This is a genomic window from Bacillus sp. FSL W8-1141, assembly GCF_038593205.1.
Lineage (GTDB): Bacteria > Bacillota > Bacilli > Bacillales > Bacillaceae > Bacillus > Bacillus altitudinis.
In genome coordinates, this window is the sequence record NZ_CP151973.1 from 3,263,669 (window position 1) to 3,321,339 (window position 57,671).

A 57,671-nucleotide genomic window follows, 5' to 3' on the forward strand; every position below is an offset into this window, starting at 1 on the left:
CTTTTTTTGATTTGATCATGTAAGTATTGTGAAGAGCATGTAATGCTGTGCGCATATTTAATAATGCGGTTTTCTGCTTTTACAATGACTCGCTGTCTCATATAAGAGAGAATGTTGTTTTTTCCGCTGATGGGCTCTCCCCACAGGTCACTGCAATCATACACAATATGTTTCCATTCAAATAAAGAAGATAAGAGCGGAAATCCCGGAAACGTATACCATAAACAGACGGCTATGCCCTGCTTTTCTTCTTGACGCAAATGCTCAAGAAGAGGAGATAATTTATGAAAATAAAACATATCTTGATAACGGCCAAAGCGAAAAAACTTGCTCTTGAGCACATCAGGAATGGTCATTTGCTTCATTCGATCCGTTATAGGCTGAAAGGGAGCTGAATGACGATTGGCAGATGGGCATACCCAGATGACCTCTTTCGTTTCTGGATCAGATGCAAGAAATTCCGCCAGTCGATGCCGTCTGTACCTTAGGCCATCGTGTCCCCATTCTCCCGTTGCGACAATCACATGTATGATCGACTCTGCTTTCACCTTTATCACCTTTTTTCCCTTCTGTTTATAAGCGCTTTTTGACAGCATTTGTGGCATAGTGCATAAAACACCAAGATGCTTTCACAAAATGAAGCTGCTCAATTTCTCTATAGACAAACCATGTTTTTTTCGCTGCTTTCCACTTGTTACTAGAAATCGAGTTTCCCACGATGCGATATTCACTGAGCGGCTCACTCATTCCATAGGCAGTAAATCCTTTTTTTAAAATAGAGAGCCATGTGGCTAAGTCCTGCCTTGTTCGAATGTTTGGCATTTCCACGTGTCCTACTTGTTGAAGATCGAGCATCACCGTCAAACAGCCGATAATCGTATTTTTTAAAGCTTCATTGTAGTTCAACTGAGCCGGCGCTGTGACGGTTTTTTGTAACGGCTCTCCATTTTCTGAAATGATGTCATATGCCGTGAAAGTAAAGGCATGATCATTTTCTAACATAAACTTGACCTGCTTTTCGAGCTTTGTCTGTTTCCACATATCATCGCTATCTAAAAAAGCGATAAAGCGGCCTTTCGCCTGTTTGATGGCGGTGTTTCTAGCAATAGCGGCTCCCCCGTTTTCCTCTAAATAAATGACGTTGATTCTGTCGTCCGTCTGACTTAATTCCCCTAACAACTTCCTTGTGCCATCTATTGAGCAATCATCTGCAATGATCATCTCCCAGTTGGAATAGGTTTGGGCAAGGACGGAATGAACTGTATCCGTTAAATAACGTTCCGCATTATACGCCGGTGTAATAATTGATACTAACGGTTGATTGTTCACCTAAGACTCATCTCCAGTTCATCATTAAGATTCTTTGAACACTTCAGGTAACACCACAAACATAAGCGAGATGCTAAGGCCAATGACAAGTCCAAGCAGTGCTCGTTTTTTCGCTGACATGCCTTTGCCTGCTTCATCAAGCACTTGGGCAGGATCGACAATCTTTGCCTGCTTCATCCCGAGCTTTGTCGATTCCAATTCATATAAAAATCGTTCTTTATCGACCTTGGAGTCATTGCTGACAGATTCATCTTCAAGAGCGGATAGTCTCCTTTCAATGACTTGCTGTCTTTTCGTAAATAAGGCTTTGTCCTGCTTTAAAAATGTATCTGACACTTGTTTCACTACCGCCAAAGCTCGAGCTTGATCAGCATCTGTAAACGACAACTGCAATTGTGTATCGGACTGGTTAGTGAGAATCAAACGATTTTTCACATCCTGCCTTTCTTCTTCCTTTACATCACGGAGTGCTTGATTCAGAAATGCATCACTTTTTAATAGAGATGTCACTTCTGCCATATTGTTATACACACCGTCGTCATATTTCCCAAGCGTCAAGGTCACAGCAGCTGTGTAACTAGACTGTTCTACTGTCCCCTTGGCAAAAAAGAAACCAAAAGCAGCCAATACAACGGGCAGCAGCACAAGCCAGACGATATATTTTTTCATTCGCTTCCCTATTCTTAACATAAAACCAGACATGCTCATTCTCCCAACATTGACGTATTTGCTTTTTCACTAGTGTAGCCATACAAACTCTGCATCACACGTTTGCCCACGGCTTGAAGCGCTGTTTATTTTTCATGATATTGACCGCTGCGATCACCAGCCCTAGAAACACCCAGTGGAAATATAAATTCGATACGGAACTAGGACTGATACTTGAGACGAGAAAGCTCAGCATGGCAGCAAATAGACCTTCAATGATCATCTTGGCTGATCTCGTGTCAGCCAATTGGTATTGTTTGTACAGTGAGAACATGAGATAGGCATACACTGAGATATAACCTAGCATGACGGCAAACCCAAAATTCGTCATCACCTCTAGCAGCCAATTGTGAACTTCCACGACCTGATCTGTATCAAAGATAGAAAAGTGAGCTAAGTAATAAGACACATTGCCCGCTCCGACTCCGAAACCGTATGAATTCGTAAAGAAATACCAAGCGTTTTTGATTAAATTCGCCCGGGCAATGTTGGACGGAAGTGGTTCGCTAAAAGAATGAGCGACCTGAGAAGCGAGAAACAAGTCATAAAAGACAGAATAGATTTTGGCTGAAAAAATGGCGATACAGATGATAACAAGCCCGCCTGCTGCCATGATGGACCACTTTTTTAAAAAGCGAGGCATCAGCAGCCATACATAGATTGCAGCTCCGGCTAATATGCCAAGCAAGCTGGCGCGCGATTCTGTTAACAAAATGAGATACAGCGCTAAGATGGCTCCTAGTAATCCGAACGCTTTGATATAACCATTTTTCATTTGGCGCATGCACGCCACATATAAGAAAAAGCTAATAGATAAAAACGTCGCAAAATCATTTTGGTTAAAGAAGACAGCTGTAGGATAGTGCTGTTTGTACGCTGGTCCAAGATACAATGAGGTATTCGGTAAATGGTTCAAGGTCAAGTGATTATAGAACCCGATTCCCATCACAAATACGGTCATGACTAGCCAAATACTATAAAAAGTCACGATCTGATCCATTCGCTGTATGTACATGACCACAAGAAAGACAAAACCCATTCCCATCGCAAGAAGAGACATATATTTCAGGCCGTCTGTGACCGAATGAGCCCAAAGCAGTGAGATGAGTCCGTAAAGAAACCATACAGCGAAAAAACCAAGAATGCCTTTAACGCGAATTTGCTGCCACTGGGATATGTACGTTCCTTTGTCCCTCATCCGCCATATGAATAAAGCAAAGACAGCCAAGAGCATGATGCGGTAGAGAAAGAGACTAAAGAATCCGGCACTGATAGAGAAAAAAGCGTTATTGAGAAATGTTAATGCAATCAAAAGGTAAATGGCTGACATGAATATGTGCTCACCATTCATATAGAGCTTCATACATATAGCAGCCGCTATGAGCACCACAATCAAAACCGGAATGACCACCATCTTCTTTAACCCGATAGGCTGTGTGGATGCCATTTGTACAAGCCCGATACCTGCTGCTAATAAAATACATCCGATTATGATTTGCCATGCTGTTTGTTTCACACTCATACCCTTGTTCCTCCTAAGCAACCCATCCGATTTGAGGGATTAAGCCTTTACTTCCTGTTCATAGTAGGAAATGGTACGAGCCAAACCTTCTTGTAAACTCACAACAGGCTCCCATGCTAAGACTTGTTTCGTTTCCTCATTTTCCAATGTACTATGCACAATATCTCCTGCACGCTGAGGCTTATAAATCGGTTCAAGATCTGATCTCGTGACTCGCTTCATCGTTTGAAACAGCTCATTCACCGTGATGGAATGACCACATGAGATATTTAAACAAACGTTTGATTGAGCTGTTAAAGCTGCAACATTCGCTGCGGCTAGATCGCCTACATAGATGAAATCTCTTGTTTGTTCCCCGTTTCCAAAGATGAAAGGTGCCTCATTTTTCGCAAACTTATCAGAAAAAATTGAGACAACACCGCCTTCACCAAGTGCGTCTTGGCGCGGACCATATACATTGCTGTACCGCATAATACAATAGTCCACATCATAGAGTGATTTTGCCATCTGTAAGTATCGTTCAACTGTCAGTTTCGACAAGCCATAAGGTGAACCAGGCTGCAGTGGATGAGCTGTGTCGACCGGCAGATAGACTGGGTCTCCATAGACTGCTGCCGATGAGGCAAACACCACTTTCTCCACCCCGGCTTCAGCCGCTGCTTTGATCACATGCAGCGAACCTTTAATATTGACCTCTTCGTCGTAGACGAAATGTTGAACCGAAACGGCTACACTCACTTGCGCTGCAAGATGAATGATATAATCTGGCGCAATGTGTTTGATCAAATCGACCGTTTCTGTTTTTGTGACATCTGCTTCAATGCATTGTACGGAAAGATGAGCGATATTTTCCTTCGATCCAGTTGAAAAGTTATCAAGAACGATGGGCTCATAACCTTTCTCTAATAAAGCCTCTACCGTATGAGATCCTATAAATCCACTTCCCCCAGTTACCAATACTTTCTTCATCCAAGTTCCCCCTATTATTGTGCCTTCGATACCAATTCTGTTTCCCATACGCCTGGGCGGCCGATGGACTGGTAAATAAATCCTCTCTCTTTCATTTCTGCTGGATCAAACAAATTCCTTCCATCAATTAAAATGGGAGAACGAAGCAGCTGCTTGATCTGATCCTTATCCATCTTCTGTACGTCATCCCATTCCGTTAAGATGAGACAAGCATCTGTATCTTTCACTGTTTCATAGAGATCATTGCTGAAGACCGCCTGCGGGCCAAGCTCTCTTTCTGCTTCTACATAAGCAATTGGATCATAGGCTTTGACAAAAGCTCCGAGCTCTCTCAGCATTGGGATAATATCTAGTGCTGGCGCTGAACGCATATCGTTTGTATTTGGTTTAAATGCGAGCCCTAAAACGGAAATCGTTTTTCCTTTAATATCACCGAACACACTCATCAGTTTGCTGACAAGATGGGCTCTTTGGTGGTTGTTTGTTTCAATGACAGATTCGATCAGCTTGAACCGGTAGCCAGCTGTTTCGGCAATTTTGAGAAGAGCCATCGTATCTTTTGGGAAACAAGAACCACCAAATCCAATGCCTGCTTTTAAAAATTTATGCCCGATACGGCTGTCTAATCCAACGCCTTCGCTGACTTTTTCCACATCAGCACCAACTCTCTCGCAAATGTTCGCAATGTCATTGATGAATGAGATTTTTGTGGCGAGCATGGCATTTGCCGCATACTTAATCATTTCTGCACTTTCTAGATTGGTCTCAACCACTTCTGTTTGAAACGGATCATGCAATTTTTTAATGATCGTGGATGCATGTGCGCTTGTTGAGCCAATGACCGCTCTCTCCATATTCATCGTATCTTGAATAGCTGAACCTTCCCGCAGAAACTCTGGATTGGAGACGACATCAAATGGATATTTACTGCGTGAAGCCTTTTGAACAATGGCTTGAACAAGACGTCCTGTTCCAACCGGCACTGTGCTCTTATTCACGATGATTTTGTAGCCATTCAGGTGTTCCCCAACCGTTTGAGCCACAGCTTTCACGAATGTTAAATCCGCTTCCCCCTGAGGTGTCATTGGTGTTCCTACCGCAATATAAATAATCTCTGATTCTCGAATTGCAGCGGGAATATTGGTTGTAAAACACAATCTTCCCTCTTCTGTATTCTTCTCAATCAATTCCTTTAAGCCCGGTTCATAAATTGGAACGAGACCGCTTTTTAAGCTGTTGATTTTTGATTCGTCGATGTCACAACAAATGACGCGATTTCCGATATCAGCAAAACAAGTACCCGATACTAACCCGACATATCCTGTTCCAATCACAGCAATTTTCTTCAACATGTTTCATCCTCTCAGTAAAAGCATATTGGTCGTTCCAAACTGTTTATCTATCAGTCTTTGCACATTTCATCCTGTTTAAACGGTGGATGTTGATTGATTCAGCACCTTTTCATATTGCTGAATCAGGAGCTTAGCATTATGTGATGATGAATAATCTGTATGGACGATGTGGTGAAGATCGTTCTTCACTTGCTCGTTCCATCTGTTTTCATAAAGATAAGCGTGAATCGCTTCTTTTAACTGACTCGTTGAACGCGGTTCAATGAGCAGATGTTGATAGGTAGAAAATAGTGATGGGAGACCACCAACCCGTGTTGCGATGACAGGCATTTTTAAAGCGAGCGCCTCAAGAACGACAGTCGGCATTCCTTCACTGTAGGAAGGAAGGGCAAACAGGTCAGCTGCCATTAAATAATGTTTGACTTGTTCATTCGGCACCTGCCCCGGGAGTATAATGGATTCTCCCGCCCGTTCGGTCAGCTCCTTTGCGAGGGGGCCTTTTCCGACAAAGACGACTTTTACACCCTCCATCCCGCTGACAGCTTCCGCTAATTCAAGCAAACCTTTCTCTTTGACTAAACGGCCGACATAAACGACGAGCTTGTCGTGAAGCGGTAAACCAATCTGCTTTCTGATGGCTGTTTGATCCCCCAGTGTTCTAGCAAATGACTTGAGCGGAATTCCAAGCGGGAGGCATTGTGCATCCACCTCTGTCATGTCATGTGTTTTCTTTGCCAGCTCTTCACTCACTGTGAGAACAGCAGACGCCTGTTTTACTGCTGCTTTAAAGGCTGCAAGCGCCCCTTGACTATAGGTTGGATAGACGTTCACATCACTGCCGTGTAAGGTCAGAAGATAAGGGATGTTTGCTTCCTTTTTGATCACAGCTGCTGCGCCGCCAGACGGCATGGCAAAGTGCGCATGGATGAAATCCGGTGACAGTTCATAACGCTCCATTGTGCGCAGGACAGAAGCTGCGATTCGTTTACTCGGCTGAGCCCATTTTAGCTGTCCAGGCAGCGCTGTATAGGGCGGTCTGTAAACCGGCACGCCGCACCTCACTTCCTGCTGGGGAAGATCTTTTCTCTGACGATAGGAAGTTTTAAGCATCCGTAAGATGGGCGGATTGACAGGAGTAGGACAAATCACGCTCACTTCTACGCCCTGTTTGACCAGCTCCTGCACTTGCGTTTCATGGAAGACGCCTTCACTTGGATGTTTTTCACTAGGATATACACTTGTCAGCCATAGCACCTTCATGACGAACGACCTCTTCTCCATAATTTTCCTGCCATTTGCGGATACATTTTGACAAGTAGCAAGCTATATAAAACCGCACTTAAACCAATCGTCAGTAGTAATTGAAGCAGTATATCCGCTGATGTCAGCTTCATCCCTTGATGAATAGTCACTGCGCAGGCGGCCATTAACAACGTCATGACAGCAGGCTTTACGAGAGATTTTACATATACCTTCATATCTAGCTGAATGACATAAGCCATCAGCCACCTGCCGACAATGAAGTTCAGCAGGCTGACCCCTGAGTAAACCCAAGCTACAGTCAATAGACTGCCGGTATGGACTCCTGCATATAAGGCGCATCCATATACGATGAGCATGCCTGTATCCCAATAAAAAGCTAAGTCAGCTCTTCCTTTTGCAAGAAGGATGGAACCATTTGGATTCATCAGCACACGGAGTAGACCGACAATGCACAGAATATTCAAAACCGGGACCGCCACTAGCCATTTCTCTCCAAACACTACTTCTATAAAGCTATCTGATACGGCAGCAAGACCGATGAGTAGTGGAAAACTAATGAGCGCAAGCATATTCGTCATGCTGAGGAAGCCCTCACGCAGCCTAGAGTGATCACGCTGACTTTTTGCGAAAACTGGGAAAGCCACTCTCGTCACAATCGGGTTAATTTTTAGCACCGGAATTGTGACGATTTGATAAGCCAGGCTGTAAACCCCTAAAGCCTCTGCTCCAAGAAATCGTCCTATTAAAATCATGTCGATGTTTGAGCCTGCCCGATTGACGAGTCTTGACGCAAGCTGGAAAGCCCCGAAGGAGAAAAACTCTTTCACTTCCCCTAATGCGAAAACGGGTGCTGGGCGCCACTTCTTCCAATAAGCCGCTGCATACATGAGACCTTTTCCTGATTGAAGCAGCACTTGAGAGATCACATAGGCCACAATTGGATTGATAAAAAAGGCTAGGATAAGTAGAACAATCAGCGAAATGATCGTCGCTATCGTCTCAATCGTACTTAAGGTTTTAAAGGCTAAATCTTTCTGCATCATGTATTGGTATTGCTGACCAATTGGTGCAATGAGAAACATGATTGATAATAACTTGAGCAAGCCTTCCAGCTCAGGTCTGGCATAAAAGGCAGCAATCAAGGGACTTGCGAGGATCAATACACAAAACAAGAGAATTCCCGTCAGCAAGTTGATCCAATATAATGTAGATAATTGACGTTCCGTCGTTTGTTCCTTTTGAATGATCGCAGCACCGATGCCTAGATCAAGTAAAATCTGTGTAAATATTGTGACCGTTGTGATCATGCCAACGAGTCCAAATTCTTTCAGTGACATTACGTTTCCTAAAAAGGCGAACTGTGCAATTTGGATGATGGTAATGATCAATGCGGACAAGCTTGTCCATTTTGCTCCGCCCAGCAGGCGATTTTTCATACTTGCCATTTCTCTTCCCTACTTTACTTATCTGGCTCCGTCACCAGTCACGATGACTTTTAACGTTTTTACCATAATCTTCGTGTCGAGAGAAAATGTCAAGTTTTGAATATACTGTAAGTCATGTGATAATTTTTCACTTGGACTCATTTCATATCCTCCATTTACTTGAGCAAGACCTGTCAGCCCCGGCTTCACTGTCAGTCTTTTTGTAAAGCCTGGAATCGTCCGATTAAATTCGGCAGTAAACATTGGTCTTTCAGGACGTGGACCTACAATACTCATTTCTCCTTTTAACACGTTGATAAATTGCGGCAGTTCATCAATTCTTGTTTTTCTGATGAATGCCCCCACTTTGGTGATACGAGGGTCATTTTTTTGCGCCCATTTCGCTCCTCCGCTTTCTGCGTTGGTTCTCATCGATCTGAGCTTCCATAATTTAAAGTAGACACCGTCTTTTCCGACCCTTTCCTGCATATAAAAGGCTGGCCCTGGTGTTTCTAGCTTAATTAAAAGGGCAAACAGTAAAATGATTGGCGTACTCAACATCAATCCGATGAACGAGAACACGACATCTATGAAACGTTTTGCAAATAAATATCGAACCATATGTTCTGTTAAAGCAAAAGAGTGGTTTCGTCTCACTTCATATTCTCTGTAAAGGTTCATCGCTTTCTCTGCGCTCACTGACCTGCACCTCACCATTCAAAGTAGTTGTTGTGTAAAGAGATGTTCTATGAAAGTCAGTTTAGCAGAGCAACATTAAGCAAATGTAAATGGGCTGTTAAGTCTTGTAAAAGTGTGTTAAGAATGTGCCCTTATATCAAGTTATGCCCTTTTAAACGTAAAAAAGACCCGCATTTCTGCGGGTCTACGTGTCTTTTTTTTATTTTGCCTTTACGGATTCGATCGTCTTCAGTCTAAGCGTTCCGTTTGCATCTTTTGTATAAGTTACTTTCACTTTTGACTCTTCTTTTAGGCTGTTCACTTGTTTAGAAAATGTATTTCCGAATTGAATGGCTACTTCTTTTCCATCAATGTTGACAGCAATTGTATGTCCATCAGCCAAACCGACATATGTGCCTTCTTTGGTGACTTCATTTTTCTTCGTTGTAGATTCTTTTTTTGTTTTAGATTCAGCTTTTGACTGATCGTTTGTCGTTTCTTCTTTTGTGATTTCCTTACTTGAGCTTTCTTTTGCATCTTCATCAGATTGACCTGCTTGGTCTTCTGTTTGAGCAGCTGTTTCTTTGCTTTCATCATCTGCTTTTTCACTTGCAGACTTGTCTTCCGTCTTTTCATCTGTTGCATTTTCTTTCTTTTGATCTGCTGCTTCAGTTGTTTCTTTTTTGCTGTTATCCGTATTGTTATCGTTTGACTGATTTGATGTGCCGCATGCTGTGAGCATTACACCTAGAAGTAAGACTAAAAACGGCATTGTGATTAATTTTTTCAAGATCGTCACCTCTTCATGATTTGTCGATTTGCTGTCATTGGAAGGCAAATACGTGAAAAATCCACCCTCTATGTTTCGATTATAACAAAAATAACCTGAAATGAAATGTATTTTTAACTTGACATATCATTCATCCGATCTATTTTATTCAAAATATTGAGATACACCTGCTGCGATTCCTGAAGCCAGCCGCTCCTTGGCAGTCGTTGATTTTAATATACTGGCATCAATCGGACTGGTTACGAACCCCGTTTCAAGCAAGATGCTGGGCATTTTTGAATACTTGATCACGTAGAATCCTGCTGTCTTCACACCGCGATCTCTTGTGCCAAGGGCTTTCACCATCTGGGGCTGTACCTTTTGTGCCAGCTTTAAACTATTGGCCGAAGCATACGTCGCATCATAATACGTTTCTGTTCCATTTGCACCGCTATTATCATTTGCATTGGCATGGATGCTGATGAACACATCCGCACCAGCCTGTAATCCTTTGCTTACACGTGTTTGTAAGGAATCAAATGTATCAGATGTTCTAGACATGACCGTCAGCGCACCCGCTTGTTTGAGCCTTGCTTGCAGTTTTAATGCGACATCCAGATTAACATTTTTTTCAAACAGCCCATTTCCTACCGCTCCAGCATCCTGCGCACCATGACCTGGATCAATAAAGATGGTTTCACCTAACACATGATTTTTCAGCTGTGTGATCACACTGGTTCGTATGGTTGATGTTCCGCCCACCACTGTAAATGTTGAAATCTTTTTAGTCCCAATGACACGACGAATCGCATCTGGCACTGATTGAGCGTCTGTAAGAAGAAGGGTTTGCCCTTGCTTGGCTGCCGTACTTGCCGCAGCTGCCGCATCGGCATATGCATAGCCGTTACTCATATACGTTTGGGTTGTCTTCATCGGGTATGTTTTCGCAATTCGGGCTGCCACTTCATACCGATTGGCTCCGCTGATTCTCACGGGTGATGGCAGCTTTTGATAGGCTGCTTGATTGACACTTGTTTCCCCGCCAATCACAATCGTCCGTTTCACCGCTTTGCTTTTTAATAGATTGGCTGTTTCCTGCCGCAGCCCTTTTGCATCGGTTAATAAAATAGGAAAGCCCTGTTTTGCAGCATATGGAGCAATCGCCACAGCATCTGCATAAGCAGAACCATTCACAATCACAGCTGTATCAACACTCTTCATTTGCTTAGCAACGTTTGCCGCCAATTCATATCGATTCTTTCCTTGTATTCGCGATACGGATAGATTCATTGCTTTTAGCTGCGCTACGACTTTTTGAGAAATGCTTGCGGTTCCACCAAGAATGATAACACGCTTCGTTTTCAACTGCTGAAGACCTGACTTAGTTGCACCTGAAAGACTGCTAGTATTCGTTAACAGCACTGGGGCTCCTTGCTGAAAGGCATACGGCACAGCACTTAGCGCATCAGCATAAGCTTCACCGCCTACTAAAACAACTGTAGGTGCTGTCGACCAGCCACGTTTTGCAGCGTTAACTGCCACCTCATATCGATTACTTCCCTCAATCTTTGATACATTGTGCTGCGCAAATGCTGATGGTGCATATAAACATAGTGAAACCACAATTAAAACAAAACATTTGATATAAGAACGCATGAAGTCAACCTCCTTGGTTTTGAACCCTTCATCATGGAACCCAGGAAACACTTCATGTACTTTTGAAAAAAGGCTGCCGAGAGTCGTTTCTCGAGCAGCCTAAGAGGTGTATCTTCGGCACCCCTCATCTGTATGTTTTCTTATCTAAAATAGCCTGAAACACCGCTTGAAATACCTGACGCCAATCGATCTTTATAAGTAGCGGATTTCAAAATATTTGAATCAACTGGACTGGAAACAAAACCAGTTTCTAAGAGAACGCTTGGCATCTTAGAATATTTAATGACGTAGAAGGCAGCTGTCTTCACGCCACGGTCTCTTGTGCCTAATGCACTGACCATTTTAGGCTGAATATTTTGCGCGAGCTTCAAGCTGTTTGTTGCTGCATATGTTTTGTCATAATACGTTTCAGTTCCATTTGCACTGCTGTTATCATTTGAGTTCGCATGGACACTGATGAAGATATCTGCATTTGCTGACGCACCTTTGCTCACCCGTGTTTGAAGACTATCGAATGTGTCTGATGTTCTTGACATGGTAGTGAGTGCACCAGCATTTTTCAGTTTAGTGTTCACTCTCTTCGCTACGTCTAAGTTTAAATTTTTCTCATAAAGACCATATCCTACAGCACCAGAATCTTGAGCACCGTGGCCAGGGTCAAGGAATACTTTTTTACCTACAACCGGGTTCTTTAATTGAGATGCTACAGTATTCGTCACTGTCGTTGAATTTCCGACTACTGTGAATTTCGTTATGTTTTTACTGCCGATAATTGACCGAGTATGGACAGGCAAAGTTTTCTCATTTGTTAATAAAAGAGCTTTCTTTTCTTTCGCTGCAATGCCAGCAGCTGCTGGTGCAGAGGCATAACCAAATCCTCTCGCAACATACGTATTGCTCGTACTTAGTTTATACTTAGTCACAATCTTTGCTGCAATATCATAGCGGTTAGCACCCTTTATTCTCGTTGGCGACTTTAGCTTGTTGTATGCTGCTTTGGTAACATACGATTCGCCGCCAATCACAATTGTTTGCTTAATATTACTAGCTTTTGCGAAAGTTGAAATTTCAGAACGAAGTCCCTTTTTATCTGTATATAAAATTGGGAAACCTTTTTGTGCAGCATATGGCGCAATCGCAATCCCATGCGCATACGAATGACCTTCTACAACCACTACACCAGCTGGTTTTTTCATTTGCTTTGCAATATTCGTAGAGATTTCATATCTGTTCTTTCCCGTAATTCGTTTTGTTGAAATCCCTAGTTTTTTTACTTGATTGATGACATTATTTGAAACACTTGCCGTTGTTCCAATCGCAATCACATTTTTCGCTTTTAATGACGTTAATCCTTTCTTCGTTTCTGATGAAAGGTTTTTACTATTTGTAAAAAGAACTGGCGCATTATGTTGATACGCTAAAGGGACAGCTGCTGTTGCATCAGCGTAAGCTTTTTTCCCTACTAGCACAACGGTATTCGCTGTTCCCCAACCTTTTTTCGCCACATTGACAGATAAAGAGTAACGATTTCCCCCATCTATTCGTGATACAGAATTGTCCGCTGAAGCTGTTGGAACAATAATGAAAATGGCGATGAGGCTGAGGATGGCTGTTTTGATCATTGAGCGCATCTTCTGTGTCCTCCCTTAACTTTAATAATTTGTTAGTTTTGTACCTGGATAGTAGAACGAAAGTATAGAAGAATACGAGTTTCCAGATTCAGCTCTAGCTTTGGCGCCGTATTGACTCATACCAATACCGTGACCATAGCCTTTTCCTGAAATCGTGAAATCATTTGTATTATTCTTTACTGACGCAAACGTACTTTTCACCTTTGTTGCGCCCATGACTGTTCTAAACTCTGTCATTTTCATACTTGCCGTTGTACTTTTGTTCACTGTATACGTACCTGTTTTGTTTTTCAGATGGTAATTCAGCTTGATTGAAACGGTCTTCGCACGCTGACCTTTTGTTTTTCCTGAGAATGTCAGGCTTGAAATAGATGCAATTCTCATGTCAGATGCAGCTGTTTCTTTATTTTTCAACAGCCATGATTTTAGACCAGCAAGGTCGGCAGCATTGGCTTCTTTTGCCTTAGACCACTCAGAAGCTGCTGTACTTGCAGTCAACGTAGTGCCTAATTGCTTTTTAGACAACTTCAGTGTCCACGCATTGACAGGATCTTTTGTGTCCTGCTTAGCGACTAAGTATGGCAGTGCATTTCCCCATACTTCTTCACTCGCCTCAGTGTATCCACCATTACTAGAATAATAGGTGGCTGAAATAAGTTGATTGTTGTATTTTAGAACCTTGCCTTTTGTGGCATCAACAGCTTTTGTTGAATTTGTGTACCAGTTATACCCTCCATATACTTGGAAGGCTGTTGTATCAGGTACGACTTTTCCAATACTTTTCACTGAATACGTTCTAGCGGCAACCGCTTGTGCTTTTAATGCCTCAACATGCCAGCTTGCAGGCATTTCGTTTGGCACAACACCTTTTAGATAGTCTTCAAATGGAATGTTTTCATTAGTCGGCCTAATATATCCTGATTCAATAGCAAAGTTGACGTTACCTAAGTATGGCTTCCCTGCGATTTGAAGGGCATTTTTGGTTGAATATTTCTCAGGAACAACTCTTAATGTGTTATACGTCTTAATGCCTTTCAATGAAATTTTTCCGTTAGAAATATTCAATTGGTAGTTTTGATTTTTTTTCAGATAGACTTGTTTGGCTAAAGCGTTTTTGAGCGTATCTGAAAGCACACTTGAACTGCCTGCTATATGATATGTATGTGTGCCGTTTTCTTTTAAAAGTTTCTTTAAAGAAGAAGAGAAAGAATCTTTTTTGACATAAATCATAGTACGATTGTTTTTCGCTGCTAAAAGTGACATAGGAATTGCATATTTTGAGCTAGAACCTTTAGCAAGATATACTTTATCTACATTTAACTTTAATTTCTTGATGATGTTAACAGAAAGTTCATAGCGATTTTCACCACTGATTCGTGTAACTTGTGATGTCTTTTTTAATTGTTTTTCTACTTTTTCGCTAATGCTTTTTGTACTTCCAACTACAATTACCTTACTAGGAATCTTATAAGTCGGAATTGAATTTTTCTTTGTTAATAAGATTGGATACCCATTTCTAGCTGCATAAGAGATCATGGATGTCCCATTCATAAAGGAAGCCCCGCCAGCAACAATTGCCTGCTTATAACTCCCCATCTCTTTGGCTACTTTTTGAGATATTTCAAATTTATCTTTTCCACTTATTCTTCTAATCTTCCCGTACTTTTTTAAGGTTTTCTCAGTTGTAGACGAAATACTTTTTGTATCCCCAATGATTAAGATGTTATCGGGTTTCATTTTTTTAATTTGGTTCTCAGTTGCTTTTGTTAGCTTCGCAGCACCAGAATAAAGAATTGGTGCATCTAATTTGTAAGCCAATGGAGAAACGGTCATTGCATGATCGAAAGCATCCTTATTTACGACAACGATAGTTGATGGATTCTTCCAGCCAGAATCAGCAATACTATTGGCTACTTCGTATCTATTATTCCCCTCATATCTTTTCGTCACAGCAACATTGGATCCTGACAGCTTGTATTCCCCAGTTGTTGAAATATCCATGCTTGTTTTGTTTCCTATATAATTAGACAATTTCACTGAAATTGTCGAGCTGGCCATGGCAGACTGAAAAGGTGCAATTAATAGTGTCATTGTCATGAGAACGATAAGTGTAATGCCTGTTTTCTTCAATTTTGTTCATCCCGCCCATCTTTTTTTACTTCTGTTTTTCAATCTTCTGAATTTCTTTTTGACCATTGTCATTGATAAAGTAAGAGATTTCTACTTTGTCACCTGGTTTAAATTCATTTAATACATCTTTAAAATTATCCGTAAATTCATAGCTTAAGGTCGTATTCACTTTTTTTACTTCGACTGTATGTGCATCAGCCATTCCAATAAATTCAGCTTTTTCTTCCAGCACCTGAGGAGTTGAACTGCTTGTCTTGTTTTCTCCTGAGGATTGCTCAGCCGTTCCACATGCTGTGAGCACGATACCTAGTAGTAGTATTAAGAACGGTAAAACGACGATTTTCTTCATTTTTTTCACCTCATGTCTTTGTATCGTCTTATAACTTAATATTTTAAGGTAAATTTAAGGTTTTTTGAAACCTTTTTTTTGTTACAACGTCTATATCTAGGTTCAGAGTAAAAAAATAACTTGTTTATCAAGATTCGTAAACCTATAATCATGGGAGAATGAGAGAAAAGGTGAGGGACAGAATGAGAGCAGAAAGAAAAAGAAATAAGAAAAAAGCACTTTGGATTATTTTATCTATTATTGGCTTGTTTGTATTAGTAACGGGCGGCTATGCCTATCATCTTTGGAATACAGCAGCATCCACCGTCGCAGGCATTCAGGAGAACTTAAAGAAGTCAGATAAGCGTGACAAAGATGTCGATTTAAGTAAAAAAGACCCGATCTCCATTTTAGTCATGGGTGTTGATGAAAGAAAGAATGACCGCGGCCGTGCAGATACATTAATATACATGACAGTGAATCCGAAAACGAAAACAACTGAGATGGTGAGTATCCCCCGCGATACATATACAAAGATTGTCGGAAAAGGCACAATGGATAAAATCAACCACTCCTACGCTTTCGGCGGTACACAAATGGCGGCAGATACAGTAGAAGAACTGCTTGATGTACCTGTGGATTACTTTGTGAAAGTGAATATGGAAAGTTTTAAAGACATTGTCGATACACTTGGCGGGATTACGGTGAACAGCACGTTTGCTTTCAGCTATGATGGCCATTCATTTGGTACAGGAGAGATTAACCTGAACGGTGATCAAGCCCTTGCCTATACAAGAATGAGAAAGCAAGATCCTAAAGGTGACTTTGGTCGTCAGGAAAGACAGCGCCAAGTCATCGAAGGTATTATTGCAAAAGGGGCTAACATTTCCTCTATTACGAAATTCGGCGATATGTTTAAAGTCGTTGAAAACAACATGAAAACGAATATGTCCTTTGACGACATGTGGACGATGATGAATGATTATCGTGATGCAAGGAAAAAAGTGAAACAACACGAGCTAAAGGGAACAGGCACACGAATCAATAATATTTATTACTATCAGCTTGATGACAGCAGTTTAGCGAAAGTGAAGAAGGAATTGAAGGATAGTTTGGAGCAGTAAAAAAGAAGACTACAGGAATGTAGTCTTCTCCAATTGTTGACAAAGGGCTAAAATGAACTTGATTTTAGCCCTTTGTCTTCTTTTCAGCGTGATAGAAAGCCCTTGAAGTCTAGGAAGGACGAGAACTGGAGCGGAGCGAATTTGATATTCGTGAGTACCAGCACGCAGGACTGACAAAGAATGCGAAGGTTTGTCTACACGCTGAGAAGACTACAGGAATGTAGTCTTCTTTTTTTATGATTGAAATGGGGCTGGTTTTTCATCACTTAAACCAAAACGATGAAGGAGTTCTTGGACAATTCGTTTCGACGCTTGTCCATCACCATAAGGGTTAGAAGCCTTTGACATGTTATCGTACTCTTGCTGGTCTTCTAACAGCTCTTTTGCCATCTGATAAATGGTTTCCTCATCCGTTCCTGCAAGCTTAAGCGTACCAGCTTTCACGCCTTCAGGACGTTCTGTTGTATCACGAAGCACTAATACTGGCTTTCCTAGAGAAGGAGCTTCCTCTTGCACACCGCCTGAATCCGTTAAAATAAAGTGCGACGCAGCAGCGAAGTTATGGAAATCAACCACTTCAAGCGGCTCAATTAAGTGCACACGATCAAGATCACTGAATTCCGTCTGTGCCGCATCACGAACAGCAGGATTTAAATGGACAGGGTATACGACTTGAACATCTTTAAATTCTTCTACAACACGGCGAATCGCTCTAAACATGTTCTTCATTGGCTGACCAAGATTTTCTCTGCGATGAGCCGTTAATAAGATCATTTTATCTGAACCGATCTTCTCTAGAATTGGATGTTGATAGTGTTCTGTGACTGTTGTTTGCAGGGCGTCAATGGCCGTATTCCCTGTCACACAGATGGTCTCTTCTTTTTTATTTTCTACTAAAAGATTCTGCTTCGCCTCAGCCGTAGGGGCAAAATGAATGTCAGCAATAGTGCCTGTCATTTGGCGGTTCAATTCCTCAGGGAACGGTGAGTATTTATTGTGAGTTCTTAAGCCAGCTTCGACGTGGCCGACAGAAATTTGGTGATAGAACGCAGCCAAACTTCCTGCAAAGGTTGTCGTTGTGTCGCCATGAACAAGCACAATATCAGGTTTTTCTTCTTGGAATAATTGATCTAGTTTCAACAATGCATTTGATGTAATTTCAGATAATGTTTGGCGTTGCTTCATGATGTTTAGATCATGGTCTGGCGTAATAGAAAATGCCTCAAGAACTTGATCTAGCATTTCTCTATGCTGAGCTGTTACAGTGACAATTGAATTTATTTGTGGATGTTTATTAAGTTCAAGGACAAGTGGAGCCATTTTGATTGCTTCAGGTCTAGTACCGAAAATAGTCATTACATTTAGTTTTTTCACTGGTCTATGCCTCTTTCCTAATATAATACTTTCAATTATACACAATTTGGAGGATAAATTTAATGATATAAAAAAGAAATTTACATTGAATTAACGTTATCATTCACCCTCCTTTACATTTAACATATAAAATGTAAACTATCTAAAAATCATTTTTAGTGAAATCATTTGTCTTTCCTATGATTTGTAAGTTACACTTTATAAAGACGACCAAGAACTAACATTGATTATTAAATCGGTTATCTATGTAAGGAAGGTGCAAAGTTCATTGAAAAAAGTACGTAAAGCCATTATACCAGCTGCAGGTCTCGGGACACGTTTCCTCCCTGCCACAAAGGCTATGCCTAAAGAAATGCTACCAATCGTTGATAAACCAACCATTCAATATATTATTGAAGAAGCTGTTGAGTCAGGAATTGAAGACATTATTATTGTCACTGGAAAAGGGAAAAGAGCCATTGAGGATCATTTTGATTTTGCGCCAGAGCTCGAGCGCAACCTTGAAGAAAAAGGAAAAAGTGAACTTTTAGAAAAAGTGAGAAAATCCTCTAATATTGCTGATATTCATTACATCCGCCAAAAGGAACCTAAAGGACTCGGACATGCCGTTTGGTGCGCACGCAACTTTATCGGTGATGAACCCTTTGCTGTTTTATTAGGTGATGATATTGTCCAAGCCGAAACACCTGGACTTCGCCAGCTGATGGATGAATATGAAAAAACCCTTTCATCTGTAATTGGTGTTCAGCAGGTAGCGGACAGCGATACGCATCGCTACGGGATTATTGATCCTCTTACCCAAGAAGGCCGCCGCTATCAAGTAAAAAACTTTGTTGAAAAGCCGCCGCAAGGAACCGCACCATCCAATTTAGCTATTTTAGGGCGCTACATTTTCACGCCTGAGATTTTTATGTACCTTGATCAACAGGAAATTGGTGCAGGTGGAGAAATTCAGCTGACAGACGCCATCCAAAAGCTCAATGACATCCAGCGTGTATTTGCCTATGATTTTGAAGGAAAACGATATGATGTCGGAGAGAAGCAAGGGTTCATCGAAACAACGCTCGAGTTTGCCCTACAAGATGAAGAGCTAAAGAAAAAACTCATTCCATTTATGAAACAGCTACTTGAAAAAGAAGAAGTGAATTAAAAAAAGCTGCCGGCATCGGCAGCTTTTTATTTGCTCGCTGAAACAGTCAGCGTATGCTGTTCATTATCGATAACAAATAGATGATTTTCGCCTTTTACTGCGAATTTCGTTTGTTTTTCATTCATCCAGACATTTTGTTCTGTCAGCCCAAGCGTTGAAGGAGAGATGGGCATGATCTCGTGGAACACCATCGTATTTGCCTGGCCATTTTCAATCACATAATCGGTTTTCTCAGTGGTCAGCCGCTCAATGGTATCGCCTTGTTCACTTTTGACCGAGCTAAGTGTCTGCATTCTTTGCTTCAGCACAGACTCTTCTTTTCCAAGAAAAGAAAGTAAGTACTCATACGAACCTGCAGATGCAGGCGATACATAAGAACTAAACTGGCCTGGTCCGATGGATAATGGCTTCAATTTATCCGTCGTCTTAAAGGCTTTCGACTCCACAAAATAAGTTCCTGCTGCTGTTTTAATTTGAACGATTTTTTTATTTTCACCTACAGCCTGTACTTCTTGTCCAAACGACAACGAGACGTCTGCCTTTTCCTTCATGGCTTGGTCTTTATAGACTGTTAATGGATCTTCCACAACAATACCTTGTTGATCAACCTTTTTTAAAGACGTATCCTTCGGCTGAGAACTTGTGGACTGGGGCACTTCTGTTTTATTTAACGTAATGGCCCCAAAGGTGGCCAGCGTTCGAAGTGGGCGATCTGAAAACATCGAAAGAGCAAGTAAAATCGTCAAGATTGTAACAAAGGTCACTTGAAATGCAGGACCAAAAAATGAACGTTTCTCTCCTCTATCTTTATAACGAGTGACTTTTTCTGCCTTGTGTACTCCTTTTCGAGCTTCCTTCTGTTCCATGTGATATTCTTGTTTCTCTTTCTTAGAAAGCTTGTTAAACCAATTCACAAACCCTTTGTATTCTTCTACGACCTTATCCGTAGCATCAAACATACGAAGCTCGCCATAATGCATCCATGCAACTCGGTCGCAAATTTTTTGAATTTGACCAATGGAGTGACTAACAAAAAAGATCGTCTTTCCTTGCTCTTTAAATTCTGTAATGCGATCCACACATTTTTGATAGAAGGTTTGATCTCCTACAGACAGTGCTTCATCAATAATGAGGATATCTGGATCAATATGTGCAGAAATAGCAAAACCAAGTCGAGATTTCATTCCACTTGAATAGCTTTTTACAGGCTGTTCAATAAAATCACCAATATCCGCAAACTCTACAATTTGTTCATAAAGTTCGTCTATTTCTTTGTTCGTCAACCCCATCATTAAGCATTTCAAACGAATATTGTCTTTCCCGCTTAATTGGTTGTTCAACCCTGCTGCAATGGCAATTAACGAGGGCTGACCATCCATTTCAACTTCACCGCTTGTTGGGGGAATGATTTTTGCTAAAAGATTAGACATGGTCGATTTTCCAGACCCATTGATCCCAACAAAACCAATTGTCTCACCCTCATATACATCAAAGGAAACGTTACGAACAGCAAAGAAACCTTTATTGTTTTTATTCGGAAAAAACAGCCCTTTGATTTTATCTGACTGCTTTTTATATAGAAAATACTGCTTGGATACGTTTCGAAACGAAACCTTTAGTTTCATCGTATAATCTCCTTACTTTTTAAAGAAAATCGACAAATTTATCCCTAAATTTCAAATGAAGCAATGAACCAACTATTAAAAGAAGAAGTGTAATCAGCCAAAAATAAAGCGTATATTTGACATCTTGAAAAAACCAATCTCCTTTAATAAAACTTTTCCTAAATCCATCAATAATATAATATAAGGGATTTAATTTTAGGGTAGTCGCAATCCATTCATACTTACCCGTGAATTTATCTCCAATATCCCATAAGATAGGCAGCAAAAACATGAGTAATCTTGTCAAGGATTGCAACAGTTGTTGATAATCTCGAACAAGAACACTAATCGTTGAATTAAACAGACTGAAAGCGAACATAAACGCAATCATACAGATAAAATAATAAATATATTGAATCCAGTGGATATCAGGATAGATGCCATTTGCTATGAGCATAATCACATAAATAACCATCATTAAAAAGTAGCTGAATAAATTAGAAGTGATGACTACTGAAGGCAAAGCACTAATAGGGAAATTCATCTTAGATACTAAGTTTATGCGTTTAAAAACACTATTCGCACCCTCTGTAATCGTCGAACTAATAAAAAACCATGGAATTAAACCTGCTAACATCCAAATAAGAAAGGGTATACTTACGTGAGAACCGTCTGCCATTTCTGCGGTTCTTCCGGCCCCTCTAAGACCTAAACCGAACACAAACCAATAAGCCATAATTTGAATTAGTGGGTTCAATAATTGCCACAGAACGCCCAAATAATTCAATTGGTATTTTGATTTGGTTTCATATACAGCTAACCTTAAAATTAATGGCATTGAACCAAACTGCTCTTTTAGAATTTTATACAATGCATTCACTCTAATCTTCCTTATTTTTAATTGAATAGAATAGACTTTAAATTGATAAAAGCACCGCTCATAATTGTAACAGAAAAATTCCTTCTTTTCATCTTTGATGTATAAACAAAGTGTTCATGTCTGTATAAACAAACTTTTTCATCTCGTCTTCATTATACAGACAGCTATTAATCAGGCAGTAGAATTTATGTTTTTAGAAGATGTTCTTAACATACACTTCAAATACTAAACGCCTTATGTTAAACATAAGGCGTTTAGTATCAATCATTATCTTTCAGAAACTCTAATATCTTACGGCTTTTCCATTTCATACCTTCATACAAATTCAATATATCTCTTAATATTCTTTTTGCCGCTTCTTTATCATCAAGTTCAATATTACTCAACTTTTTCAAATACCAATTTTCTATATAATTTTCTAATTTATCTCGCTTGTAAGATGTTAATAAATTTTCCCTTTTTAACCAATCAATTCTTTCCTTTTCGAGTATGAAATACTTTTCAAAGAATTTCTTATTGATTCGATTAATCGAAGAATTTTCTACCATGGCATAATAAATATGGACGGGTGTATTGATCACCTTGAAAGATTTGGTCTTCAACAACATTTCATGAAAGAACAAAGTATCTTCACCTATTGCTCCTTCAACCATTTTGAGCTCGTGATTTAGCAATAAATCCCTTTTAACGATTAAGGCCTGAATACTCATGGCTTTAAATGAGGCTTTAATTAAAAAGTCTGAATGCGGTCCCCGTCTGTAATCAATTCCTTTATTAAGAGACATCATATTAGGATAATAAGAAGACAACCCTTTGACATCAGAAAGCCTAACCATGTCTCCAATAAACATGTCATGATCTTCTTCTAAGGAGCCATCTAACAGCTCTTTATATCCGTCTGTTATCGCTTCATTATCAGGATCTAAGTAAGTTACCCATTTTGCTGTAGCAAACTCCAAACCCTTATTTCTAGGTCTAGATGCGCTACCACTTCCACCTTCTGGATACATATACGTTTTCACATTGTCATAATGTTTATCAAGTGTATGCACTATGTGAGGTGTCATATTATCGGTTGATCCATCATCAATAATGATTATTTCCATTTTTTCAAAAACAGAGCTTCTTTGTAAGCTTCTGAAACATTTGTAAAGCAGATGTCGTCCATTATTATATACAGGGATAATGACCGACAAATCATATTCACGTACTTGCTGATTTTCCTCTATCCCATATGAAGTTGTTGATAGCTCTAATGGATCGATACTGTATCCATTAGGAATAGACGTATTTGAAATCTCCTTAATATCTTCCCATTGAAACGAGTCTCTCCAAAACACTGTTCTAAAACGATCTTCTATTTTCTCGATATAATTATGTTCTACACCATTTGTAAACTCACCGTTATGCTCATAAGCATCTTTTGTGACATAGTCACAATTCGTGTACTTGAATGCGTTGATCATATCTTCTAAATAAAATTGACCATATTCATATTTACTGCTAAAAAAAGCTACGATATCAAAACTTCTGTACAGATCATCTGTCATTTCATCTTGAGAGACAAGTTTTTTATCAGGGTAGGATTGTTTATTAAACATGTTGATTGTATGGTCATCTAATTTTTCCGCAATTACAAGAACATCTCGTTTCTGAAGATTATTCTGACGATCACTAACTACTTGTATCAATTCTTGTACCCTATGAAAAGCAGTTTCTGACCTTAAAACTGTTCGCACACCTTCCATTTGCGTTTGATACCTTTCTTTATCTGACAATTTCTGCAGATAAACTTTTAGCTCTTTACTCGTATTAGCTAAAAACACATTAGGGAATTTACTATTGATACCAACACTGTAGTTCGAAATGACAATTGTCCCTGTTGCTTGAAGTTCATATACTCGATTGGCAAACATTGTATTGCTATCTTTTACAGAGTTAAGGTTTAAAGTAAAGTCATATAATTTGTGTATCTTTTGTAGAGTTTCGTGATCCGTTGACTCTACAATATAAGGCACATATTCCTTAGGATAAAAATGACGGTCTGATCCTAATTCGAAGTTTCTGTCTACAATAGTCAAATCTTTACCTGCATTTATGACGCCTTCAAATAATTCTCGTGTATCTTCTTGCCTCGTAGGATACTTTTGATACCAAGAACCTGCAAATAAAATATCTTCTCTTCTATTTATTCTAGTCCCGATTGGATTATGATAAAGCGGGTTTACTGCAAATTCTAGTACATTATATGTTTTAGCATTCGGACAATCTTTTTTGTAATCATTTAACACTTCACTACAAGTTGTAAAGATATGATCAGCTTGCTTCGCTAAGTCAACATAATATTCATAGTTAACGGGGTCTTCTTTAGAATAGAATGCAACAGGAATATTTTTACTTTTGAAAAATTGAATAATTGCTTTAATTTCGTTCCTTACCTTTTTAATTTTTGGATTGCCGAGTCCTTTCCATTTCCCATCCAATCCTTTCCAAGCAGTGGACAATAAAAACAAATCAATTTTATCAGCTTCTTTTTTATAATTATCCTGATTAATATAAATGAAATTCGCTGCATCTTTTAAACTTTTATATAAAAATTCATCTGCGATAATCCCAATTGAAGCATTATTTTTTTGAAAGTATTTTGTACCATTACTTGAAGGTAAGTTGGCAATTTGGGCTTTGACTGAATCATAAAAGCCCTTTTTGTAATTTTTTTTCAGATATTGTACATATTCTTTTCTCTTGTCTTCTAAAATCTTCACATCATTTGAGAGTTGTGAAGATTTGAAATCAGGCGTTTTTTCCAATAAACTTTCTAACTCTTTAAAGTCTTTATTTTGATTAAAAACTTTTAACATTTCTTTATAATATGCGAGCTCCTGATTTGCACTTGATTTTTTCTTTTTATTTAGCATTAAATGGTTCTGGTAATTCCCCACACAAATTCACCTATTCTTTCTTTTTTGAGATTTATATCTCCAGTAAGCTAGTGTCAATCTACCTAATTTGGATGAGGATAGAGCTTTGTAACGTTTTTTTATTAGGTTTAGTTCTTTTTCCATCTTATTAGCTTGTTCTAATATTTTTCTCTCATTATTCACCAAATTTAACTTCTCTTCCTTTGACTCTACTAATCTTTTTAGAAGTTTTGATGTTAATTCAGTGTTTTGATTTTGACTTTCATTTTGACTATTATCTTCTACCTGCTTTATTCGAGATAGTATACTCAATAGATTTTCCGCAAAGTCTATCTCACTAGAACTTATAGGAATCGCAATAAATCCTGTCCATGAAGACCTGATGACTTGTTCAATACGAAAATTCTTTTTATGCATGTAAAGTATTAAAGAAACTATTGACTTTACTTGCAATGAATTTTGATTATGGTTAATCCAAAATAACAGCACACCATCATCTTTTAAAAATGGTAATGCATCATCAACTAATCGATCAACATCTGACATAAATTCAGTTGCATTTCCTAACACAAACGTATCTATTTTCTCTGACTGATTGGACAAAGAGCCTTGTTCAATCACTTCTTTGCCAATATAGGATAGATAATTTCTTTCTGCTTCTTCTAAATCAAATTGAAAAAAAACTCTTTTTCCCCTAGTGTTTGTTAATAACCATTTTTCTGGTTGGTCAGCATTTTCTTTAAATGTCTTAATAATTTCTGTTGAAGGTATATCCATTGCTACTCCTTTCTACTAAAACCGAGCTTTACATTCACCAAGGAAAAGCAGATTTAAACCAAGGCTTCTTCTTTTTTTATTTCAGAAGAGAGATTTCCAAAATTAATATAAGTGAAATGTTCATGTCGGTTTTGCAGAACATTTTTTGTGTCAAAAATCATTTTATTTTTCATGCCATCAAGTCTATCAAAATCAAATTCTTTAAACTCTTGATGATCGGTTAGAATCAAAATTAAATCAGATTGTTGAACAGCTTCTTCTAAGTTTTTAATGACAAACTCCTCATCCACATGCGGATCATATGCATCGATTTCATATTTATTCTGATTTTTTAATAAATGATAGATTTCCATTGCTGGGCTTTCTCGAATATCATCGACGTTTCCTTTGTACGTAAGTCCAAAAATAGTCACCTTATTTCCTTCTACTTTTTGCATAAGTTTCTCAACATTTTCGACGACATAGTATGGCATAGATGTATTAATAGAGCGTGATAAGTTAATCATTTTCGCTGTTTCAGGAGCCTTCGCTACAATAAAATACGGGTCTACTGCTAAACAATGTCCGCCGACACCAGGTCCAGGTGTATGCAGGTTAACACGTGGATGCTTATTCGCCATTTCAATGACATCTAGCGCATTAATGTCTAGATCATTACATACTTTGGTAAGTTCATTTGCCAGTGCTATGTTAACATCTCTAAATGTATTTTCCATTAGTTTAGACATTTCAGCGGTTTTGGCATTTGTTCTAATAATTTCACCTTGAACAAACGTTTCGTATACTTTTGCTCCCGCCTCTGTACAAGCTTCTGTGATCCCGCCAACGATCCGGTTATTAAAGATTAGTTCATGAAGAATTTGACCCGGTAGAACTCTTTCCGGACAATGTACTAAATATAAATCTTCACCAATAACGTAACCCTTTTCTTCAAATAAAGGTTTAATCACGTCATCCATGCTTCTTGGACCAATAGTGGATTCGATAATCACAACATTTCCTTTTTTCAGGAATGGAATTACTTTCTCAACAGCGCTCTCTACGTACGTTAAATCACATGATTTATACATGTCATCACGGTTCGGTGTAGGAACAGCGATGATAAAGACATCTGCTTCCTCTGGTGTTAAAGAAGCTTTAAATTTTTCAAGTTTAATGACTTCAGTCAAAGCCTCTTGGAGACCTGGCTCCTCTATATGAATCGTTCCACTATTTAAAGAGTCTATCACACTCGGTTTCACATCTACTCCTACGACCTTAACACCATGTTTCGCAAACATAATTGAAGTTGGCAGACCAATATACCCCAAACCTACTGTACAAAGTTTCATTATTTTTACTCTCCTTATGATTGAATTTGTCCATAAACATTTAAAAGTGATTTTTTTTCTTGTTCCCAATTGTATTTAAGCCTTGCCTGCTGACAATTCTGACTGTACTGACGACGCAATTCAGGATTTAAAACTAACTTGTTTACACCCGCTGCGATTGAAATCGGATCGTGAGAGTCAACGACTACTCCAATATTTTCACTGGAAACAACTTTCTTAATTTCTGGAAAATCACATGAAATGACAGGCACACCCGCCATAATATATTCAAATAGTTTATTTGAAGAGGCTGAATAATGGTTGAAGCACACATTATTCAATACCTGAAAACCTAAATAAGCATTTTTTGTATACCTAGGGAGATCTTCCAAAGGCACCTTTGGTAAAAATTTCACTCGATCAGTGAGCTTCATGTCTTCCGTTAATTGCATGAGGCTTTCTTTAATTCGGCCATCTCCAATAAAGACGAGGATGCCTTCTTCAAAATTAGGTGCTGCCTTAACTAAATTTTCTAAACCTCTACCAGTTTGAATTCCACCTTGATACAACAGGATCTTTTCATCCTTGGAAATGTTTAAAATCTCATGCAAATCTATTTTCTCTATCTCTTTTTTTTGATCGAACGGATAGTTATGGACAACTTTTGGGTAAAAACCATAGAGGTCTTCGTTGTATTTGGCTCTCGTGTGATTTTCGACTATCATTTGATCAACAAACTTTAAAAGGAAAGATTCCATCTTCCCATATAGTTTGCTATCATACCCAGTCCTGCTTGTTTGAACTTCATGTGAATCATAGATGAGTTTTTTTCTGTTAAAAAGTTTAAACTTTGCACAAATAACACCCTGTGGTAAAGTATTTAAATCATTAGAATGATAGATATCATAATTTTTATTCCATCCTTTTACAATCATTCTTAAAAAGATACTAGATCTAATGATTAATGTTCTCACCTTTTTAAGAAGTAAGGATGAAAATAGGATTGTGAAGGCGATTGTTATAATTGGTAAATAAAAAACACCCGCAGCCCACACTAGTAATAGAAGAAGTAGAAGATACTTTTTCTTCTTTAGCAAAGTCAGCATAGACTGAAATAAAACTAACCATCGAGGGTACCTTTTAACTCGGTGGACACGAAATCTTTCATTGATTTCCTCATATGTCTTTAATCCAGGCATTGATGGATCGTGGATACAAATTAGATCGACATCAGATCCGTCTTCTGACAATGCTGTACATTCTCTCAAAACTCTGGCATCGTTGGTAAAGTGGTTCCATACAAACATACATATATTTTTTTTCATGCTTCATTAACCTTTTTTATAGTATTTTTTATTACATTATCTAAAATCATAATATTATTATCCCATAAAAAATTCTTTTCAATAAAGTTCTCGCAATTTGTTTTCATTTCTTGAACCAACTCCGGATGATGATACAAGCGTAAAATAAGAGAAACCATTTCGTCACTCGTTTTTGTTTTAGCTACTAAACCTACATTTTCTTGCTCAATTAAATTTTTTGAATATCCAGAAAGTGAAGCCACTACAGGTAACTGGCAACTCAAGTAATCTATAATACGTCCTGGCAAAACCGTTTCAAAGATGACTGAACGATTAAGCGTTGCTATACCAATATCACAATTTGCCATCATTTTGAGACACTCTTTTCTTGATAATGGATCAATAAATTCAACGTGTTTCAATTCTTTTTCAATGATATATCTCTCTAATTCTTTCTTATTGACTCCATAACCTAGGATCATAAATCTGATATGATAATCCTTTAAACTCGTAACAATATCACGAAAGACATGCACATCTTGAGCAAGACCTAAATTTCCTGCGAACACTACTTTAAACTCTTTCCTCGTGTTTTTTACTGAAATTTCTGGCAGTTCTTCACGCCTTGCAGAGTTTGGTATGAACGTTAATTTAGCTTCTTGCTCCTGTAAATGCTTTTGAAAACCTTGGCTGTTAATGATAATATGATCTGATTTTGAATAGACAAATTTTTCTGCAAGTTTAAAAAAACCGATGATCATGGGATTTTTGAATATCCCCACTCCTTTTAAAGAGTCTGGCCACAAGTCTCTTATGTCTAAAATCATTTTTGTCTTATATCTAAATTTAGCAATAATTCCAGCAAAGGCAACAAAAATCGGGGGAGTTGTAACATAAATTAGATCATATTTATTTTTATCCTTAAAAATAAATATGATCATCCTAAGCATTATTTCTAGATAATAGAAAAGTCTATTCAAAAAGTTAAAAGCATATTTTTTGTTTTTTACTTTCACTCTTATAAATCTTTCATTCTGACTATTTAATTCTTCTTCGTCCCAAAGGTCATGAGAATCATAGAAATTTTTTTCTGGATAAGTTGGATCCGTTGTTAAAACTTTCACATCGTATCCTTTTCTGTGCAGCATCAAAAATATATTCTTGAGTCTATTACCAGCGCTACCTATTTCAGGGTAGAAATTTTGAGAAATTAATAAAATCCTTTTTGACAATCAAATCCCCTGCACTTTCAATTGACAATCGATATTGGTAAACACAACATATTTAAACAATTTTTTAACTATAACAACAATTATAGGTTTATGCTTCCTTAAAAACAACATCTTTTTGATTCTAAAGACTTTAAATCTTTTAATTTTCAACAAATTTCGCTAAAAAAGTTTTATTTTTTTAGAGAGATTTTGTCATTTACAGGCTTAAAGATCTAAAACTAAAGTTATAAAAAGGGCATAAATCCGGTAAACATACATTGAAAGTATGTTACCTGATTTATGCCCTTCATCTTTTTTCCTTATTCAGAATGGTCTCTACGACTCGCTTAGATGACTCCCCGTTCTCTAAGTAACAGAATTTCTCATAAAACGGTTCAAATGACGGTGGTAATGTAAAGGTCGATTTCTCTGTCTCTCTTATCCAGTCAATTACACTTACTGTTTCTTTCACAAGCGGACCAGGTGCTTCTTGTTCAAAGTCAAAATAGAACCCTCTTAGTTTGTCGCGATACGTTTCGATGTCTGGAACATAGAACAGCATTGGACGCCTAAGGTTTGCATAATCAAAGAACACGGAAGAGTAATCTGTCAAGAGTAGGTCAGAAATCATATAAAGGTCTCGAATGTCTTCGTAATGGGAGAAGTCATAAGCAAAGCCTTCATATGGTCCGAGATCAAAGTTTTCCGCTACTAAATAGTGCATACGAAGGATGATGATATATTCTTCTCCGATAGATGACCTCAACTCATGCAGATCAAGATCCAATTCAAATTTGTACTTTCCAATTGTATAATATTGATCGTCTCTCCAAGTCGGTGCATAGAGGATGATTTTTTTATCAAGAGGCAGGTTCATCTTTTGCTTCAGCGCTCTTATCGTTCCTTCATTATTCTGATTGTACAGAAAATCATTTCTTGGATACCCTGATTCAATCATGGTCTGTTGAAATTGGAACGCACGTGTAAAGATCTCAGTCGAGTATGCATTAGGAGATATAAGACAATCCCATTTCGATGCTTCTTTCGTGAAATTCTTTTTATATTTCTTCGTGTTTGCTCCAGGAATATGAACTTCGTCCATATCCACAGCCAGTCGTTTTAAAGGCGTCCCGTGCCATGTTTGCAAGTAAGTTGTGTGGCCTGGTTTTGGAATCCATAGCGGCAAACGGCTGTTTACAACCCAATACTCGGCTCTTGCCATTGCAAGAATCCATTTAAACGACAGACGATGAATATAATAGATGCCCTTTTCTTTAAACGGTGCTTCGTACCCTTTTTTTACGCTCCAAATTAACGTATAGTCAGGGTGGTTTTCTTTCATATACTCATAAATACCACGCGGGTTGCAGCTGAATTGTTTTCCATTAAAGCTTTCAAAAATAACCGTTTTCTTTTTTGGCTGCAGTTTACTGACACCCAAAAACAAGAGTTTAAAAACGATGATATATAAAATTGTAACGATTTTTTTCATTTTCATTCACATGCTTTCACAAAGAATACAGTTCGTTCTTTAATTGATCTTCCAAGAATAGTAACCATTTTTCGTTTGGTAAGACCACCCATCTATTGACGAAGGTTTGTTGGTGAGCAGTTCTTCTTCCACTTCTAAACGCTGTAGTACCTCTTGACGATGTGTTTTTGACTTGCTTCGGATGTAAAAATCGACATGTTTCGTTTGATTGAGTTCGATCTGTTTCTTTGTTTGAAAATGACCAATCGGGAAAATCACTTGTTGATTTTCGTTGATGGTTTGAGAAATAATTTCAGCACCATTGACTCGATCAAATCCTGCAAAATCTATTTCTACCTGATCCGCGATGTTCATTTCGCCTTCCATCTCAAGCTGCAGATGAAGGACATGATGCTCAGAGCTTACATCACGCAACATCCATCTTGTATGTTCCACGACACTTCTTAGTTCTTCTTTAAGTACTCGATTATCAAGCATATTCTGAAGAGCTGCTCCCCAAGAAGTACCATCATCCTGTGGCAATAGATAAAAGGAAGGTTGTTCCCCTAAAACGTTTTCGACATCTTCCTTATGTTTCGGATGACAAAAGAAAATAGCATCTACTTGCTGCTTCCTGATTTGTTTAAATAGTTCTTCATAATGAGTGTGCAATTGACGGGGATTTTCCTCGTAGTGTGCGTCATGCACAAAAGCAGCATAAAATACTGAATCGGATTTTTCCATTTTAAACAGATCGTGATCTATCTCTCGATCTTCTGCAATCATCAATTTCATGCGTTCATTTTTAGTTTGAATATCAGATAGCCATTGCTGTACGATATCGGATTTTTTCACAAATGTGGTGATGCCTGTCTTCTTGTACCAATTAATATGCCTTACTGTATTCTTCTTGGCACTTCCAGAATATATGGTTTCCATGTAGATACTTCTATCATCTCTAATGAATTCTTCCAGAAAAGGGACACCCTTATGCGGAACATAGTGAAGTACTCTTCGTAAAGCGCCATGTATATCGTATTCTTCCCGTTTCATCAATTGCTGTTCTTCATTAAATTGATCTATATACAGAATGGGGGAAGAAGGTAGTTCGTATCTTGTCACTTGAACGGTTGAATTGTCCTCAGATATAACGACTTCATTAATCGATTCCGATACGGTACCTGTAATAAACTCCGAATAAACCCTTTTACTCCCGCTCTCCGGTAAAATATAGTGTTCAAATACATTCAAGATGGAAATTTGAGGGTGGACATTCTTCTCCAGGCTTCGAATATGCCCCTTTACATTTACATCAAAATTCAAAGTTAAGATGGTAGCTCGTTTATTCTTCTCAGCCAATGATTTTAATCTTAAGTTTAATGAATCCGTTAAGGTGTTGTCCTGTTTTGGCACATCCCCCATAATAAAGTAGTAGTCCATGTCAGGAATTTCAACCGATTTCATTGTTTCATTTAGTTCAGGTTGATCCAATGTGTGTTCACCTTTTTTCTTCATCCAATTTTGAAACACAGGAAGCTCTCCTTATAAAAATGATCACTTGCTATTGTATTTTACATGAAAAAGCACTTCTCACCAAAAGATAAGAAGTACTTTTTTTCAATCTATTATAGTCCAGCAATTTCTTCCTTAATTTGTGTTGTCGAAATACCTTCTGTTCTCTTCAAGTAAACGACTTCGCAATGCTCTTTCAAGAAATCAAATTTACCTTCCCAGTCATCCCCCATAACAAACACATCAATGTCATGTTCTTGTACGTCTCGGACTTTTTGATCCCAGCTGTTCTCTGGAATGACTTCATCTACATAACGAATGGTTTCTAAAATCAGCTTGCGATGCTCGTAGCTATGATAAGCCTTTTTTGATTTTTGTAAATTAAACTCATCTGTAGAGATGGCCACTACTAAGTAATCTCCAAGCTGTTTTGCACGCTCTAGCAGCTTGATATGCCCCCAGTGTAATAAATCAAATGTACCGTAAGTAATAACTTTCTTCATTGCAAACATAAACTCCTTTCTTCATCCTTATTCGACTGCTTCAAGCAGTAATGTTTATCCGTAATCCTATTCTCATCGGTCATGTTTTTTCGCTCTTCGGAACCTCATTATATCATAATGCCTAAAAAACGTTAAGAAAATGTAAAGACAAACTATTTCCAATTTAATGGATGAAATAGTGAAACTGCGTCAATACAGTATTTCAACGTTTTTAGAGACTAGTTGTTTATTAAAATGTCATGAAATTAAAAGGATTGTAAAGTTATTGTTAATATTTCATGGAGCAACTGTGATAAAATGATGAGTAGGCGAAGAATGAATTTACAATGAACGTTTCATAGATAACAAAATGAAAAAGGAGGTCTGAACAATGCAAACAGAAGTGGTCTCTAACCTTTCTTATGTAAATGGTGACTTAGATGAATTTATTAGCTATATCAACCAGCATCATATTTCCCAGAGAAGAGGCGCCATGATTGCGACAGTGAACCCAGAGATCGGCTATGCTGTCATGAAGGATGATGCATATCATCAAGTGGTTTCTTCTGCGGATTATGTACTGCCGGATGGTGTAGGCGTTGTGTTGATGTCACGCATGACGCAAAGTCCATTGAAATCAAGAATTGCAGGTTTTGATGTGTTCATGTCTATGCTTGATCTCGCAAACAAGCAATCTAAAAGTATTTTTTTATATGGTGCGAAAAAAGAAGTGCTTGAGGCTGTCAAACAGCGAATTGATACGGAATATCCGAATGTGGTGATTGCAGGCAGCTGTGATGGTTATCAAGCGGATAAACGGTTTGTGGCAAAACAAATTGCTCGTTCAAAGGCAGATATGGTGTTTGTTGCTTTAGGTTATCCGAACCAAGAGAACTTTATTTATGAATACCGTCATTTGTTCCCGCAAGCTGTTTGCATCGGTTTAGGCGGAAGCTTTGATGTATTTAGTGGAACGGTAAAGCGTGCACCACGCTGGATGATTAAAACAAATACGGAATGGCTGTACAGACTCATTGTCAATCCGTGGAGATGGAAACGAATGCTGAATATCCCAAAGTACGCTTTTGCCGTATTAAAAGAAAACAAAGGGAAAAAGCGCTACTATCCTGAGCAAGTAAAAGATCAGACGAAGCAGCTGTGAGAGACTGATACATGATGAATATACGCTCAATGATCATCTCATGCTATGCAGCCTTTGTTTCTTTTGCTGGATGGCTCATGAGCGGCGTGAAACCTCGTGACAATCAGGTGACGCTGCTTGTTTCATTCCAAGAGAATGCAGCTGCTCTCATTGATACTTATCAAAAACAGGCGAATATGACAATGAAGCTCACTGTCCTCTATACGAAGCATGCTTCCGTGATAGAAAAGGACGTGCCTCATGTGTCATTTCGCTATTTTCATGAAAAAAATCCCATCCATCTCATTCAATGTATCTATACGATGCTAAAAAGCAAAGTCGTCGTCACAGATAATTATTTTCTGATGACAAGTGTGCTAAGAAATAGACCTTCTACCACTTGTATTCAAGTGTGGCACGCCAATGGTGCTTTGAAAAAGTTCGGTCTTGAAGATGCTTCAAATCATCACCGTAGTTCTCGTGATCTGCAGCGTTTCAAGCGCGTCTATGCGTCTTTCGATTATATCGTTACTGGCTCAGATCACATGCGCGAGATTTTCAAAACTTCATTTGGCGTCAACGACGATCGTTTTTTGCCAACAGGTGTCCCCTTCACAGATGCGTACTATGATGAGCGCCCTATTTCCTTTCAGACGGATATTTTTCCAAAAGGCAAAAAAGTGCTGCTGTATGCGCCGACCTACCGGGACTTTGCAATGGACGGTCTTGTCTTACCTTTTTCTAAAGAACAATTGCAGAGTGAGCTGAATGGCGACTATATTCTGCTCGTCAAGCTTCATCCTGCGGTGAAACATTTAGCCAAAGCAGAAACAGATGGTGAGTGGATCTTTGATGTATCCGATCAGCCGCTCTTTCCATTGCTCTCTGTATGCGATGTCCTGATTACAGATTATTCGTCCATTGTGTTTGAATATGCGCTGCTCCGAAAGCCTGTTTTGTTCTTCACTTACGATCTAGAGACTTATCGCACAAAACGCGGCTTAGTCGAACGTTATGAAGACATCATTCCAGGAAAGGCTTGCGTCACTCAAGATCTGCTCTTAACGGAGCTTAAGCAGCTAAACGAATCAGCCAATCAAGACTTATTGAAAACCTTTGCTGAGGAATGGAATCAATATTCAAAAGGGAAATCAAGTCAGCAGCTTCTTTCCTTTATTGAACATCAGCTCTTACACAAAAAACGTCCGGCTTCTCATTAAGAAGCACGGACGTTTTTTTATTTGTTATACACGGGGATATCATAATACAGCGTATAGTTATCAAGTAAGTTATACAAACTATACATACGAGTGACCTGTTTAGAAGCCCAGCCAATATCTGTTGCATATTGGTGAGTGGCTGTCGCAGACCAGCGCATTTTGTAAATGGTATCTTGTTTGTACGTGGCATTATTGATGTAGCTGTTGCCAATGAATTTTGCCCCGCCAATAATGGCTGCCTCTGGTGTGAACCATTGCTGTTCATACGCATACTTTGCACCGAGGTAATTCGGGTTACTGTCATATGCACCAATGCCATACATGTTGTACACGATTCTATCATTAAACTTCGTACCGTTCGCTAAAATGGAACTGCCGTTGCCTGTTTCAAGCAATGCATGTGAAATCAGATAGATTTCGTTAATATGATACGTTTTTGCTGCTGTGATAAAGGCTTGTCCTTTTCCGGCAAGAATGCCTTTCCCTGCTAAAATCTTCGTATTCACTTCAGTTGGATTGAGATTTGCAGCTTCAGAGAGTTTGAGAAATTGAAAATAAGATTGAGTGCCCTCCGCGATATTCGCTGGATCTACATATTTTAATACTTCTGCTGAACTCGCATTTCTCCAGCCGAGGCTGATCTTGATCCAGTTGCCTTCTTTTCCAAGCTGCTTCACTTTTGTCCCTTTGTTCAGCTGTGCGACGATGTTGCTAGCCGAACTTGAATCAGGTGTAGAACGTACATTTAGCCCGTCTGTATTCACTGTGGACGTCGCTGGGTCTACATATGTCGCATAGACGTAGGCTGCACCATCTGTCTGCGGCGACACCTTCATTTGTTTGTTTACCATCTCATTGACTGTGAGGTTATAATTCGTCTGCATCACCATTGGACCATTTTTGATTTTGGTCGCAGTGGCTGTCCAGCCGTATTGGCTTTTCACAAAAGCAATGGCCGCATTCGCATTTGGTAACCCTGTAAACTGCTGTGTGATGTTGATTTTATATGCCGGTTTTGTCGTTGTTGTATAAGCAGCTGGTTCATTTCGTTTTTTGAAGAATGTCATGCCTTGGTCTCTTAAGGCAGCAGTCGAAATAACCCCTGTTTTGATCTGATATTGACCATAATCAGTTGCTCCCGTTTTTTGAGCGGCTGCTTTCATTTTTTGTTTGGTTAAATAACTTAAGGCTTGATTCAGCTTTGTCTGATTCACAGTTGCCTCTGTCGTAATACGGTATTGCTTAACAGCTTCTGTTAATGTTTTTGTACTGCTGGCAACTCCATTTTTTTTCATGATCTCTTGTGCCTGCTTCACTTTGCTTTGATCATATACAGGAGCGGTCATTAGGCTGTATGCTTTACTGACGGCTTGTCCCTTGCCTGTTGTGATGCTGCTTGTCACCTTTTGTGCTTTTAAGTATGCAGCACCTTTATTTACTTTTGTCTGATCCGTTGCTTGATTCACGACAAGTCGATACGTGCTATCAGATGCTTTGCCTGTTTTTTTCGTTGTGGCGGATACTTTTTTCTTTTGGAAAAATGCCGTTGCTTTTTTTGCTTGATCATCGCCCAAAAGATTCCCAGTCACTACTTGATATGGCTGTGTAGAGGAGATCTTTTTAGACGTATAGCGCCATTTCTTTTTCTTGAAAAAAGCAACTGTTTTTGCGTAAGTTGTGTCATTTAATTGATTGAGCTTTACGATATAATTTTTCGTTTTCCCTACTCGCTGCACAGTACCTGACGCACCAGCTTGTTTTTTGATCTGAGCCGCCGCTGAGGCTGCTTGCTTACTGTCTTTGAAATAGCCTGATTCCATGCTATATACATTTTTAACAGCTCCAGCCTTCTGAATCTTTCCGCTGATTTTCGCTTCTTTTTGCAGCTGGGTCAGAAGGGTTTGCGCTTTAGACTGATTCGTTTGTGCAGCAGATGTGACGATGTAATAAGGTTTGCCTGCTGCTACCGTTTGGAGTACTGCTTTTAAACCAGATTCCTTTTGAAAACCTTGCAGGATGGTATTTGCCTTACTCTGTCCGACAATATTGCCTGAGATCAGCTGATACACGGTGCCAGCTTTGTTTTCGGTTTGATATGTACTAGTGACTCCGGCCTGTTTTTGTAGTTCGGTTTGAATATTTTTGACTTTCGTTTCAGAATCAATGGCTCCTGAAATGACCTGATAAGATGGTCTGCTTTGATTGATAGCTTCATACGTGCTATTGAGTCCTGATGTTTTCGTCAGCTCGAGCGTCAGTTTTTTCGCCTGACTTTCATCGTTGATTGGATCAGATACGATTTTCTGTAAAGGAAGGCGGTCACCTACTGGAGACACCGTACCGCTCATGCCTAACTCTTTTTTTAATGCAGCGGCACTTGCACTCGCTGCTGCTTGTGAGTCATATCCTGAGGCAGTTAGCTGATAAGTCGATGTATTTCCTGAGGTTTGATACGTGGCTGTCCACTTCTTATCCTTTTTCAACGTGTCAACCGCTTTTTTGACTTCTGCTTCTGTTGTAAATACTTTTGAGGTGCTAATCGTATAAATGGATTGATCGACATAGGAGGCTGCTTGCACTTCTTTGCCCGTGTGTAATGTCATACCAAAGGCAGCTGCGAGTAACATAATCTTGATGGTTTTTTTCACGGTCCCTGTCCCTCTCTTAACTTTGCATAATAGTCTACTAATCTCTTTATCGACAAAAACAAGTCTCTTTCAAGTCCTTTATGCAATAGAAAAATAGAGGACTCCCTCGAAGTCCTCTTTACCTTTATATATGTGACACAATCAGTTCACAAGATCCTTCAATGGTGAAGTTCCCTGTTTCAGCCGGCAGGATAAAATGGGCTCCTTTTGGCAGCGGATATGTATGTCCATTATGCTCTAAGGACCCTTCCCCATTAATAACGCTGCACAGCAAAAACGGATAATCTTGCGATAGCTCTACTTTTTGATCAATTTCCCATTTATACACAGAAAAATATTCTGCTTCTACAAATGTTCTAATGGTCACCCCTGGACGAGTTTCTACTGATTCATCTGCATAACCGTCTACATGAGGAACCGTTGTGACATCAATGGCCTGCGTGAAGTGAAGTTCACGTTCATGGCCATTTTGGTCTTTTCGTTCATAATCATACACCCGATAGGTCGTATCTGAACTTTGCTGCGTTTCAAGAACCAGTGTGCCTTCACATAGCGCATGAATGGTACCGCTTGGCACATAATAAAAATCGCCCGGCTTAATTTTCACTCGCCGCAAAAGGCCTTCCCAATCTCCGCTGTTCATCATGGTCACAAGCTCAGTTCTCGTCCGTGCATTATGACCATAGATCATTTCTGCGCCTTCTTTGCAGTCAATGATATACCAGCACTCTGTTTTCCCAAGCTCACCATTTTCATGTCTTTCCGCATAATCATCATCTGGATGAACTTGAACGGATAAGTCTTGGTTTGCATCTAAAATTTTGGTTAAGAGCGGGAAGCGATCGCCTTCTATTCCCCCAAACAATTCTCTGTGATTGTTCCATAGTTCGATCAGCGTTTTCCCTTTATATGGACCGTCTTGCACGACACTTGGTCCGTTTGGATGAGCAGAAATTGCCCAGCATTCTCCCGTTTGATCAGAAGGAATATCATAGCCAAATTGATCCCTTAAGGCTGTACCTCCCCATATTCTCTCCTTCAATTCAGGCAGTAAAAAAATTGGTGACTGCTTCATTCAGGATGACTCCTCCCTTTGCTACCCTTTGATAATCCTTGCCTAGCATGATGAAAACTAGCAAGTCTCAACTTTTATTATGACGCTATCTAAAGAGAAGTCAATCCTTTCAGTACACCGAATGAAAACGATAACAAGAAAATCAATTCACCCTTTGACAGAGCCTGAAAGAAGCCCTTTCACAAAGTATTTTCCAAGTAGAATATAGACCAAAAGTGTCGGCAGCGCAGCCAAGATGGCACCTGCCATTTGAACATTCCATTGTACAATTTGACTGCCTGATAAATTTTGCAGTGCAACCATGACCGGCTGATTCTCTGCCGTGGTCATAGTAACCGCAAATAGAAACTCATTCCACACATTTGTGAACTGCCAAATGGCAACCACGACAAACCCTGTGATGGAAAGCGGCAAAATCATATGTCTGAAGATCCCGATAAATCCGGCCCCATCCATCTTCGCTGATTCAATCATTTCATCAGGAATGCTCACATAAAAATTGCGGAACATGAGTGTTGTGATTGGCAGGCCATATACGACATGGACAAGTACAAGTCCCGGAATGGAGTTATACAAGCCGATTTCACGTAAAAATTGAATAAGTGGAATGAGGATACTTTGGTATGGAATAAACATACCGAACAACATGAAGGTAAACACCACTTCTGATCCTTTAAAGCGCCATTTAGACAGCACATAGCCATTCATCGCACCTAATACAGCTGACAATAAGGTAGCAGGAATGACTAGATAAAGAGAATTCATTAAATTGGGTGATAACTTTTCAAAAGCGATTTTGTAGCTTGAGAAATCTAGTGTAGATGGGAGCGACCACATTCGCTCAAGGGTAACTTCACCTAATGGCTTTAAGCTTGTGACAAGCATGACATAAACAGGCATGAGAAAAAACAAACTGCACAGTATTAATAAAGCATAAAGAACTGGACGGACAAATCCTCTTGCGGTCATGATGAAGCCCCCTTCCGGCTAGACAGGAGATACGGCACGATAAAGACCGCAACAGAAATCAACATGACGATCGCAATGGCGGCACCACCTGCATAATGGTTTCCTCTAAAGGTCATTTCAAACATATAAACACCTGGCACATCGGTGACAAAGTTTGCACCTGGTCCTGTCATCGAGTAAATCAAATCGAAGATCTTTAAAGAAATATGTGCCATGATAATGACGACGCTCGCTGTGATTGGTTTTAACAGCGGGAAAATGATTTTCCAGTAGATTTGCCACTCGGTTGCGCCATCCATTCTAGCAGCCTCTCTCACTTCCTCTGGAATGCCTCTAAGACCAGCCAAATACATCGCAAGTGAGAACCCTGTCATCTGCCACACAGCAGCGATGACAACTGCAATCATTGCTGCCGGTACACCAAACTCAATTTTTCCCCAGACAAATCCAGCTAAAATGTTCGTATCCGTGTACCACTTGGGCTGGATGCCGAGTGTTTTTAAAAACAGATTCACCCCAGTAGATGGATTTAGGATCCATTGCCACACAACACCTGTGACAACAAAGGAAAGGGCCATCGGAAAGAAAAAGAGATTCCGAAAAAGTGATTCCCCCTTGATCTTCTGGTCTAGTAAAATGGCGAGTACAAGCCCAGAAGCAATGACTGCTCCAATAAAGAATAATGTAAAAAAGACCGTGTTTCGAAGATCTGACTGAAAGCGAAAATCTTGAAACAGCATGACATAATTTTTCATACCTGCGAAAGAAAAATCAGGAACAAGCGAGGTCCAGTTCGATAATGAAACATATCCTGTCCAGCCAATAAATCCGTAAACAAAAATGAATAATAAAACAGCTGACGGTGCTAAAAATAGCAGGGCAAGCAGCTGGTCTCCATTCCATTTTTTCCGAACACGTTTCACTTTTGCTGCTGGTGTTTTTGTGATCGGCGATGTGTCCATGCGCATGAAGCTACACTCCTTTTTTAAAAAAGAGGCGATGCCTAACGGCCGCCTCTTTCATCTTTATTTCATTGAATCTTTTAAAGAAGAAACGAACTGACTGCTGTCTTTTTGTGTCACGAAAATATTGACGGCTTGGTTCGCCTTCGTGACAAAACCTTCTTCAGCAGCTGAGCCATGCGCAAGAGACGGTGCGAGCTTTGACTCTTTAAACGCCTTCATTGCCGATTTTCCATATTCATCATATTTTGATACGTCTGCATCCACACGTGCCGGTATTGACCCTTTCAACGGATTAAACGCATCCTGTCCTTCCACAGATCCTAAGACAGATAAGAATTTTTTCACGTTTTCTGGCTGTTTGACACCCTTCGGCAGTCCGAATGTATCCGTGATGACCATAAAGCTGCCCTCCGTACCAGGAGTAGCCACGTATCCAAAGTCTTTATTCACCTTCAAATCTAGATCATTCACAAAGTATCCTTTTGCCCAGTCGCCCATGACATTCATTGCAGCTTCCCCTTTTGCCACGAGCTGTGAGGCATCCTGCCAGTTACGCGAGCTATGATCGTCGTTGACGTATTCGAGCATACGTCCAAAGATGTCTGCCGCTTCCTTCACTTTTGCATCATCCATTTTTAAGTCGCCCGCCCAAAGTTTTTGATAGTCATCTGCACCTAGTACACCTAGAAGAACGCTTTCAAACAAATGAGTCGCTGCCCAAGGTTCTTTATCCCCAAGCGCAAGTGGAGTAATCCCTTTTTTCTTTAAGGCATCGGCTGTTTTGAAAAATTCATCAAACGTCGTTGGCGGTTCTAAGCCCTGATCTTCAAATACTTTTTTGTTATACCAAAGCACATTGCCTCTATGAATATTCACTGGAACGGAATAGATTTTCCCGTCTTTGCTCACAAGGTCAATCAGTGATTCTGGAAATTTATCCTTCCAGCCTTCTTTCTCATAAAGGTCATCCAGCGGCTCCATTTTACCTGCGGCTACCCAGCTCTCATTCAGCTCTGCTCCCCCGTGTACTTGGAAAGTAGCTGGCGGATCATCTCCTTGCATCCGGCTTGTTAGAACAGCCTTTGCATTCGTACCAGCGCCACCAGCGACAGCTGCATTTTCAATGGGAATGTCTTTATTTTTCTCTTCAAACAATTGAATGAGTGCCTTCAGTCCGTCTTCCTCACCTGCACCAGTCCACCAAGAGAAAATTTCTAGTTTCTCCGCTCCGCCCTCTTTTTTTGCATCTGAGTTCGTCGATGAACTGCAAGCAGAGACGACCAGCATACAGAGTGCCAATAAAGTAAAGCCTAATTTAAACTTCATCATGGATCCCCCATCCCTATTTTGTAAGCGTTATCAAAATAAGTATACTGGCAGATCCTTGCCTTTTTTCAGGCAAACTTCTTCACTTTTTTATGAAATTCTTCATTTTTTTACGACCTGTTTTCGATATTCCTTCGGTGAACAGCCAACCATTTTTTTAAACACACGACTGACGTAATTCGGATCAGTATATCCTGCTTGATAGGTGATTTCTTTTAAACTAAGCGAACTCTCTTTCAGTAGCTTCTTCATTTTATCCATCCTACAGGTCGTCACATATTCTTTAAACGTCAGACCTGTCTCATCCTTAAAGCGTTTGGTGAAATACGTCGGGCTTAAATCAACATAGGCGGCCGTTTGCTCCAGCGTGATATGTTCGCAAAAATGTGTTTGAATGTATCGTTTCGCCCGTTCTATATCATTCACCGTCTGGGTTCTTGCTTCATACAGATCAAATAAATGTTCACAGCATTGGCGGCATTCTGTTTCTGTAGTGATAGCTAGAATCGGCACATCTGCACGAAGTCGTGATTTGAGTAAAATGAGCAGCTCTTTCACATGAGAAATGGTTGCCCCTTCTAATTGGAAGGCATCATAGTAAGCAAGAGCATCATCTCTTCTCCCTTCTTCTAGTGCCAGCATCATGTCATCGGCAAGCTCAGGCAAGTTGATCAATACGTAAGGTTGTCTATCTGTATAGTAAAAGCCATAACGAACCGCACCGTCATCTTTTTTTCGCTGATAATAGGAAAGCTTCGCTTCTGCCGCACTTTTCTGAAGTTGAAGTGGATTTGAGACAGGATGACCCATGCCAACAATGACAGGTGAATGCTGCTCGCTTGTCATGGCAGCGCGAATGGCTTGCAGTACATTCGCCTTTAGATGACCAGGTGATTGACGGCTGTAAATCAAGCATGTAAACAGCTCACCGCTCACTTTGATAGGCACTGCTTGAAAAAGAGCAGACTCCTGCAAATGATTCAGGAGTTGATCCCCGCCTGTCCGCTGAACAGCGATCACTAGACCTGCTTGAAAATCCTGAAACAGCCGCTCAAACACTGTGGAGGAATAAGATTGACCGTTCAACACATGAGCTTCCAGCCATTTTGACTGCTGATTGACTTTCTCCGCCTGCCGCAGGGAGACCTCCTGCTGAATTTCTGCCGCAACAGAACGAATCGCTGTAATGGTTTCGTCTTTATCAGCTGGTTTGACAAGGTATTGTTTGACCCCTTCCTGTATGGCTTGCTTGGCATAATCAAATGTATCGTAGGCTGTCAGCATAATAAATTTAGTATGAGGACAGCTTGCTTTGATCTGTTTGATCGCTGTGAGTCCATCCATGCCTGGCATCTGAATATCCATGAGCACAAGGTCAATTGGCTTAGACCGCGCCAATTCCACCGCCTTTTTTCCATTCGCAGCTTCCCCTGCAATATGACAGTCTGGCAGCCATTCGGTCATGAATTTACGCATCGCCATTCGTTCAATTTTTTCATCATCCACAATCAGCACGTTCAGCATGCTCGCTCCTCCTTGATTGGTATTGTCAATTGAATGGTGGTCCCTTCGTTTGGCTTTGAATCAATTTGAAGGGCATCCTGCACTCCGTAAAACAAACGCAGCCTCGACATCACATTTCGAAGACCAATTCCTGTCGAGTGACCTTTACTACGTGTGTCTGGATGATCTTCTTCCTCTTGCGATAGCAACCTCTTTTTCTCTTGATCACTGATGCCAAGTCCATTATCCCGAATCCGAATCATGACAAAGCCATCATCTCGATCAATAGAGAGCTCTACAAGCCCCCCCTCCTCTTTTGGTTCTACCCCATGAATAAAGGCATTTTCGACAAGCGGCTGCAATGTAAGGCTCGGAATGTGAACAGATAGACACGACTCATCTATGGTCGTTTTGCATGTAATACGATCGGAAAATCTTGTTTCTTGTATATGAAAATATTCTTTTACCACTTTCACTTCTTGTTCTAACGTAACAGATGCGCTGAGAGGAGATAGCGAATACCGCATCAGCGTAGAAACGGATTGTATCAATCTCGATGTCGCATCAGCTGATTCTAAGTACGCCATACGTGAAACGATGTTTAATGTATTAAATAAAAAATGTGGATTCATTTGGTTTTGTAGTGTTTTCAGCTTCATGTCTTTAATTTTCTGATCTAAAGCGGCCTTTTGTTTCATCTCTTCAATCATGACCTTCATCTCTCGCCGCATTCGCTCAAAGGCATGATTTAACACAGAGATTTCGTCCTTCGATGACACATGCAAATTCGGACCATCAAAATTTCCTTCTGATACTTCTTTGGCACTTCGAGACAGATGAACGATCGGTCTTGAAATTCCACCCGCAATGATATAGGCCATCCATAAAGCGATGCCTATCGATAATGTAAACAGACATAGAGTAAAAAGCGCATACGTTTGATGTCTTTTTTGAAGGGATTGGTAGAGTACTTGATACTCAGATAATTCATCATCCAAAAGAGTCATTGTCTGCTCTTGGATATAAGAGGATACGGTTCTTACTTCTTTCACACTTGCAGCATATTCTTTGATTTTCCCTTTTTTGACATGATTCATTGTCGCATCACTTTCGTTTATGAGCGTCCGCATCATATATTGATATTTTTCAATGGAGGGGATGGCGGCATGAAGCCCTGCATCTTTGAGCAATGCTTGATCATATGATGTCATTTTCTGTTTTGATTCAGCATACCCCTTGGCAAACGCCTGATCCTTTTCGATGGCAAAGGCGTTGACCTTTTCATACATCGTTTTTGCCTCTGTCGAAATATCATTCAGCAGGAGAAAGGAACGAAAGCTCTTGCTATATTCTGATGTGATTTTTGAACTGCTCCAATACACAAAAAAAGCGGCCACATTACCAAGGAGCACAAGAATTAAAAATGCCAATAATAATTTACTTCGTATTTTTCTCATGGCTGAACCCCCTGTGGTCTTTCCGTTTGATGAAGGGGCAGGTCTCCTCGCCGAATCACACTCGTCCCTGTGTACTGCAGCGGTTCTTGTTTATCTCCTTGCTGCAAACGAACAAGAGATTCAACCGCTTGATAGCCCATTTCATAAGGGTGCTGTACAACCACTGCATCAATTTTCCCATCATCCAGCGCTTGAATCGTATCAGGCAGAGTATCAAATGCGAGCACATAAACATCTTTAGACGAATGATATTGCTCTGTTGCTTGAATAATGCCGACACCGTCTAATGCGCTTGTTCCATAAAATGCGGTGAGCTGCGTATGATCATTTAACAATTTATACGCAGCGCCGGAAGCACCTGATTTCGTAATCGCCGACTCTTCTATTCCAGCAATATGAATGCGTTTCTCACCAGAGACGGCATCTCGAAACCCCTTCACGCGAAGCTTCTGGTGAATCGCATCAAGCCGTCCCGTCACAATGCCCACATACTGTTCGCCTTTTGTATCGGCGATGAGTGCCTGTCCGGCGATAAAGCCAGAATAATAGTTATCTGTTCCGACATACACTTGACGCTTGCTCCCCTCTGCATCGGTATCGACTGTGACAACATCTATACCTTTCTCTCTTGCTTTTTGAAAGAGCGGTTTGTATCTCTTTGTATCAAGCCCTTGCGTCATAATGCCATCCACATGACCAGCAATCGCCATATCAATGGTTTTTAGGTGATCATCCAAATCAGCCTGCTTTGGACCTAGGTATTCAAGATACACCCGATGAACTTCCGCCGCATCAGCAGCTCCCTTTTGCACCAATTGCCAATATTCATTATCAAGTTCCTCCGGTACAAGAACAAAGTGATATTGATAAGTTGATACCGTCTCATCGGAAGCGCTTTCTATTTTAACTAAATCTTGACCTAATACAGATAAAAAAAGAACAGATACGACACAAAATGTGAGAAATGCGCCCATTCCGAACACCTTCGACCATTTCATTCACATTCTCCTCCTTCCATTGTTGCCGCATAAAAAAAGAGCTGCTTATAAAAGCATACTCTCTCGACCTCTATAATTCCTTTGTCATAAATAAACTGTTCGGATCTTCTTGGTATGAACCAAAAGGCGGACAATATTGAAATCCAAAGCTTTCATATAATTTTCTTGCCGGTTCAAAGAAAGCAATCGCACCTGTTTCAAGGCTGACTCTTTTATACCCCCGCCGCTTCGCCTCTTGGAGAAGGTGGGTCAACAGATGCTTCGCCACGCCTTTTCGCATATGGGCTGCTGCCGTTCTCATCGATTTGAGTTCACCATGTTCACTTGATAGCTCCTTGATGGCTCCGCAGCCAAGAAGCACCTCTCCATCCCTTGCACTCCATACTGTGACATCATGTTTTTTCAGATGGTCTAACGGAAGGGCATGAATGCTTTCTGGCGGTGAATGTTTTTTCATCTCTTCTAAATGAGCTTTAATCAATTGTTCAATTTGACCATCTTTTAGTTCATCTTGTTGAATGTACATATCGACCTCTCCTTTATGCTCATTTTATGTGAAAAGAAGCGCCTTCCCATCTTTTATGTCAGATAAACGAACAAACAACCGGCAGTCATCAGCCGGTTGTTTATGTGAACTACATGATGGTGGAAGAAAGAACAGCCTGTAATTCTTCTGCTGTACTGCTTTCAAGCTGGCTGCCGACACCTACTGCAACGGCTCCTGCTTCAAGCCACTTTGGCACATCGACTGGATGAATGCCTCCTGTTGGGATGAACTCAACCTCTGGAAACGGACCTTGCAAATTTTTCATATAGGACAAACCGAAGGAGCCGCTCGGAAAAAGCTTTAACACGCTGTATCCATTTGCTTTTGCCTGCATAATTTCACTCGGGGTCAAAACACCTGGCACGTAGAGTATATCGTGAAAAGATAGGTGCTCTCCGATAGTAGGAAGATATCCAGGGCTAACGATGAATTGAGAGCCGGCTTCAATGGCTGATTGTGCCTGCTCAAGCGTTGTAATCGTTCCAGCTCCGACAATCAAGTCGTGGTCATGCTGGTAAGATGCAATGATCCGCTCTGCATTGGGCGTGGTATATGTCACTTCGATGGCCCGCACCCCTTTTTTCTTTAAACGACCAATCATCTCTATCCCGTCTGCTTCACTACCTGCTCTGACCACCGCAATGAGTTTACAAGCTGCGAGCTTCTCTTTAACGCTCATACTTGCTGACTTTCCCATACCTCTCATCTCCCTTCATATCGTGTCGCCTTTGATATCGTTTGGCTTCTTTTATAAATGCCTGAAGCTCTTTTCGAGTCGGCAGGCCCTCGTGATCTCCTGGGGACATGACTGCAAGTGCTCCAATGGCATTGCCTCTTGTCACCGATTTTTCATATGATAATCCGTCCAGCAGACCGCTCATCACTCCCACTGCAAATCCATCACCAGCTCCGACTGTATCCACGACATGAGACACATGGAAACCATCCACTACACCTTGGCCGGATGCACTTTTGAAATAGGCTCCTTCCGCTCCCAGTTTAATGACCACAAGCTTGACGCCTTTTTGTAAATAAACATCCGCAATCGCTTCCGGCTCATGACATCCAGTGAGTCTTTGACCTTCTGCAAGCCCTGGGAAAAACCAATCTACTTGAGCAGCCATCTGGTTCACCGTATGAATCATGTCTTCTTCCTCTTCCCATAGTTGCAGTCTAAGGTTCGGGTCAAAGGAAATGGTTTTTCCTGCTTCTTTCATTTCTTTAAGGGCATGAAAAGAAAACGCTCTCATTTCACTAGACACAGCAGGCGGGATTCCGGTCATATGAAGATGTCCTGCCTGCTGAAAATAAGTGGACGGGAAATCGCTTGGGTTCAATGTGCTCGCAGCAGAGCCTTTTCGGTAGTACGTCACATCAGGGTCTCCATCGATGACTTTTGATTTAAGCAATATTCCTGTTTTGGCTCCATCATTTGAACGGAGTACTGCCTTCGTATCGACCCCTTCTTTTTGAAGCTCTTCTAAAATAAATGTACCAAGTGAGTCCGCCCCGACCTTACTCATCCAGCCTACGCTAAAGCCTAATCTTGCCAAGCCGACCGCAACATTACTCTCTGCACCAGCAAGTGCTTTTTGAAACGTATGCACTTGGTGAAGCTCGCCAATTTCTTTTGCATAAAACATCGCCATTGATTCCCCAAATGTGATCACATCCAATGCTTTCACTCATTTCTCCCCTTTCTTGGTACCGGTTTCAAAACAGTTGAAAAAGAGAGAGCATGCACGTATGTATACTCTTCTCTGCCTAACGTTTATAAAGATTTTCTCACAATGATTTCTCCATCAAGTTGAATGGTCTGGGGTGCACTCTTATCCCCTTCAAGACGCGTCTTGATTTTTTGCATCGCCGCTTTCCCCATCTCATGAGATGGCTGCGCCACCGTAGTGATGCCTGGCCCGATCAGCTTATACCATTCTGTATCATCAAATCCGGCAATGCCTATCTCCTCAGGAATCTTTACCCCAAGATCGACAAGTTCACTGATGAGCTTCAGCATGAGTAATCCATTGCCTGCTAAAATCGCTTTTTTCTGATGGCTTGATTGTAAAAAACGACAAATCTCATCTCGCATTTGTTCCTTTTGCTTCAAATTGATTTCTGCAATCATAGGTGTCTTATGTTGACTCATCGTCGTCTGTTCATAGGCTTCTTTTCGTTCTTCACGTGGACTAATCCCATCGACCGGCTCAGTAAAGAAAGCGATATGTTCGTAGCCTTTTTCATACATTTGGTGAAGTAGACGAGCCGTGATGTCACGGTTATTCGTTGTGACGGTATCGACCTTGAGTTCAGGTAACTTACGGTCAACAAGAACAATCGGTACACCGTTTTGCTTAAAGTCTTGCAAAATGTCATTGTTTTGACCGGTCGTATTAATGATCAGCCCTTCAATATAATGCGCATTCAGCTTCAGAAGCATTTCTCGTTCTTTTTCTGGACGATTATCTGTGTTGCACACCATGATGCTGTATCCATATTCATCACAAATCTCTTCCACACCACGAAGTGTCGCAACAGAGAATGGATTCGTAATATCAGCCACAATAAAACCAATGACCTTGCTCTTTCTTACTTTCAATCCTTGGGCAAGCTGACTCGGACGGTAATGGAGCTCCTCAATGGCTTTTTTAATCTTTTTTACCTTTTCAGGAGAAATTTCATTTGTTCTGCCATTGATGTATCTGGATACCGTTGATTTTGAGACACCTGCATATGCTGCAACTTCGTTAATGGTGACTTTCGTTTGCTTTTTCTCTTTCATACAAAAAACTCCCAAGATTGATCTTCTCATTTGTTTCGAAACCGATTTCAAATAAACTTAAAAAAAGCATACCACAAGTTGAACTGTATCAGAAGATTTTTTTCATGAACATGAAGAAAAAAAGCTTTTATACAATTAAAGAAAGCGATTTCAAATTAACGGTTGACGCCGCTCTCTTTTTCCTCTAGAATTTTCCTTGAAACCGATACCAAATAAAACAATCATATGTTTCAGATGGAAAGGGAGGCTTATCTCAAATGGAAAATCGTTATGCTGTACATCCTGAGCAGGTCAAGCGTTTTACAACAGAGGAACTTCGTCGTCATTTTCATATTCCGACACTCTTTGTCAGTGGTGAATTGAAGCTATATTATTCGCATGAGGACCGTGTGGTGATTGGCGGTGTTATGCCGACATCAGAACCGATCAAGCTAGATGCCGGCGACTTTTTACGTACAGAATATTTCCTTGAAAGACGGGAAATTGGCATTGTGAATGTCGGCGGCCAAGGTACGGTTACAGTCGATGGTGAGTCATTTGTGCTGGAGCATAAAGATTTCTTATATATTGGACTTGGACACGAACATGTACAGTTTGCTAGTTCATCAGGTGAGCAGGCCAAATTTTATCTTGTGTCAGCCACAGCTCATAGAGCGTATCCGACACAAAAGGCTGCGATTGCTGAATTAACACCGAATCATTTAGGGGAAGCATCCGCCTCGAACGTACGGAATCTGTATCAGGTCATTCATGCAGACGGCATCCAAAGCTGCCAGCTTATGATGGGCATCACTCAGCTTGAAACCAATAACACATGGAACACGATGCCTGCTCATATACATGACCGGCGGATGGAAGTGTACTTATATCTTGATATAGAGGAAGACGCACGTGTCTTTCATTTTATGGGGGAGCCATCTGAAACGAGACATCTCGTTGTAGCAAATGAAGAAGCCGTCATCTCACCTGCCTGGTCCATTCATTCAGGCTCAGGTACCGCAAATTATTCATTTATTTGGGCAATGGCGGGAGAAAACTATACGTTTAAAGATATGGACTTTGTCCCGATGGACCAGCTGAGGTAATGAGATGACGACGACATCATATGTAGCGTCCCTCTTTTCCCTCGAAGGCAAAACAGCTCTTGTCACAGGTCCTGGAACTGGTATTGGGCAAGGTATTGCCGTAGCGCTTGCCCGTTCAGGTGCAGATATCATCGGCACCTACCACCATACGCCGCTTGATGAAACAAAAGAACTTGTCGAACAGACCGGCAGATCATTTCATGCGATTCAAGTAGACTTTGCAGATCCTAAGTCCGCAAAGCGGGATGTTGATGCCCTTTTAAAACAGCATTCAATTGATATTTTGATCAATAATGCTGGGACCATTAAAAGAGAAGAGGCTGCTCAATATTCAGAGGAAAACTGGCATACTGTCATGGATGTGAATATCAACAGTCTCTTTTTCCTCACGCAAAAGGTCGGACAGCAGATGCTGAAAAAAGGGCAAGGGAAAATTGTCAATATCGCTTCCCTTCTATCATTTCAAGGCGGTGTCTTTGTTCCCGCTTATACAGCAAGTAAGCATGCTGTCGCAGGTTTGACGAAAGCTTTTGCAAATGAATGGGCAAGTCAGCATATTCAGGTCAATGCGATCGCGCCTGGTTATATTGCAACCAATAACACGCAAGCCATTCGTGACGATGCGAACCGGAATGAAGAGATTCTGAAACGAATCCCCGCTGGACGCTGGGGACGGCCTGAAGATCTAGCAGGTGCCGCCGTCTTTCTCAGCTCCCCTGCCTCTGATTATATGAACGGTCATATTTTAGCCGTAGATGGCGGCTGGCTGGCGAGATAAACATGTGAAGAGAATTCCTATTTTAGGGGATTCTCTTTTTTCTATTTGCATAATTCTTCTCCTTCCGAGTCACTCTATAAAAAAAGACATGAGGGTGAGGTATTATGAAAAGTCGTATTGAACAAGATATAGAGTCCGTCATTCAGCGTGTCAAAAGCTTTGCCGGCAAAAGTGATGATATCGTGTTCCACTCTTTTTCATTTGGTCCTTCCGCTGTCTCTGCATGTCTCGTGTACGTTGAAGGACTCACAGAATTTGAGATGCTTTCCAAACAAATTATTTCACCTATGCAAAAGGAACTGACCATCACTGAGGTCGACCACACCACACTTTCTCTCCTTTCTAAAACGTTCTTTGGTATTCAAAATGATGTGCTGGAAGATATGAACCTTGCCATCGAGCAGTTATACAGCGGCAGGGCTATTTTATTTGTGGATAGGGCCACTCAAGCTCTTGCGCTCCATACGAATCTTTTTCAATTTAGAGAAGTAGAGGAGCCGCAATCAGAAGTCCTTGTTAGAGGACCAAGGATTGGATTTATTGAAAATCTTGAAAAAAACACGGCATTGCTTCGTGAAAGAGCAAACGATCCGAACCTTGTCATTCAAAAGGTAAACATAGGAACTCGCAACAAGAAATCTGCTGCTCTTGTGTATGTTCGTGATATCGCAGACCCCAAACTAGTAGATGATGTCTTCTCTCGTATGAAGCAAATCAAAATGGATGATATTCCTGAGAGCGGCTACATAGAACAGCTGATTGAAGACAGTCATATCTCTATTTTCCCGCAGATTCAAAATACAGAACGTCCTGATCGGGTGATTGCCTCTGTGTTAGAAGGAAAGGTGTCTATTTTGCTCGATGGGACGCCGTTTGCCCTCATTATGCCGATGACTCTCACTGCCTTGATGCAATCACCGGAGGATTATTATCAAAGATGGACAAGTGCGACTCTTTTGCGTTTGCTCCGTTATATTGCCGTGCTTTTGACGATCTTTTTACCGGGACTCTATATCGCCCTTGTTTCCTATCATCCTGGTTTATTACCAACACGAATGGCACTTACCATCGCAGGCAGCCGGCAAAATGTGCCCTTTCCTCCTGTAGTGGAAGCCATTTTGATGTCGTTTACGATTGAACTGCTGCGGGAAGCTGGACTTCGTCTTCCTAGGGCGATCGGGCAGACGATTGGACTGATTGGCGGCGTCATTATTGGACAGGCGGCTGTCCAAGCCAATATCGTCAGTGCCTTAATGGTCATTATTGTGTCTCTGACGGCACTAGCCGATTTCACTGCTCCATCATATGATTTCAGCTTCCCCTTACGCATTCTGCGGTTTATGGCCATCTTCAGTTCAGCCATGTTTGGATTATACGGCCTCATCATGTGTTATTTATTTGTACTTTGTCACTTGATGCAGCTAAAGACCTTTGGTTTTGACTATTTCACACCTGTTTTGTCTTCACCGTTTTCAGATTTAAAAGATACGTACGTTCGTTTACCAATAGGGCTATTTAAATCGAGACCGAAAACAGCCAAGACAAAAAATCTCAAAAGACAAGGAGAGTAAACGATGTACATAGCTGAGAAGCTATCATTGTTACAAGTCACCATTCTGTGCAGTTCTACAATGATAGGCGCTGGAATTTTAACCATTCCTCGCAGTTCTGCCAATTCAGGATTCCCTGATGGCTGGATCATTGTATTAATACAGGGAGTCATCTTTGCTTTCGTTGCTTTTTTGCTAGGTTGGATTGCGGAGAAGAATGCACCGGATACCATTTTTGAATCGAATACAAAAGGAGCCGGTGCATTCTTTGGCACGATCTTTAACCTAATGCTGATCGGTTATTTACTAGCCATTGTGGGCTTTGAGGCGCGTGTACTGGGGGAAGTGGTTCAGTTTTTCCTGCTGCAATCGACCCCTATGACGGTGATTGTGATGATTTTTTTACTTGTGGCCACCTATCATTTAAAAAGCGGAATTTTTCCGGTAGTGAAAATGGTGACATATATTTATCCGATGACCATGATCATTTACATTGGGCTCATGCTGTTTAGTTTGAAAATATTTGATTTTGATTACTTACGCCCGGTAATGGCTCACGGGTTTAAAGATTTTAGTAATTTGTTCTCTCAAACATTTATTCAATTTACAGGCTTTGAAGTCATTTTGTTTGTCGTACCGCTTATCTATAAAGACAAATGGTCAAAAGCGAAATGGGCCGCAGCGATCGGTGTAGGGATCACCACACTTATTTACTCCCTCACGCTCTTTATTGTGATTGGTTCCATGACGGTTGGAGAAACGAAATCACTCACCTGGCCCACTGTCTCCCTCATTCAAGCGCTAGAACTAGAAGGGGTCTTCATTGAACGCTTTGATATTTTCTTACTGACGATCTGGACGTGCCAGCAGTTTATTTGTATGCTTGGCTTTTTCCAATTTGCTATTAAAGGCTGTCAAACGGTTTTTAAGACAACCAATTTAACGAGACTGCTATGGTTGCTGTTTTTGCTGACCTCAGCTCTCTCTCTTTTTCCGAGAAATATCAATGAAGTCTTTTACTACTCGACTTTACTCGGCTATGCATTATTCGCTGTGTTAGCGATTCCTTTTTTAACAGCTGTTCTGCTCATGATACGTAAAAAATGGGGAGGTCGATCTGCATGAAAGGACGGCGTTTATGGCTCACCTTTCTGTCTTGCTGTCTTTTGATTTTATCGACAGGCTGCTGGGACTTAAAGGATATTGAGAAATTATCGTTTGTACGCGGTGTTGGCATTGACGAGGAAGATGATAACGGAGTCAAACTCACCTATCAAAACCTTGTCCCTAAAATGGGCGGAACACAAGAAGCAGATTCCCCTGGCTATGTGAATGTCGTCTCAAAGGGGAAAAATGTACTGGAAGCAGTCAGCAATGTCGCTTTGAAGGACCCGCCGATTTACAGTGATCACCTCAAAATCTTTTTGTTTGGCAAAAATCAAGCCGAGCATCATGATATTCAAGGAACACTCAACCACTTTATACGAGATGATGAGGTTCGAAGAAGCAGCTACCTCTTAGTGTCACGGCATGAGGCTTCAAAAGTCATCAATCAAAAATTAAAATCACAACAAAAGGTGCCAGTTGAGCATATTTTTGAAACATCAAAAAACCGGAGCTTTAACGGGAAGATTTTACTGCCAACACGTATTGGCCGAGCGTCGGATTACTTTCAGATGGGTACAAGCTTTCTTGTCCAAAGTGTGGATGTCGTAAACGGAGAACTCAACTATGATGGTGCAGGCATTATCCATGGAAAAACACGAAAGCTGATAGGATTCATTCCAGCAAAAGATGTCCAATCTTTAAACTGGGTTATGAATCGCATCTCAGGCGGAGTCGTACCCGCCACCTACAAAGGCTTTCCGATTACTTATGAAATCAAGAAAGCAAAGTCCAAGATTGAACCCTATCTGAAGAACGGAAAGATTTCCTTTAACATTAGTGTACAAACAAACGGGAAACTATCAGAAGATCAATATCCCCCTGAAAACTCATACGATGAGCAATACATCAAACGATTTGAGCGCATTTTTGAACGCAAAATCAAAGAACGCATTCAAAAAGCTGTCCACCACATGCAAAAAGAAGTTGGTGTTGACCCGATCCTTTTAAATCGGCAGGTGCGCATCAAGTATCCAGACTTTTGGGATCAGCACCGCAATGAATGGGATACACTATTTCAAGAAGTAGACATTGCATATGACGTCAAAGTTAGCATTTTGAACTTTGGTGCAGAAGGCGCAACGAAAAGCTTTAAATGGTAGCACAAAAAGCGGTCATCCGCCTTAGATGGTTGACAAAGGGCTAAAATGAACTTTGTTTTAGCCCTTTGTCTTCTTTTCAGCGTGATAGAAAACCTTTGCAGTCTAGGAAGGACGAGTACCGGAGCGGAGCGAATGAAGGATTCGCGAGCACCGGCGCGCAGGACTGACAAAGAATGCGAGGGTTTGCCTACACGCTGAGGCGGATTACCCGGAGGGGGAACCGCCTTTTTTACGTGCAACGATCAAAAGCTGATAGAGCGTCACTTGATCAGATAATGCTTTTGTTTGAAAGCCAAGTGACTCTCCTACTCTCGCCACTTCGTCAAAAAACAATTGAACGTTTTGATCAATTGGCACATTGATCGGCTGTTCAATCACGCGATGAAACAAATGGTCTGGAAAGAGCGCCCGCATTGTGTTTGGTGTGAAAAATCTCATATGTGTTCGATCTAAAATCCCCACATCTTGATACGTAAAATCACCTGCCATTAAAGGCAGCAGTACTTCCGCATGCATCATATTAGGTAAGCAGCAAATGATCACGCCACCTGGTTTTAAAGACGCATGCGCTTGAGCTATCAACTGCCATGGGTCTGACACATGCTCTAACACATCAGAAAAGATCACAGCATCAAAAAAAGCTTCTTTCTCTGACCAAGGATACGCCTCCGCTTTTGTCTCAATCACTTCTTTGTAATACGCCTTTGCCATCTCTGCTTTTAATGCATCCGCCTCTACTCCGTACATGTCAACGGACTGCCGGTTGATCAGTTCAAGTCCTGTCGCCCCAGCACCACAGCCAACATCCAGCACACATCCGGCATCCTCAGGGAGCAGTGTTGCAAAATATGGATGGGGCGTTATCAGATTTAAATCAATGCCCCATTTATCTAAAAAACGAAGCCTGTTCTCCGCAAACAATGTAGAGATGTTCGTTTCTTCATTGGCATTGAAGGTAGCATGACCGTGATGATGCACAAAAGAATCATGGACGATTTGCAGCTGGTATCCCTTCAGCAACGAACGCAGACAAAGGTCATCATCCTCAAATGATCCATATACAAATCGCTCATCAAATAACCCTACATCCTCGATCAGCTCTCTTTTGACCAGCAGACAAAAACCAACAAGTCTATGCACATATGTTCTTTGACCTTTTCTCGAAGCCGTATATGCCTTCGCAAAGGCAGGAAGCTCCTTCACATCTGTGTAAGATGGCTGAACGAGCTGAGGACCACTCACATAATTGGAGACAGGGCCTACCATGCCAATACGATCTGATGCAAAAAGGGCTTCTCTTAAAGGCAAAAGCCAGTTTTCGGTCACAATCGTGTCGTTATTTAAAAAAAGAAGACTATCTCCTGTTGCCTTTTTCGCCCCTTGGTTACAGCCCTTGGCAAAGCCTTGATTCTTCTCGTTGTCAATCAACACGACATCTTCCAGTTGTCTCACATATTCCTTTGTTCCGTCTGATGAAGCATTATCCACGATAATGAGTTCATATTCATCACGCCGAGTATGCTTCTTGATACTGTCGATACATTTTTTCGTTAGGTGCAGTTCATTGTACGTCAGCATCACAATGCTCGTTTTTCCTTTCATCTCATTTCCACCTTTCGCCCGCCTGTTCCATATGTATGTCATAGGCAGCACGTTCAGAAGATGAGTGATTGTTCTTTCTTGATTAAACGTTTGTTTAACAAAGGAAGACCAGCTGCCTCATGCAGCTGGTCTTTTTTCATACCGTTTCCCCTTCATCATTCACGACGGCACGGTTTCTCTTTTTTAAATCTTCTTCAATCTCTTCAAGACTTTTCCCTTTCGTTTCTGTGACTAAATATTTCACAAATAAGAAGGCACCTATGCCGATGGCTGCATAAATAAGGAAAAGGTTACTGATGCCAATTGCACTTAACAAGGTTGGGAATGTGAGCGAGATGATCAAATTCCCTGTATGCAGTAGGAAGGTCGATACCCCCGTACCAATTCCCCGGACATGTACTGGGAACAGCTCCGGCAGCATCACCCATACGACCGGGCCCCAGCTGACAGCAAAAATGACGATGAAAAGTCCTAAACATATAATCGTCGTCCACCCTGCAGCTGTTGATCCCTCGAAAAAACGATTGACCACTGCTAGAACAATCAAACTAAGAACCATCCCTACATTTCCAAATAGGAGTAACGCTTTCCGCCCGACACGATCAATGATTTTAATCGCAACAAACGTCATGACAACATTGACTGCACCAATTCCTACAGTTCCTAAAATGGCTGCTGAATCGCCAAAGCCGACACTTGTGAATGTTTTTGGTGCATAATAAATGATCGTATTTGTCCCAATAAACTGCTGTAAAAAGGCTAAGCCGACACCAGCAATTAAAGCGGGGCGCACCCATGGCTCGAGTAATTCCTTAAGACCTCCTTTTTCTTCACTTTCTGCTTTTTGAATATCCGCAATTTCGTCTTCAACTTCTTGCT

At 40.5% G+C, this 57,671-nt stretch carries 47 protein-coding genes and 1 pseudogene (2 of these 48 running past the window's edge); 9 read left to right on the plus strand and 39 right to left on the minus strand.

Annotation, left to right across the window (positions count from 1 at the left end; genetic code table 11):
• From NSQ52_RS16840 to NSQ52_RS16905, 14 genes are all read right to left on the minus strand, one after another.
• A protein-coding gene (locus NSQ52_RS16840; protein ID WP_144666230.1) for a glycosyltransferase crosses the window boundary here: on the minus strand, positions 1 to 605 show its beginning. It extends 643 nt beyond the left edge of the window; 605 of the gene's 1,248 nt are visible here — the first part of the coding sequence; it begins with the start codon at positions 603 to 605; its stop codon lies off the left edge, out of view.
• Complete coding sequence (locus NSQ52_RS16845; protein WP_342473623.1) at positions 574 to 1,329, minus strand: glycosyltransferase family 2 protein; 756 nt, start codon at positions 1,327 to 1,329, stop codon at positions 574 to 576. Before NSQ52_RS16845 ends, NSQ52_RS16840 begins: the two co-directional genes overlap by 32 nt.
• Positions 1,330 to 1,353: 24 nt before the next feature.
• Positions 1,354 to 2,031 (minus strand): hypothetical protein, encoded by a 678-nt coding sequence (locus NSQ52_RS16850; RefSeq protein ID WP_039169802.1) that lies wholly within the window; start codon positions 2,029 to 2,031, stop codon positions 1,354 to 1,356.
• Positions 2,032 to 2,092: 61 nt separating this feature from the next.
• Positions 2,093 to 3,559 carry an O-antigen ligase family protein gene (locus NSQ52_RS16855; protein ID WP_159145158.1) on the minus strand — a complete coding sequence of 489 codons (1,467 nt, stop codon included), beginning with the start codon at positions 3,557 to 3,559 and terminating at the stop codon, positions 2,093 to 2,095.
• A gap of 39 nt (positions 3,560 to 3,598) precedes the next feature.
• Complete coding sequence (locus NSQ52_RS16860; RefSeq protein WP_342473625.1) at positions 3,599 to 4,528, minus strand: NAD-dependent epimerase/dehydratase family protein; 930 nt, start codon at positions 4,526 to 4,528, stop codon at positions 3,599 to 3,601.
• Positions 4,529 to 4,542: 14 nt separating this feature from the next.
• Positions 4,543 to 5,880 (minus strand): UDP-glucose/GDP-mannose dehydrogenase family protein, encoded by a 1,338-nt coding sequence (locus NSQ52_RS16865; protein ID WP_017368147.1) that lies wholly within the window; start codon positions 5,878 to 5,880, stop codon positions 4,543 to 4,545.
• Positions 5,881 to 5,955: 75 nt separating this feature from the next.
• On the minus strand, positions 5,956 to 7,140 hold the full coding sequence (locus tag NSQ52_RS16870; protein WP_041507844.1) for a glycosyltransferase: 1,185 nt from the start codon (positions 7,138 to 7,140) through the stop codon (positions 5,956 to 5,958).
• Positions 7,137 to 8,588 (minus strand): MOP flippase family protein, encoded by a 1,452-nt coding sequence (locus tag NSQ52_RS16875; protein WP_342473628.1) that lies wholly within the window; start codon positions 8,586 to 8,588, stop codon positions 7,137 to 7,139. The genes NSQ52_RS16870 and NSQ52_RS16875 overlap by 4 nt, the downstream gene beginning before the upstream one ends.
• Before the next feature lie 18 nt (positions 8,589 to 8,606).
• Positions 8,607 to 9,266: an exopolysaccharide biosynthesis polyprenyl glycosylphosphotransferase gene (locus NSQ52_RS16880; protein WP_008348294.1), complete on the minus strand. Its 660-nt coding sequence runs from the start codon at positions 9,264 to 9,266 to the stop codon at positions 8,607 to 8,609.
• A 199-nt stretch (positions 9,267 to 9,465) separates the two neighbouring features.
• A complete protein-coding gene (locus NSQ52_RS16885) occupies positions 9,466 to 10,044 on the minus strand; it encodes a hypothetical protein (protein WP_223255607.1) in 579 nt (192 codons plus the stop codon).
• A gap of 135 nt (positions 10,045 to 10,179) precedes the next feature.
• Positions 10,180 to 11,670: an N-acetylmuramoyl-L-alanine amidase gene (locus tag NSQ52_RS16890; RefSeq protein ID WP_144679129.1), complete on the minus strand. Its 1,491-nt coding sequence runs from the start codon at positions 11,668 to 11,670 to the stop codon at positions 10,180 to 10,182.
• Positions 11,671 to 11,810: 140 nt separating this feature from the next.
• Positions 11,811 to 13,301 (minus strand): N-acetylmuramoyl-L-alanine amidase, encoded by a 1,491-nt coding sequence (locus NSQ52_RS16895; RefSeq protein ID WP_079920558.1) that lies wholly within the window; start codon positions 13,299 to 13,301, stop codon positions 11,811 to 11,813.
• Between the two features lie 21 nt (positions 13,302 to 13,322).
• Positions 13,323 to 15,431 (minus strand): SpoIID/LytB domain-containing protein, encoded by a 2,109-nt coding sequence (locus NSQ52_RS16900; protein WP_058336991.1) that lies wholly within the window; start codon positions 15,429 to 15,431, stop codon positions 13,323 to 13,325.
• 25 nt (positions 15,432 to 15,456) lie between these two features.
• Positions 15,457 to 15,780, minus strand: coding sequence for a hypothetical protein (locus NSQ52_RS16905; protein WP_024719258.1), 324 nt, complete (start codon positions 15,778 to 15,780; stop codon positions 15,457 to 15,459).
• 182 nt (positions 15,781 to 15,962) lie between these two features.
• Between NSQ52_RS16905 and NSQ52_RS16910 the strand changes: the two genes are divergently transcribed.
• Positions 15,963 to 16,883 carry a LytR family transcriptional regulator gene (locus NSQ52_RS16910; protein WP_073412884.1) on the plus strand — a complete coding sequence of 307 codons (921 nt, stop codon included), beginning with the start codon at positions 15,963 to 15,965 and terminating at the stop codon, positions 16,881 to 16,883.
• A 234-nt stretch (positions 16,884 to 17,117) separates the two neighbouring features.
• On the opposite strand, the gene wecB is transcribed toward NSQ52_RS16910, so the two are convergent.
• Positions 17,118 to 18,257 (minus strand): UDP-N-acetylglucosamine 2-epimerase (non-hydrolyzing), encoded by a 1,140-nt coding sequence (gene wecB, locus NSQ52_RS16915; RefSeq protein ID WP_125589490.1) that lies wholly within the window; start codon positions 18,255 to 18,257, stop codon positions 17,118 to 17,120.
• A 268-nt stretch (positions 18,258 to 18,525) separates the two neighbouring features.
• On the opposite strand from wecB, the gene galU reads away from it, so the two are divergent.
• Entirely contained in the window at positions 18,526 to 19,407 is an 882-nt protein-coding gene (galU, locus tag NSQ52_RS16920; RefSeq protein WP_008343198.1) for a UTP--glucose-1-phosphate uridylyltransferase GalU, read from the plus strand.
• A 26-nt stretch (positions 19,408 to 19,433) separates the two neighbouring features.
• Here the strand turns inward: galU and tagH are convergent, their stop codons facing one another.
• The 10 genes and pseudogenes from tagH to tagD all read right to left on the minus strand — a co-directional run bounded on the left by tagH (position 19,434) and on the right by tagD (position 32,900).
• A complete protein-coding gene (tagH, locus tag NSQ52_RS16925) occupies positions 19,434 to 21,032 on the minus strand; it encodes a teichoic acids export ABC transporter ATP-binding subunit TagH (protein WP_342473630.1) in 1,599 nt (532 codons plus the stop codon).
• A gap of 19 nt (positions 21,033 to 21,051) precedes the next feature.
• Positions 21,052 to 21,891: an ABC transporter permease gene (locus NSQ52_RS16930; protein WP_025208081.1), complete on the minus strand. Its 840-nt coding sequence runs from the start codon at positions 21,889 to 21,891 to the stop codon at positions 21,052 to 21,054.
• A 260-nt stretch (positions 21,892 to 22,151) separates the two neighbouring features.
• Positions 22,152 to 24,833 carry a glycosyltransferase gene (locus NSQ52_RS16935; RefSeq protein ID WP_235672189.1) on the minus strand — a complete coding sequence of 894 codons (2,682 nt, stop codon included), beginning with the start codon at positions 24,831 to 24,833 and terminating at the stop codon, positions 22,152 to 22,154.
• Positions 24,834 to 24,839: 6 nt separating this feature from the next.
• A complete protein-coding gene (locus tag NSQ52_RS16940) occupies positions 24,840 to 25,589 on the minus strand; it encodes a hypothetical protein (protein WP_144679126.1) in 750 nt (249 codons plus the stop codon).
• A gap of 53 nt (positions 25,590 to 25,642) precedes the next feature.
• Positions 25,643 to 26,920, minus strand: a complete 1,278-nt coding sequence (locus NSQ52_RS16945) for a nucleotide sugar dehydrogenase (protein ID WP_342473631.1) — start codon at positions 26,918 to 26,920, stop codon at positions 25,643 to 25,645.
• Positions 26,921 to 26,934: 14 nt separating this feature from the next.
• The gene (locus tag NSQ52_RS16950) at positions 26,935 to 28,224 is read right to left on the minus strand and encodes a glycosyltransferase (RefSeq protein WP_144679124.1); all 1,290 of its coding nucleotides are present in this window, start codon (positions 28,222 to 28,224) and stop codon (positions 26,935 to 26,937) included.
• Positions 28,221 to 29,435 (minus strand): glycosyltransferase family 4 protein, encoded by a 1,215-nt coding sequence (locus NSQ52_RS16955; protein WP_144679123.1) that lies wholly within the window; start codon positions 29,433 to 29,435, stop codon positions 28,221 to 28,223. The genes NSQ52_RS16950 and NSQ52_RS16955 overlap by 4 nt, the downstream gene beginning before the upstream one ends.
• Before the next feature lie 286 nt (positions 29,436 to 29,721).
• Positions 29,722 to 30,846, minus strand: a pseudogene (locus tag NSQ52_RS16960) (CDP-glycerol glycerophosphotransferase family protein); the annotation flags it as partial.
• A 99-nt stretch (positions 30,847 to 30,945) separates the two neighbouring features.
• Positions 30,946 to 32,415: an alpha-glucosyltransferase N-terminal domain-containing protein gene (locus NSQ52_RS16965; protein ID WP_342467621.1), complete on the minus strand. Its 1,470-nt coding sequence runs from the start codon at positions 32,413 to 32,415 to the stop codon at positions 30,946 to 30,948.
• 95 nt (positions 32,416 to 32,510) lie between these two features.
• A complete protein-coding gene (tagD, locus tag NSQ52_RS16970; protein WP_008343212.1) occupies positions 32,511 to 32,900 on the minus strand; it encodes a glycerol-3-phosphate cytidylyltransferase in 390 nt (129 codons plus the stop codon).
• A gap of 370 nt (positions 32,901 to 33,270) precedes the next feature.
• Here tagD and NSQ52_RS16975 point away from each other — a divergent pair, with 370 nt between their 5' ends.
• On the plus strand, positions 33,271 to 34,041 hold the full coding sequence (locus tag NSQ52_RS16975; RefSeq protein WP_024719265.1) for a WecB/TagA/CpsF family glycosyltransferase: 771 nt from the start codon (positions 33,271 to 33,273) through the stop codon (positions 34,039 to 34,041).
• A gap of 11 nt (positions 34,042 to 34,052) precedes the next feature.
• The gene (locus tag NSQ52_RS16980) at positions 34,053 to 35,240 is read left to right on the plus strand and encodes a CDP-glycerol glycerophosphotransferase family protein (protein WP_342473634.1); all 1,188 of its coding nucleotides are present in this window, start codon (positions 34,053 to 34,055) and stop codon (positions 35,238 to 35,240) included.
• Between the two features lie 17 nt (positions 35,241 to 35,257).
• Here the strand turns inward: NSQ52_RS16980 and NSQ52_RS16985 are convergent, their stop codons facing one another.
• The 12 genes from NSQ52_RS16985 to NSQ52_RS17040 form a co-directional block, all read right to left on the minus strand.
• A complete protein-coding gene (locus NSQ52_RS16985) occupies positions 35,258 to 37,888 on the minus strand; it encodes an N-acetylglucosaminidase (protein ID WP_216895248.1) in 2,631 nt (876 codons plus the stop codon).
• A gap of 124 nt (positions 37,889 to 38,012) precedes the next feature.
• Positions 38,013 to 38,963: a mannose-6-phosphate isomerase, class I gene (gene manA, locus NSQ52_RS16990; protein ID WP_041507862.1), complete on the minus strand. Its 951-nt coding sequence runs from the start codon at positions 38,961 to 38,963 to the stop codon at positions 38,013 to 38,015.
• A 147-nt stretch (positions 38,964 to 39,110) separates the two neighbouring features.
• The gene (locus tag NSQ52_RS16995; RefSeq protein WP_058337004.1) at positions 39,111 to 39,932 is read right to left on the minus strand and encodes a carbohydrate ABC transporter permease; all 822 of its coding nucleotides are present in this window, start codon (positions 39,930 to 39,932) and stop codon (positions 39,111 to 39,113) included.
• Positions 39,929 to 40,900: a sugar ABC transporter permease gene (locus tag NSQ52_RS17000; RefSeq protein ID WP_024719268.1), complete on the minus strand. Its 972-nt coding sequence runs from the start codon at positions 40,898 to 40,900 to the stop codon at positions 39,929 to 39,931. Before NSQ52_RS17000 ends, NSQ52_RS16995 begins: the two co-directional genes overlap by 4 nt.
• A gap of 57 nt (positions 40,901 to 40,957) precedes the next feature.
• Complete coding sequence (locus NSQ52_RS17005; RefSeq protein WP_035389707.1) at positions 40,958 to 42,226, minus strand: ABC transporter substrate-binding protein; 1,269 nt, start codon at positions 42,224 to 42,226, stop codon at positions 40,958 to 40,960.
• A gap of 99 nt (positions 42,227 to 42,325) precedes the next feature.
• A complete protein-coding gene (locus NSQ52_RS17010; RefSeq protein ID WP_342473637.1) occupies positions 42,326 to 43,747 on the minus strand; it encodes a response regulator in 1,422 nt (473 codons plus the stop codon).
• A complete protein-coding gene (locus NSQ52_RS17015) occupies positions 43,741 to 45,183 on the minus strand; it encodes a sensor histidine kinase (RefSeq protein ID WP_217967767.1) in 1,443 nt (480 codons plus the stop codon). Before NSQ52_RS17015 ends, NSQ52_RS17010 begins: the two co-directional genes overlap by 7 nt.
• A complete protein-coding gene (locus NSQ52_RS17020; RefSeq protein WP_047946929.1) occupies positions 45,180 to 46,181 on the minus strand; it encodes a sugar-binding protein in 1,002 nt (333 codons plus the stop codon). The genes NSQ52_RS17015 and NSQ52_RS17020 overlap by 4 nt, the downstream gene beginning before the upstream one ends.
• A 70-nt stretch (positions 46,182 to 46,251) precedes the next feature.
• Entirely contained in the window at positions 46,252 to 46,707 is a 456-nt protein-coding gene (locus NSQ52_RS17025; RefSeq protein WP_024719272.1) for a GNAT family N-acetyltransferase, read from the minus strand.
• 109 nt (positions 46,708 to 46,816) lie between these two features.
• Positions 46,817 to 47,425: a bifunctional 4-hydroxy-2-oxoglutarate aldolase/2-dehydro-3-deoxy-phosphogluconate aldolase gene (locus tag NSQ52_RS17030; RefSeq protein WP_024719273.1), complete on the minus strand. Its 609-nt coding sequence runs from the start codon at positions 47,423 to 47,425 to the stop codon at positions 46,817 to 46,819.
• Complete coding sequence (locus tag NSQ52_RS17035) at positions 47,397 to 48,413, minus strand: sugar kinase (RefSeq protein WP_082627033.1); 1,017 nt, start codon at positions 48,411 to 48,413, stop codon at positions 47,397 to 47,399. Before NSQ52_RS17035 ends, NSQ52_RS17030 begins: the two co-directional genes overlap by 29 nt.
• An 86-nt stretch (positions 48,414 to 48,499) precedes the next feature.
• The gene (locus tag NSQ52_RS17040; protein WP_138279080.1) at positions 48,500 to 49,510 is read right to left on the minus strand and encodes a LacI family DNA-binding transcriptional regulator; all 1,011 of its coding nucleotides are present in this window, start codon (positions 49,508 to 49,510) and stop codon (positions 48,500 to 48,502) included.
• Between the two features lie 257 nt (positions 49,511 to 49,767).
• Between NSQ52_RS17040 and kduI the strand changes: the two genes are divergently transcribed.
• From kduI to NSQ52_RS17065, 5 genes are all read left to right on the plus strand, one after another.
• The gene (kduI, locus tag NSQ52_RS17045; RefSeq protein WP_017368169.1) at positions 49,768 to 50,595 is read left to right on the plus strand and encodes a 5-dehydro-4-deoxy-D-glucuronate isomerase; all 828 of its coding nucleotides are present in this window, start codon (positions 49,768 to 49,770) and stop codon (positions 50,593 to 50,595) included.
• Positions 50,596 to 50,599: 4 nt separating this feature from the next.
• Positions 50,600 to 51,373, plus strand: a complete 774-nt coding sequence (gene kduD, locus NSQ52_RS17050) for a 2-dehydro-3-deoxy-D-gluconate 5-dehydrogenase KduD (RefSeq protein WP_058213531.1) — start codon at positions 50,600 to 50,602, stop codon at positions 51,371 to 51,373.
• A gap of 104 nt (positions 51,374 to 51,477) precedes the next feature.
• Positions 51,478 to 52,944 carry a spore germination protein gene (locus NSQ52_RS17055; RefSeq protein WP_024719277.1) on the plus strand — a complete coding sequence of 489 codons (1,467 nt, stop codon included), beginning with the start codon at positions 51,478 to 51,480 and terminating at the stop codon, positions 52,942 to 52,944.
• A 3-nt stretch (positions 52,945 to 52,947) separates the two neighbouring features.
• Positions 52,948 to 54,048, plus strand: a complete 1,101-nt coding sequence (locus NSQ52_RS17060; RefSeq protein WP_342473641.1) for a GerAB/ArcD/ProY family transporter — start codon at positions 52,948 to 52,950, stop codon at positions 54,046 to 54,048.
• On the plus strand, positions 54,045 to 55,190 hold the full coding sequence (locus tag NSQ52_RS17065) for a Ger(x)C family spore germination protein (RefSeq protein WP_342473642.1): 1,146 nt from the start codon (positions 54,045 to 54,047) through the stop codon (positions 55,188 to 55,190). The genes NSQ52_RS17060 and NSQ52_RS17065 overlap by 4 nt, the downstream gene beginning before the upstream one ends.
• Positions 55,191 to 55,394: 204 nt before the next feature.
• Here NSQ52_RS17065 and NSQ52_RS17070 read toward each other — a convergent pair whose 3' ends face one another.
• Positions 55,395 to 56,792 (minus strand): bifunctional glycosyltransferase family 2 protein/class I SAM-dependent methyltransferase, encoded by a 1,398-nt coding sequence (locus tag NSQ52_RS17070; protein ID WP_058337012.1) that lies wholly within the window; start codon positions 56,790 to 56,792, stop codon positions 55,395 to 55,397.
• A 136-nt stretch (positions 56,793 to 56,928) separates the two neighbouring features.
• Positions 56,929 to 57,671, minus strand: the 3' portion of a protein-coding gene (locus tag NSQ52_RS17075; protein WP_342473643.1) for a sugar porter family MFS transporter. It continues 622 nt past the right edge of the window; 743 of the gene's 1,365 nt are visible here — the last part of the coding sequence; the start codon falls outside the window, past its right edge; it ends in the stop codon at positions 56,929 to 56,931.

What these genes read in the sequence shown, in the direction of transcription:
- NSQ52_RS16850 (WP_039169802.1), bottom strand. Translation starts at nt 2,031, where the DNA reads ATGTCTGGTTTTATGTTAAGAATAGGGAAGCGAATGAAAAAATATATC.
- NSQ52_RS16855 (WP_159145158.1), bottom strand. Translation starts at nt 3,559, where the DNA reads ATGAGTGTGAAACAAACAGCATGGCAAATCATAATCGGATGTATTTTA.
- NSQ52_RS16860 (WP_342473625.1), bottom strand. Translation starts at nt 4,528, where the DNA reads ATGAAGAAAGTATTGGTAACTGGGGGAAGTGGATTTATAGGATCTCAT.
- NSQ52_RS16865 (WP_017368147.1), bottom strand. Translation starts at nt 5,880, where the DNA reads ATGTTGAAGAAAATTGCTGTGATTGGAACAGGATATGTCGGGTTAGTA.
- NSQ52_RS16870 (WP_041507844.1), bottom strand. Translation starts at nt 7,140, where the DNA reads ATGAAGGTGCTATGGCTGACAAGTGTATATCCTAGTGAAAAACATCCA.
- NSQ52_RS16875 (WP_342473628.1), bottom strand. Translation starts at nt 8,588, where the DNA reads ATGGCAAGTATGAAAAATCGCCTGCTGGGCGGAGCAAAATGGACAAGC.
- NSQ52_RS16890 (WP_144679129.1), bottom strand. Translation starts at nt 11,670, where the DNA reads ATGCGTTCTTATATCAAATGTTTTGTTTTAATTGTGGTTTCACTATGT.
- NSQ52_RS16895 (WP_079920558.1), bottom strand. Translation starts at nt 13,301, where the DNA reads ATGCGCTCAATGATCAAAACAGCCATCCTCAGCCTCATCGCCATTTTC.
- NSQ52_RS16905 (WP_024719258.1), bottom strand. Translation starts at nt 15,780, where the DNA reads ATGAAGAAAATCGTCGTTTTACCGTTCTTAATACTACTACTAGGTATC.
- NSQ52_RS16910 (WP_073412884.1), top strand. Translation starts at nt 15,963, where the DNA reads ATGAGAGCAGAAAGAAAAAGAAATAAGAAAAAAGCACTTTGGATTATT.
- tagH (WP_342473630.1), bottom strand. Translation starts at nt 21,032, where the DNA reads ATGAAACTAAAGGTTTCGTTTCGAAACGTATCCAAGCAGTATTTTCTA.
- NSQ52_RS16940 (WP_144679126.1), bottom strand. Translation starts at nt 25,589, where the DNA reads ATGGATATACCTTCAACAGAAATTATTAAGACATTTAAAGAAAATGCT.
- NSQ52_RS16945 (WP_342473631.1), bottom strand. Translation starts at nt 26,920, where the DNA reads ATGAAACTTTGTACAGTAGGTTTGGGGTATATTGGTCTGCCAACTTCA.
- NSQ52_RS16950 (WP_144679124.1), bottom strand. Translation starts at nt 28,224, where the DNA reads ATGAAAAAAAATATATGTATGTTTGTATGGAACCACTTTACCAACGAT.
- tagD (WP_008343212.1), bottom strand. Translation starts at nt 32,900, where the DNA reads ATGAAGAAAGTTATTACTTACGGTACATTTGATTTATTACACTGGGGG.
- NSQ52_RS16975 (WP_024719265.1), top strand. Translation starts at nt 33,271, where the DNA reads ATGCAAACAGAAGTGGTCTCTAACCTTTCTTATGTAAATGGTGACTTA.
- NSQ52_RS16980 (WP_342473634.1), top strand. Translation starts at nt 34,053, where the DNA reads ATGATGAATATACGCTCAATGATCATCTCATGCTATGCAGCCTTTGTT.
- manA (WP_041507862.1), bottom strand. Translation starts at nt 38,963, where the DNA reads ATGAAGCAGTCACCAATTTTTTTACTGCCTGAATTGAAGGAGAGAATA.
- NSQ52_RS16995 (WP_058337004.1), bottom strand. Translation starts at nt 39,932, where the DNA reads ATGACCGCAAGAGGATTTGTCCGTCCAGTTCTTTATGCTTTATTAATA.
- NSQ52_RS17000 (WP_024719268.1), bottom strand. Translation starts at nt 40,900, where the DNA reads ATGCGCATGGACACATCGCCGATCACAAAAACACCAGCAGCAAAAGTG.
- NSQ52_RS17005 (WP_035389707.1), bottom strand. Translation starts at nt 42,226, where the DNA reads ATGATGAAGTTTAAATTAGGCTTTACTTTATTGGCACTCTGTATGCTG.
- NSQ52_RS17010 (WP_342473637.1), bottom strand. Translation starts at nt 43,747, where the DNA reads ATGCTGAACGTGCTGATTGTGGATGATGAAAAAATTGAACGAATGGCG.
- NSQ52_RS17015 (WP_217967767.1), bottom strand. Translation starts at nt 45,183, where the DNA reads ATGAGAAAAATACGAAGTAAATTATTATTGGCATTTTTAATTCTTGTG.
- NSQ52_RS17020 (WP_047946929.1), bottom strand. Translation starts at nt 46,181, where the DNA reads ATGAAATGGTCGAAGGTGTTCGGAATGGGCGCATTTCTCACATTTTGT.
- NSQ52_RS17025 (WP_024719272.1), bottom strand. Translation starts at nt 46,707, where the DNA reads ATGTACATTCAACAAGATGAACTAAAAGATGGTCAAATTGAACAATTG.
- NSQ52_RS17030 (WP_024719273.1), bottom strand. Translation starts at nt 47,425, where the DNA reads ATGGGAAAGTCAGCAAGTATGAGCGTTAAAGAGAAGCTCGCAGCTTGT.
- NSQ52_RS17040 (WP_138279080.1), bottom strand. Translation starts at nt 49,510, where the DNA reads ATGAAAGAGAAAAAGCAAACGAAAGTCACCATTAACGAAGTTGCAGCA.
- kduI (WP_017368169.1), top strand. Translation starts at nt 49,768, where the DNA reads ATGGAAAATCGTTATGCTGTACATCCTGAGCAGGTCAAGCGTTTTACA.
- kduD (WP_058213531.1), top strand. Translation starts at nt 50,600, where the DNA reads ATGACGACGACATCATATGTAGCGTCCCTCTTTTCCCTCGAAGGCAAA.
- NSQ52_RS17055 (WP_024719277.1), top strand. Translation starts at nt 51,478, where the DNA reads ATGAAAAGTCGTATTGAACAAGATATAGAGTCCGTCATTCAGCGTGTC.
- NSQ52_RS17060 (WP_342473641.1), top strand. Translation starts at nt 52,948, where the DNA reads ATGTACATAGCTGAGAAGCTATCATTGTTACAAGTCACCATTCTGTGC.
- NSQ52_RS17065 (WP_342473642.1), top strand. Translation starts at nt 54,045, where the DNA reads ATGAAAGGACGGCGTTTATGGCTCACCTTTCTGTCTTGCTGTCTTTTG.
- NSQ52_RS17070 (WP_058337012.1), bottom strand. Translation starts at nt 56,792, where the DNA reads ATGAAAGGAAAAACGAGCATTGTGATGCTGACGTACAATGAACTGCAC.